This window comes from Lactiplantibacillus daoliensis (genome assembly GCF_005405005.1).
In the GTDB taxonomy this organism is placed as follows: Bacteria; Bacillota; Bacilli; order Lactobacillales; family Lactobacillaceae; genus Lactiplantibacillus; species Lactiplantibacillus daoliensis.
The window spans coordinates 115,343-173,013 of record NZ_BJDH01000002.1; the positions used below are offsets into that span (position 1 = coordinate 115,343).

Genomic DNA, 57,671 nt, shown 5'->3' on the forward strand with positions numbered 1-57,671 from the left:
AACAATTGCCCCAGCCAAATGAACCAATGCTGACGCCAAGACCAACGTTGATGGCCACCGGTATGTTCAGCTAAGGCGGGTAACCAGAGACTCAACCCTAATAGCCCCAGTAAACTAAGCCAACCACCAAATTGAATGCCCAGCCATTTCACCACTAGTGCACCAATCAAGCCAATAACCCACCAAAGTCCGAGTGGACCACTGAACTGGTTGGCCCCCTTTTTCAAATCTGCCCAAATTTTCGTTACCATCGTCGCCATCTCCCAATATGAAAAAAAGGTGGTCGTGATGAAATCACTTTCATCTCAACCACCTCAACGAAACTCGCTATTATTCGGCGTCTAAGGCCACAAAATCATAATGAATTTCTGATTGGCGTTTGAATTCATCAAAACCAAGTTGAATCAAACGATCAATTAAATCGGTATAACCAATACCGGAAACTTCCATTAATTTCGGATATAAACTAATGTTAGTAAATCCAGGCAAGGTGTTAATTTCACCCAAATAAGGTTCGCCATCTTCCGAAACCAAGAAGTCCACGCGAGCCATACCTTTTAAGCCTAATGCTTTGAAGGCCCCGAGTGACATATCTTGAATCCGTTTCGTTAAATCAGCTGGTAAGTCAACGGGCAATTCGAACGTCACCCCACTCGCATCGACAAACTTATTATTGTAATCATAGAAAGTATCACTCTTAGGCACATCAATGGCACCCAGCTTGGATGCCACAGCATCTTCATTGCCTAAGATTGAGCATTCCACTTCGCGCGGATGATCAATGGATTCTTCAACTAAGATCTTGTAATCGTATTTGAAGGCATCCGCCAACCCATCCAAGTAATCTTGTTCATTTTCAGCTTTGTGAATTCCGACTGAAGAGCCCTGATTAGCTGGCTTGATAAATAAATGTGCACCAACATGTTCTTTCAAATATGCATAGGTCATTTGTTCCCGATTTTCAGGCGTCACAACCACGTACTTCGTATTTTGAATATGATGATGTGTTAAGATTTGCTTCGTAATATCCTTATCAAAGCTAGCAGCAGAAGCTAAGACGCCACTCCCAACGTAAGGTTTCTTCAATAACTTGAACAAGCCTTGTAAGGTCCCATCTTCACCTAGGTTACCATGCACGACTGGATAGAAAATATCAATATCCTTGGCCGCCGCCAAATTCTTGATTGGCGCCAATGGATCACTCATATCCAACTTAGGCAATTCTTCTGCCACGACTTTATCTTCTGGTTCACCAGCAAAAACCCGACGCGTGGCCGCATCACTTAAGATGATCCCGTTCTTGGTAATCAAGAATAAGTCGATCTGATACTTATTTTTGTCCATTGCATCGTAAATATTATGAGCGGAACGCTTCGAAACGTCATGTTCAGAAGAGTTTCCGCCAAACAACATGCCAACATGGATCTTTTTTTGTGTGTCCATTTTTTCGTTCATCCTATCAAGATTTATTTCATATTACGGCTTCTCTAATTCTACAATACCTAACTAAAATTGGAAATAGTTTTGCAACTTTGTAACCGTTATTATGCATTAAAGGGCGCGGTTAACACTAATTTACCTAACATTTGACCGGTTTCTACCGTAGCGTGGGCTTCAGTTAAAGTAGCTGCATTAATGCCGGCAATGACTTTTTTCGTCGTTGGTTTTAAGATTCCGTCATCGGCTAACTGAGCCATCTTGGCCAAAATCATCCCTTGCGTTGCCATTTCAGGCAATTGGTAATTAGACTTGGTAAACATGAACTCCCAAGCAAAGTTTAAACTCTTGGGTTTCAAAAGTGCCATCCGCAATGGCTTGGCATTCGTCACCACCGCTACAATCGTGCTCAACGGGCGCATTAATGGCGCCACAATCGGTAAATAATTGTCAGTGGATTGTAACAAGATGGCACTATCGACCAACTTAATCTGCTGAGCTGCCAATTGGGTCGCTAAATCTTCGTGATAATCCAAAACAATATCGGCGCCTAAATCTTTGACCCAAGCTTTAGTTTTTGCTTGACCAGCCGTGGTAATGACGGTTAAGCCAGCCCACTTGGCCAATTGAATAGCCACTGAACCGACCCCACCGGCCCCATTAACGATCAAGACCGAATGACCGACATTGGCATTCTTGGCTGGTTGCCATGCCAACTTTTCAAATAACGCTTCCCAGGCAGTTAGCCCAGTCAAAGGTAGGCCAGCTGCAGCCGTTTGTTCCCACTTTTTTGGTGCTAACGCCGCTAATCGTTCGTCGACCAGCTGATACTGCGCATTGCTGCCTGGCCGGTTATTGGCCCCAGCGTAATAAACGATATCATCCGTCATGAGACTGGTTACGGCCTCACCAACCGCAATGACGCACCCAACCGCATCAAAGCCTAGAATACGTGGGACGGTCGTGGTCGCCTGATTAAGTCGTTGCTTCGTGTCAATTGGGTTCACTGAGACTGCCTGAATTTCAACTAAAATATCGCGTCCAGTGGGCTGTGCCACAGCTACGGTAACATCTTCAAACGCCTGAGGTTCACTAATCGCATGACCGGCATAGACCCCGACTGCTTTTGCTTGCATCAATGTAACTTCCTTTCAAACTAGCCTAAAAATTCTAATTCATCATCTAAATAATCCACAATTGACGTTGGAAAATCATCATGCAACGCCATCGCTTCCAATAACCGGTTACGATTAAATACTCGCGTCCAAGCGGCTTCGGTTGCTGGCGCCGGTTGCATCACTAATTGTTGATGCCACTTCTTAAAGGCTCGCAACAAGTAGTCTGCATAGAGATCATCTTTATTGGTAATCAGTGCCAAATAAGTAGATAACCGTTCAGCTTCACCAAAGATGAGCGGGGTTGTCAGCCGTTGATACCGCTCAATCAAACAGGCCAACATCATTAATTTATCGGCTCGCGCCAAGTCACCTTCATCGGCCAACTCATCCAATAAATTTCCAATATGCGTGAAAGCATGGGCCCAGCCATGGTCTGCGACAAAGCCACGGGTGTCACGTTCCAAAAGTAAATAAGTGGTAAATTGTTGAACCACGGTCTCTAGCCGTGCCGGGGTCATAAACGACATCCCAGCATGATCCGCATATAGCAGTACCGACAGAATCAAAATTGAAAATGACCGTTGATAAATGGCCTCATTCTCAGGTTGATCAATATGCGTAAAAAGTTGGTCATCTTGAACCAACGTATCGAAGATCGTCCCTAATTGGTCGCTCGTTAATAGTTGTTGTTGCAACGCTTCATTCAACAAATAGTAACAGCCACGATCACGAACCGCCGCATTAGTTGAGCCTAAATGTGCCAACAACAGGCTTAACTGCTCATCCGTAATCTCAGTGAGATTGCCAGCGTCCAAGCCAGCATGTAATTGTTTGATTAAGTCTAACGCATCACCATCATCTGGAATGGTAACAGTCGTTGCCGGTGTGACTGAAACTTGTTCAATCAAATCACCCAGCCGTTGTGGGAGTGATTGATACAAGTCACCAGCACGTAACTGCTGACGTAACTTCAACACGTCAGCTTTTAAAGTTGCTAATTTCTGTGCTTCCATAATAACCTCGATTGCTCAGTTTATCTCTTTATTTTAGCATGATTGGCGGGCTTTGCACATTGTTGACACGTTAATTTGAGTCGCCAATGGCAACCGCAAACAGACCTCAACAAAAAAGCCGCCCAACGAGACCCTCGTTGCAGCGACTTAACTATACAGCATTCTATTTGACTGCTTGTGGTAAGACGTCAACTTTCGAATTGATGAATTTCGCAGATGACGCTAATGAAGCTTTCTCGTCCGGCGTTAAGTCTAAATGAATTAAAGATTCGATGCCGTTTTTACCAATCACCGCTGGCATCCCAACGTAGGTCCCAAAATCAGGATCAAAGGCTGAAACTGGACATGCCAATTGTTCATCCGCACTAACTGCTTCTGCTAGCCGCACACCACAAGTTGCGATGGCGAAGTTAGTGTAGTGTTTCCCGGCCATAACCGCGAAAGCGCCTTGACGTGCGTCTTCCTCAAGCTGTTTTAAGTCCAAATCATGGAAATTCGCAATCGGTTGACCATTGACCGCAACCGTTGACCAAGCCACGAATTGTGAGTTCCCGTGTTCACCATAAACATAGCCGGCAACATTTTTACCATTCGTATTCAAGGCCTGACCAACATACTTCTGCATCCGTGCCGTGTCTAAGAACGTCCCGGTCCCAAAGACTCGGTTGCGGTCAAAGCCAGTCATGCGTTGTAAATAATCGGTCATGACATCACAAGGATTCATAATATCAATCAAGATGCCTTTAAAGCCAGAAGCCACAATTTTTGGCGCAATGTCGCGAACAATCGCTTGATTAGACTCGTATTCACCGAAGCGCCCTTTTGAACTGTTCATATCAATCGCACCGATATTCCCAGAAGCAACAATCAAAACTTCGGCATCCGCTAAAGCGGCATAATCGTTCAAAATTATTTTAGTTGTTGATCCCAAACGTGGCGAAGCATCATCCAAATCCAACTTTTGCGCTTGTGCCAAGGCTTCGTTATGATCAATCAAAACTAATTCATCCACGGTCCCATGTTGTACTAACGTATAAGCCACTGTGGCCCCAACTTGACCTAAACCAATCACACCATATTTACGCATTACACTAACTCCATTCTGTAAGTTATTTGCTAAGATTAGCCTACCTTGCAAGGCCGCTAAAGTCAAGCGGGGCCTAGTCTCATGCGATTTTAATGTAACTAAAAAGCCGGTCATTTTCAGACCGACTTTCCGCAACTTTAGTTGGTTGATGCAACGGGTAAAATCGCACCCTTGTAATGATTCTTAATCCAAGTTTGAGTACTCTTCGAACGCAGTGCTTTCATTAATTTCTTAATGGCTGGCTTATTCTTATCACCCTTCCGAACAGCCACAATATTTGCATATGGCGAATCGGATTTTTCAAGCGCGATCGCATCTTTACGTGGATCCAGACCGGCTTGGACAGCATAATTAGCATTGATAACCACCGCGTCGCCTTCATTATTCTTGTAGAATTGAGGCATTAGCTTGGCCTCGTATGAATGTTTGAAGACTAAGTGCTTCTTATTCGTGGCGATATCACTAAACTTCGCTGAGGTGATATCCGTCCCAGGCTTCAAGGTAATGAGTCCCGCGTCTTTGAATAAGGTCAAGACCCGACCGTAATCAGCAACATTGCTGCTGACAAGGACCGTAGCCCCATCTTTTAAGTCTTTGAGATTTTTAACTTTCTTTGAGAAAACACCAATTGGTTCCAAATGAACCGCACCAGCTGAAACTAACGTCCCGTTATTTTCTTTATTCCAATTATCCAAGAATGGCACGTGTTGGAAATAGTTGGCGTCTAACTCTTTGGAAGCCAACGCTTTATTTGGTAAGACGTAATCTTGGAAAACCTTAACTTTTAAGTTAACGCCTTCCTTTTTTAATTCTGGTTGGATATGTTTTAAAATCTCAGCATGTGGGACTGCTGACGCCCCGACAGTGATAGTCGTCGTTTTTGATGACGATGATTTGCCACAACCGACTAATAAAAAGGCAGTTGCCGCCACAGCTAATAACCCTAAAATCCGCTTTTTTCGCATACTCAATTCCTCCTAATCAACTTTGTTGAACCCTTTTTAAAATTGCTTGAAACCTTTAATTAGCGCGTTTATCGATGCGCTTAACTGCAAAATCCCCGATAAATTGGAAAATGAAGACAATGATCACGATAATCACAGTGGCCACTAAGGTAATCGCATTATTATTCGATTGAAACCCATCTTGGTAAGCTAAGTTACCAAGACCACCGGCACCAATGGCACCCGCCATCGCGGTATAACCAATCAACGAAATTGTGGTGACAGTAATTCCGGAAACTAACGCTGGCAAACTTTCTGGCAAGAGCACCTTCCGAATAATCTGCCAACGCGTTGCCCCCATGGACTCGGCAGCTTCAACCACGCCATGATCCAGTTCATGAAAAGCTAATTCAACCATCCGGGCGTAGAATGGTGCTGCGGAGATGATCAATGACGGTAATGCTGCTCTAGGACCGATAATTGTCCCAACCAATTTTTGCGTAATTGGTAACAACAAGACAATCAGAATAATAAACGGAATGGAACGGAAGACGTTGACGAACAACGCAACGATCCAATTGAGCAACTTGGCTAGTGGGTTCTGACTGTTGGTCGTTTCAAATAATAGCAAGCCCAACGCAATCCCTAAAATAGCAACCACAATCATGGAAACCAAGGTCAACCAAATTGTTTCCCAGGTCGAACTGATCATGTTACCCCAATCGACATTTGAAAAGTTAAAATATGAGCCTAATCCCTGACTATTCACGATTTAAGACCTCCGTTTCAACCCGCATTTTTTGTAGATAAGCCAGTGCGCCATCGATTTGATCCTGGTCACCGCTAATTTGAATGTAGAGCGACCCAATCGCACCTTCCTGCGTTTGATGAATCGCGCCTTCAATAATATTTAAGTCCAGTGTATATTGTTTCAACATCTCCGAAACAATCGGTAACTGCGCTTGATCACCATGGAAGGTCAACTGAACAATCGTACCCTTGGGATACTTTTCAAGCAATTGACCAACGACCGCTGTGGTTTCGTTCAAGGATGGTGTGACTTCTTCATTCACAAAGCGCTTGGTAACCGCCTGTTTTGGTCGTTTAAAGACTTCCAATACCGGCCCTTGTTCAACGATCTTACCGTCTTCCATGACGGCCACATGATCCGCAATCTTACGAATCACGTGCATTTCGTGGGTGATCAGTACAATCGTCAAATTCAACTTTTTATTGATATCCAACAGTAAGTCAAGCACTTCATCCGTGGTTTGTGGATCCAAGGCACTCGTCGCTTCGTCAGAAAGTAAAATTTGCGGCTCATTCGCCAACGCTCGGGCAATCCCGACCCGTTGTTTTTGCCCACCGGACAATTCTGACGGATAAGCGGTCTCACGACCAGACAACCCAACTAATTCAGCCAAATGCTCAGCTTTTTGCTTGGCGTCTGCCTTGCTGTTTCCCGCAATTTCCAATGGAAACATGATATTTTCCAAAACGGTTCGCGACCACAATAAGTTAAAGTGTTGAAAAATCATGCCAATTTTATGCCGCTGTTCCCGTAATTTGGCACCGGTTAACGCTGAAATCTCAACCCCATCGATATTAACCGTCCCACTCGTCGGCGTTTCAAGACCATTCAGCATCCGGATCAAGGTACTCTTCCCTGCCCCAGAATAACCAACGATTCCGTAGATGTGGCCGTCTTCGATTTTTAAATTCACATCTTGGACCGCGTGAACGACGCCTTGTTTACTATCAAACGTTTTGGTCACGTCTTTAAATTCAATCAAGTCAATTCCTCCTTATGCCTGTTAATTGGTGCAGACCAATTTAACAACTTAATCATTTATCAATCTCAATCATATTGCAAACAAAAAAGCTCCTCATCCCATTAGTTATGATAACCATCATAACCAATAGGACGAGAAGCTTAGTCTCGCGGTACCACCCATCTTTGCAACCTGCTCACACAAGCTGTCTCAAGAGTTAGTTCTTAACTCGGCACGATAATGGGTGCAATCCAAACCTGGCTAACCGAAGCTCACCAAATTGCATTGTTTCAAGACCATCTTCCGCTTCACGCCTAATCTCATTGCACCAAACTGAGACTCTCTTAGTAGTCGTCACCGCGTACTCATCTTTTCAAAATGACATTTTCTAATGAATTATTAATGTCCTGAGTATACCGAGGAGTGTTTTGCTTGTCAACCCCGAAAATTAATCGACGTCAACTAACCAAGCGACCCCATCTTCTAAACTATTCAATGCCGAAAAGTCGTCTGCCAAGGCTGGATTAACCGCCGTGACAGTCCCATTAATTGGGCTATTGAATTCGGAAACTGCTTTAGTGGCTTCAATGCTCAGAAAAGCTTCTTTTTGGCTGACCTTGTCACCAACAGCAGGTAATTCAGCATACTTCACTTCGCCTAAAGCTTCGTGAGCCGCCTTTGTTAACCCAATCCGGGTGTGACCGTCAGTATCTTTTGTCCAAAAATAATTTGCATCTTCACTCATATCCAACACCATGCTTTCCTTGATTTAAGACCTTATTCAAACCGATCATTGCGGCTAAACATGTAGGACTTGTAATGGAACCGCATCGACATGATTAACCCAATCCCAGCCATGTTTGCAATCAACGCCGAACCCCCTTGGCTAATAAAAGGCAAAGGAATCCCAGTCATTGGTAACAGACCAATGCTCATCCCAATATTTTCAAAGACATGGAACAAGACCATCATAATGACACCTGTTGAAATGTACGCATAAAACTCATTTTTTGTATCAAAGGTTACTCGAATCATTTGATAAATTAATAAGAAATATAATAAAACAACAATGGTACAACCAATGAAACCAAAGTTCTCACCAATGACGGAAAAAATCATATCGGATTCACGAACTGGCACCGTCACGTGTGAGACATTAAACCCACGGCCAGTAATTTGACCAGAACCAATTGCCTTCATACTCTGCCAGACTTGATAGGCGTTGTTAGACGTATCAGTCGCTGGATTCAACCAAGTATCAATTCGGGCAAATTGGTAAGCTTTAAACCCGACTGCTTCCAAAATGTGACGGCCGCTAGTCGTGATAACTAGAAAAAGCACACTCCCAGCAAACGCAAACACAATGGCAAACGCTGGTGCAAGTAACCGCCAAGAAATACCAGAAACGAGAATCACACCACCTAAAATAGCGAAAAAGACTAACATTGTCCCAAAGTCATTTTGTAATTTTAATAAAATAATTAATGGTATGGTATAAGCCACTAACTTACCAATTAACTGCCAATCACCAGGCGTTGTGTGGGCTGGATATTCCGTATTATGCGTCGTCACCACGCGCCCTAACATCAGAATAAATGCGGGCTTCATAATTTCAGACGGCTGGAATGTTAACGAGCCAACGGCAAACCAACTCTTCGCCCCAGTACTAGCATACATCGAGCGACTGTAAAGTACTAAGACCGCCACTAACAGGAATATACCAAACCAGTAGGCAATCGGTGCGACCCGCCAAAGTTGTTCGGAGTCAAATTGCATAATGATGATGGCTAACGTCGTCCCAATCACAAACCACATGACTTGCGTCACAACTTGCTTGGTCACGTTAACCACACTTGAATCGTGACTGGCAGCGACATAAATTGAGGCCAGCCCAATCAAGCCTAGCATCATGATTGAGAAAATTATTCCCCAGTCAATCCGTGAATCTTCTGCTTGACCACGAAGTCTAGATTCTTCTGCCACAATAATAACGCTCCTTATTCTTCTAAGATAAGCTTGATTATACAACAACCTGGTGCCGAATGAACGGAACCAGGTTGAAGGTTAACTAAAAATTAGCCTTTGTGCAAATGGTACGCTGAAAGCACTTCTTGTAAACTTTCATCGAACGACTTGGTGTGTGCGAAGGGTTGTGAATCACTCGCCAACTCTGCATCAAACCGATCTCCCATTTGGGTTACTTGGCCAATCACTTTTTTGCCAATCAAAACTTCAGTGATAGTTTGATCATTCACGGTCGTTTCGTTCAGCGTCACTGAAACTGCTTTATCTTTACTTGACAATTACTTTTCCTCCTTAAAGGCCGGATTACGACGTAATGAAAATTTCTCTGGCACCGGATCAAAGCCACCTTTGACAAAAGGTTGGCACCGTAAGACCCGGGCTGCCCCCATCAAGCCGCCACGTGCAGCGCCAAAACGGTCGATGGCTTCGATCGTGTACGCAGAACAAGTGGGCCAATAACGACAGTGTGCCGGCGAAAACGCAGAAATCGCTCGTTGATACCAGCGAATACTGCTAATTAAGACGTGTTTCATCGCCAATTATTTTTTAGCACTCTTTTGCATGTGTTCTAGCAAGATTCCGGCACCTTGCGCCACATTATTCAATGGGTGTTCGGCAACCATCACTGGAACCTTCAAGTTTTCACTGATTAACTGATCTAAGCCGCGAAGTAACGCGCCCCCACCAGTAAGCATAATCCCACGATCAATAATGTCCGCAGAAATTTCTGGTGGTAAGGTTTCCATCACATGATGCGCCGTTGAAACGATTTGCATCAAGGTGTCATGAATGGCAACTTCAACTTCATTGGAATCCATGTCAATTGACCGTGGCATCCCAGTCACCGTATCCCGACCCCGAACTTGCATAACTTGGTCTTCATCCTCATCCTGCTTGAAGACTTGGGCAATCTGAATTTTGACATTTTCCGCAGTTCGTTCACCAATCAACAAGTGATGTTCATCTTTGACGTAGTTGGCAATGTCTTGGTTCATCCGGTCGCCGGCCATCCGTAGTGAGCTGCTGGCAACAATATCCCCTAAGGATAAGACAGCGATGTCACTAGTCCCACCACCAATATCGATAACCATGTTGCCACGTGGTTGGAAAATATCCATGCCAGCACCAATGGCCGCAACTTTAGGTTCAACTTCCAAGTAAACTTTACTACCACCGGACTTTTCAGCCGCCTGTAAAATCGCCTTACGTTCGATTTCAGTGGTGTTCGTTGGGGTACAGATCATAATACTTGGGCGTGACATAATCCCACGCACGTTTAATTTTTTAATGAAATAAGACAACATTTCTTCGGTAACATCAAAATCTGAAATTACCCCGTCCTTCAATGGTCGGATTGCCCGAATGTTGCTAGGGGTCTTACCAACCATTTGGTAGGCTTCGGACCCGACTGCTAATACTTGATTTGTATTCGTATCGATGGCAACGACAGATGGTTCATTTAAAACGATGCCCTTTCCTGATACGTAAATCAAAACATTGGCAGTACCTAAGTCGATACCAATATCTAAAGCCATGTTTTTGCTCCTCTCAAACTTGCAGTTATACAACTTTTCATTATAGCATACTCAATACCGCCTGCGAACTAGTCGTGTGCGGTATTTATTGGTTTCAATTTTAAAATCATTTTTGATCATGCACCTGAATGTGGTGTCCTTCAAGGGCCACTTCTCGATTCAAAGCATCTGTTGCCGTACTTATCTAGTCATCACGCCGCTTGGACCATTCGTCAACCGTCAACGAATAGACAGCCTCATCCTTGTATTGACCATTAATTAAAATGTTCTCACGCAAGGTCGCATCCAAATGATACTGACGGCGTTCGGCAACGGCACGACTATGCTTATTGACCACATCCGCGTTTAAATTTAATTTGTGCAAATCAAGTTCAGTAAAGGCGATTTCTTCGACACGTTCGAGTGCCTTAGTCATCACCCCATTGCCAACATAAGCTTCACCCAACCAATAGCCAATGTTACCGTGGTGGTTGACTGAACTGATGCTATGGACGTCAATCATCCCAGCAACTTCCCCATTCACCACGATCGTCGCGATGAAGACTTCACCCTTAGCTTGTTTAGTCAACATGCTTTCAATAAAGTGACGTTCATCACTCACGGTTGCCGTACTCTCAACCCAAGGCATCCAGGGCGTTAAATGTTGACGATTCGCATCTACCAAATTAAACAATGGTTCGGCATCTGCCACTTCCGTTGGTTTTAATGAGATATGTTTATCAATAATATTTATGAACATACTTGTTCCTCCTGAATGACTTTTTTCATAAAAAAACCTTCAAACACGAGTTTATCGCATTTTGAAGGTTTTGTAAGCTATTTTTTACTATTCAGCCGCTTCGTGGGCAAAATCAGGATTCAATGCATAGACAGCTTCATCCGGCACATCGATACGTTCAATTTCTGCCCCTAACTTCGCTAATTTACCATGGAAGTTAAAGTAGCCACGATCCAAATACTTCAAGTTCGTCACTTCTGTATACCCATGACTCACTAATCCAGCAATAACCAAGGCAGCGGCGGCACGTAAATCAGTTGCCGTCACTTGGGCCCCATTAAAATCAGTTGGGCCATACATGATCACAGAACGCCCTTCAATTTTAAAATCTGCGTTCATCCGTCGTAATTCCTCCAGATGCATGAACCGATTTTCAAAGACCGTTTCCGTGAGCAAACTAGTGCCTTGTGCACAGAGTTGTAAAATGGTCATTTGTGGTTGCATGTCGGTTGGAAAGCCCGGATGCGGCATCGTCTTAACTGAAGTTGGTTTGAGCTTGGCTGGTCCAATGACCCGAATCCCGTCAGCTTCTTCAGTAACTCTAACACCCATCTCGCGCATTTTAGAAATCAAGGGCTTGTTATGTTCTGCAATCGCATCTTCAACCAGCACGTTACCTTGAGTCACCGCAGCAGCAACCATGAAAGTCCCTGCTTCGATCCGATCTTGAACGATACTATGTTCACAACCGTGCATGGCAGGAACACCTTCGATACGAATGGTTTCAGTTCCGGCCCCTGTCACCTTAGCACCCATTTGATTTAAAATATTCGCTAAGTCGACAATTTCTGGTTCGCGAGCCACATTTTCCATGACAGTGGTCCCTGCTGCTAAGGTGGCCGCCATCATAATATTTTGCGTGGCACCCACGCTTGGAAAGTCTAAGTAAATTGAGGCACCGCGCAATTGAGTCGCGCGGGCTTCCACGTAGCCGTCGTGTCGTTCAATTTCAGCGCCAAGTGCGCTCAACCCTTTGAGATGCAAATCAATTGGTCGTGATCCAATGGCACAACCCCCTGGCATGGCAACTTTTGCATGTCCCAGCCGTGCCAATAACGGTCCCATCACAACGATTGAAGCCCGCATCTTAGAAACATATTGAAATGGCGCTTCCGCTGATAATTGCTGACTCGCATCAATATCAACCGTTTTATTTATTTCATCAAAATCAACTTTAGTATTTAAAAAACGTAACACATTATTCATCGTGAAGACATCTGATAATACTGGCACATTTGTTAAGTGTGTCGTGCCTGAACTAGCCAGCAACCCCGCTGCTAGAATCGGCAATACTGCATTCTTGGCACCTTCGATATGGACATTCCCTGTCAAACGATGACCGCCATGAACTACAATTTCCTCCATGGATAACCCTCCATCACAAATGATTATAAACAAACCAGCTAGCAAAATTTTGGATGACACTTAAGCGGCACAAAAAGACATAATTGACTGCTAGCCGCCTTGATTGGGTTCGCCAAGCAATTCTAGTCATATCTGAAGGTCGTGCACTGGTAGACAATCAGAATCCTTGTCATACCCAAAAAGCAATCCAAACACACAAAAGAACAACAAACAAAAAATTGGGTGATTCGCTGCACCTTTATCGCGATATCACTTGGTATTCCTAGTAGTTTCCTAATCATCATAACATAAACCCTAAACGAATAAATATTACATTTTACAAAAATGTTACAATTTTAACATTTTGTCATCTACTTATAATTAGTTAACTAAATAGTACTTGCTAATGACAACTAGTGAATTTAAAGCCATTTTTTCGGACGTTAATCGTTGCATTGCCAAACTAAAATTTAACAGGGACAACCAGTAACCATCTGCCCGTGAATAAGTTTACACTTTTTTCGTCAAGTCATCGCGTAAGCGCTTTATATTTCGCGCTTGTAATCGGTGACCTTACAAACTGACAGAGAAAATCCATTATTGAACATAAAAAAAGTATCTACAACCAACTGGCTGCAGATACTTTTGATTTCGGTTTTAGAAACGTATTCGTAGAACTCTTACCGGTGAGCCACATGCAATCGGTTCACGGCACGCCGCAATGCGACTTGTGCCCGCGCCAACTCAGCATCATCATGCTTTTGTTGAGCTTCTTGAATCCGACTTTCAGCTCGTTTCCGGGCATTTTCAGCCCGTGCAACATCAATATCATTCTGACGTTCAGCACTGTCAGCTACAATCGTAGCAACATTTTCACTGAACTCAACGAAACCACCATTAACAGCAATTTCATCGTCTTCTTGATCTGATTCTAGTTGCTTGATCCGAACTTCATCAATTGCTAGTGAAGCAATCACGGGAATGTGATTCGGTAAAATCCCTAACTCGCCATTAATCGTGCGAACGATTAACATCGGCGTCTTACTTTCATAGACCTGACCGTCTGGAGTAACGATGCTAACGGTTAATAAGTTTGCATTGTCAGCCATGTTAACCCCTCCTAATCAGTGACCATCGATTTCGCTTTTTCGACCGCATCTTCGATCTTACCAACTTGACGGAAGGCATCTTCTGGTAAGTCATCATATTTACCTTCAAGAATTTCCTTGAAACCTTTGACAGTTTCCTTGATTGGCACGTATGACCCAGGTTGGCCCGTAAAGTTTTCGGCAACGAAGAAGTTTTGTGACAAGAAGAATTGAATCCGCCGTGCACGTGCAACAGTGGTCTTTTCTTCATCAGATAATTCATCCATCCCTAAGATCGAGATAATATCTTGCAATTCACGATAACGTTGCAAGACCCGTTGAACTTCCGTCGCAACTTCATAATGTTCTTCCCCAACAATTGATGGGTCCAAAGCGATTGATGAAGAAGCCAACGGATCAACGGCAGGATAAATCCCTTGTTCAGTCAAAGAACGTTCCAAGTTAGTCGTCGCGTCCAAATGGGCGAAAGTCGTTGCAGGAGCCGGGTCGGTATAATCATCGGCAGGCACATAAACGGCTTGGATCGACGTAACAGAACCTTTTTTGGTTGAAGTGATTCGTTCTTGTAATTGACCCATTTCAGTTGCCAAGGTTGGTTGGTAACCAACGGCTGAAGGAATCCGACCAAGTAAGGCGGAAACTTCAGAACCAGCTTGGGTAAACCGGAAGATGTTATCAATAAACAAGAGGACGTCTTGGCCAGCAACATCACGGAAGTATTCCGCAATCGTTAACCCAGTCAAGGCAACCCGCATCCGGGCACCAGGTGGTTCGTTCATTTGACCATACACCATGGCGGTGTTCTTCAACACGCCAGAAGCCTTCATTTCGAAGTAAAGGTCATTCCCTTCACGAGTCCGTTCACCGACACCGGTGAAGACGGAAATCCCGTTATGTTCTTGGGCAATATTATGAATTAATTCCTGAATTAAAACGGTCTTACCAACACCGGCACCACCGAACAACCCAATCTTACCACCACGAACATAAGGTGCTAAGAGGTCGATAACTTTAATCCCAGTTTCCAATACTTCTGTACTGGTCGTTAATTCATCATATGCAGGGGCATCCCGATGAATCGGGTTCCGTTCTGCGTCTGGACCGAATTCTGGACCACCATCAATGGTCTCTCCTAAAACGTTAAATACCCGACCTAACGTTTCCTTACCAACAGGAACAGTAATTGAAGAACCAGTGTCTTCAACGGCCATCCCACGACGTAAGCCGTCCGTACCATCCATCGCGACGGTCCGAACAACCCCGTCACCTAATTCAAGCGAAACTTCAACCGTTAAGGTCTCGTCGCCATCTTTATGGATGAGCAAGGCATTATTAATATCAGGTAACTTGTCGTTTAGAGAGAATTCAACGTCGACAACGGGTCCAATAACTTGTACAACTTTACCTGTACTCATTAGTCGTTAATTCCTCCCAAATTCGTTATTCTTGCGCAACCAAACCACCCGTAATTTCGGTGATTTCCGTCGTAATAGCAGCTTGACGTGCGCGGTTATATTTCAGATTCAACTTATCGATTAAATCGCCAGCATTATCTGATGCCGCCTTCATCGCCGTTGACGATGAGGCATGTTCAGCAGTCTTAGCGTCCAAGATTGCACCATAAACCAAGCTTTCAGCGTATTGTGGCAGCACGGCCGACAAAATGGCTTCTTCTGAAGGTTCCATTTCATACTCGGGACCCACATCAACTCGGCTATCCTTAGCTGGACGGTTATCTTTTTCACTTTGTGCAAACGTTTCTTCAGAGATGGGCAGCATTTTAACTGACCGGAACCCAGAAGAAAGCCGGTTGATAAAGTGATTATAGAAGACATACAGTTCATCAAAGACTTCATTATGGTACATCGAGGTAACTGTTTTAACGATTTCACGGACTTCTTTAAAGGTTGGCACGTCTGAAACGCCACGATATTCGTAGGCAACATTCAAGCCATTCTTCTTGTAGAAATCCGCACCAGTGCCACCGACCGCCAACACAACGGCATTGTCAGCATTTAATTGGTGTTCGCGCATAAAGTCGTTCGTCTGCTTTAAGACGTTCGAATTATAGCTCCCAACCAACCCTCGATCAGAGGTAATGATTAACAAACCGGTGCGTTTAACGGGGCGTTGAGCCAATAATTCACTCACCGAAATGGTATTTGAATTACTGTTCGGAACACCAGCGCTCGCTGACATCAGATGAGCTTTGGCAAGATGTGAAACGATGCTTTCAACTTTTGAAGCATACACCTGATACGTGCCAGTATGCTTTTGAATCTGGTTCAACTTAGAAGTTGAAACCATTTGCATTGCTGACGTGATCTGATGAGTCTTCTTGGTTGAGTCAATCCGGCGCTTGACATCCATTAATGATTCTGCCATGCACTACTCACCATCCTTTTCAGCCATAACTTACTTAGCAGCGGCAGCACTTGGCTGGAACTGCTCTGCAAATTCATCTAATGCGCCATTAATTTGGTCAGCATCTGGTAATTTCTTTGTTGAGACAATCGTATCAAATAGGTCTTGATGATTTGTATGAACGAAATCAAACATTTCAGTTTGGTAACGGGCAATGTCAGCAATCGCAACTTTATCCAAGTAACCATTAGCCAATGCATACAAGATCATAACTTGTTCTTCAACCTTTAATGGTGAATGAACAGGTTGCTTCAAAACTTCAACGATTCGTTGCCCACGATTCAACTTAGCTTGCGTTGCCGCATCCAAATCTGAACCGAATTGTGAGAATGATTCCAATTCACGGAAAGAAGCCAAATCTAGACGTAACGTCCCAGCAACAGACTTCATTGCTTTGATTTGAGCATCCCCACCGACACGGGAAACTGAAGCCCCGGCATCAATGGCTGGCCGTACCCCTGAATAGAATGAATCGCTATCCAAGAAGATTTGACCATCGGTGATTGAAATAACGTTGGTTGGAATATAAGCAGAAATATCCCCAGCTTGCGTTTCAATGATTGGTAACGCAGTCATTGACCCGCCACCTAATTCATCGTTCAACTTAGCAGCTCGTTCGAGTAACCGTGAATGCAAGTAGAAAACATCCCCAGGATAAGCTTCACGACCTGGAGGACGACGTAAGATCAATGAAAGTTCACGATAAGCAGTCGCTTGTTTTGATAAATCATCATAGATAATCAAAACGTGCTTGCCATTATGCATGAACTCTTCACCCATCGCAGCGCCGGCATATGGTGCCAAGTAAAGTAATGGGGCTGGTTCAGAAGGACCGGCCGTAACGACAATGGTGTAATCCATTGCGCCATACTTTTTGAGCGTTTCAACTTGTGAACGCACCGTTGAGTCTTTTTGACCAATTGCGACGTAGATACAAATCATATCTTGGTCTTTTTGGTTCAAAATGGCATCGATAGCGACCGAAGTTTTCCCGGTCTTACGGTCACCGATAATCAATTCACGTTGGCCACGACCAATTGGTACTAAGGCATCAATGGCCTTAATCCCAGTTTGTAGTGGTTCGCTAACTGATTGCCGTTCCATAATCCCAGGAGCTTTGTGTTCGATTGGCCGCGTATGTGAAGTTTTAATTTCACCTAAACCGTCAATTGGTTGACCTAATGGGTTAACGACCCGACCAACCATGTTTTCCCCTACAGGAACTTCCATGATGCGGCCAGTCCGCTTAACAGTATCGCCTTCACGAATACCATCAAAATCACCTAAGACAACGATACCAACATCGTTGCTTTCAAGGTTTTGTACCATTCCGTAAACCCCGTTGTTGAATTCGAGCAATTCACCTTGTAAGGCGTTGTCGAGTCCATGCGCCCGGGCGATCCCATCACCAACATAGGTGACAGTACCGGTTTCAGCAACTGAGAGCTCAGTTTGATAACTTTCTAATTGTTGTTTGATTAGAGCACTGATTTCTTCAGATTTAATGCTCATAAAAGTTTCACCTCTTCGTAAAAGACTTTCTAATTGTTGATGAGTGCTCGTCTTAAGTTCATTAATTGTAAAGCGACGCTACCATCAAACGTTTGATTGTTTGAACGGACAATCACGCCACCAATAATTGCGGTATCGACTTTTCGTGTTAACTTAACTCGGTCGGCACCCACATGCTTGGCAAACGCTGCTGCGATGGCATTAGCTTGCTCATCTGACAACTTGACCGCGGACGTTACTTCGGCATGCACTATCTTATGATTTTCATCATAACGTTGCTCAAACGCGTCGATAATGGCGACCAAATTCGACATGCGGCCGTAATCATACAACATTTGAATAAAGTTTTTAATGTATTCTGAAGCATGGTCAGTCAAAGTTGACAACGTTGCCTGCTTTTGATCGACCGAAAGCAATGATCCTGAAAGGACCTCTGCCAATTGCGGATTGTCGACAAAGACTTGCCGTAATTGTTTTAATTCAGCCAGGAATGCTTCGGTCTGATCTTTTTCAACTGCAAGTTCAAAGAGTGCCTTTGAATAACGGTTTGCAATTGTAAGATTATCAAGACTCATGCTTTCCCAACCCTTCAATATATGAATTAATTAATGCCTGTTGACCTTCAGGATCCAATTGCTTCTTAATGATCTTAGAAGCGATTTGAACTGAAATGTCAGCCACGTCAGATTGGACGTTCTTCAAGGCATCTTGACGCTCCTGTTCAATATCTTTGCGGGCGTTTTGTTTATACTGCGTAGCTTCGTTTTGAGCGTCAGCGACAATCGTCGTGCGTTGCTTTTCACCACTTTGCTTGGCTTCAGCGACAATATCGCTAGCTTCGCTCCGTGAATGTGATAAGGCTTCACGCCGTTGTTCAGCTAAATCAGTGGCCTCTTGACGAGACTTTTTGGCTGAATCAATATCGTTGGCAATTTTGTCTGCTCGATCACCCATCATTTTTGTGACTGGGTTCCAAGCAACTTTGGCAATCAAAGCCATCAAAATGATAAAACTAATCGCAATAAATAACATATCGCCAAGGTATAAACTGGATGATGCACCGAGAATTAAATGCGAGAGCATCTAATGACACCTCCTTCTTTCATTTTTCATTAAAATGAACTCGTTGATCAATGATTACTTGTTCATAACCATTAAGGCAACAACGAAGGAAATGATAGGCATTGATTCGATTAACCCAACACCAATAAACATGTTAGTCCGTAATTGACCAGATAATTCTGGCTGACGGGCCATACCTTCAAGCATCTTTGAAATAACCAAACCGTTACCAATACCGGCACCTAAAGCGGCACCAAACATAGCAATACCTGCAGCAATTGCTCCCATAATCTGTGTATCCTCCTTAAAATTAAAAAAACAAGAAATTTCTATTCCTCAGGCGAAACTTTTTGAGAAATATAAACTGAAGTCAAGGTGACAAACACGAATGCTTGCACACTCCCGATAAATACTGAGAACCCCTGCCAAAGAAATTCAATTGGGAAGGAGTAGACGTAGCTAAACCAGCTACCACTATCGGTCGCTAAAGTCGCAACCTTACTCAGTAACATTTCACCAGCGAAGATATTCCCGAACAACCGGAGTCCTAAGGTTAGAAAGTCGGTAAACTGTTCGAAAATGTTGATTGGCAAGAATACAAGAAATGGTGAAGTGTAATCCTTAAGATAACCCTTTAACCCTTTCTTTTGTACCCCAGCAGCATGTGCTAGCGCCACAGTCATAAACGACAACGTCAACGTCACAATCGGATCTGCGGTTGGACTTTTGACATACGTATACTGGCCGACCTGGATGTGTAAAAACAAACCAAGTTGGTTCGCAACGAAAATGAAAAGGAATAACGTGAAGGCATATAAGCCAAAACGTGATGCATCGTTCCCTTTGATTGAACCTTTGACAATGCCATTCGTGAACTCGATGAGCCACTCCAGCACATTTTGCCCACCCTTGGGCTTCAACGCCAAATGTCGCGATAACAAAAAGACAAATAAGAATACGATTATACAAGTGAGTAAAATCGAGATGTCATTCGCAATATTGAACGTCAACCCAAGGAATTTGACCGTAGGAACTGGATCACCCACTGAATATCACCTCTTTCCTTTAATTTCGGTGTTCACGATAACCATAACGTGTGGAACAATTAACGTCAATTGTATCGAAACATGAAATAGTAAATTAGAGCTACCTCTAATTAAAATACAATGGTAATAATACCACCACCAACCTAAAAATTCAAAACAATTTCATTATTTCGTCACTTAGTAAAAATCCCACGACATCAGGCTTTCAGCCACTCTGACATCATGGAATTTTCATAAAGTTGGACATATTTTCATTTTTTACAGGTCAATGTTGCCGCTTACTTCTCATTAACTGCCGTCTTTGGTAGTACTAAGTTCATAATAATTCCTAACACGGTTGCGACCGCTAAACCACTAAATTGAAAACTGCCAATTTGTAAATAGGCATTACCAATTCCAATAACTAAAACTGCTGACGCAATCATCAAATTTCTTTTTGAATTAAAATCAATTTTATTATCAATCAGAATCCGCATCCCACTCGAAGCAATGACCCCGAAAAGTAGAAAGCTGACCCCACCAATTACTGGTGACGGAATACTTTGAATGAGCGCCGAAAGTTTACCCACAAAACTGAAGATAATCGCAAAGAACGCCGCGCCACCAAGCACATAAATACTGTGTACTCGCGTAATCGCTAAAACACCAATGTTTTCACCATAAGACGTTACGGGAGGACCACCGACAAAACCAGCAATAATGGAAGCTGTCCCATCACCGGCTAAGGTATGACTCAAGCCTGGATCCTTGAAGAAATTCCGTTTAGTCAACTTATTCAAAACCATGATATGCCCCATATGCTCTGACATTGTGACAAAGGCAATCGGTGCCATACTGAAAATCGCGCCCCAATAAATACCAGGATGATAATTAATAAACGGAATTTGGAAATTGGGTAAAGCAAACCATTTTGCTTGCATTACTGGTGCAAAATCAACGATTCCGAATAAAACCGCAATGATGTAACCTGAAACAATTCCTAACAAAATCGGAACTAGGCTCATGAACCCGCGCAAATACATATTAAAGATCACCGTCAAGATCATCGTTAACATTGCCACTGCGAAGAAGCGAATGTCATAATTATTAGCATTCATGGTTGCATCTTTAGCGGCAGTACTTGCTAACGATAAGCCGATAACCATAACAATTGGTCCAACAACGATTGGTGGCAAGGCTTTGTCAATCCAATCCGAACCGATCAAAGTCACGAGCAAACTAACCAGTAAATAAACACAACCAACGGCAATCGTCCCTTGAGCAATCGCCGGATACCCAGCCGTTTTCATTAATGATTGCATCACGACAATAAATGAAAAACTAGAACCCATGTACGCAGGAATTTTATGGCGCGTAATCAAGATATACATCAAGGTCCCAACACCAGAACTAAATAGCGCAATTCCGGGATTTAACCCCACTAAAATTGGAACTAGAACCGTTGAACCGAACATTGAAAACAAATGCTGAATCGATAACCCGAGCCAACTACCAAACTTTGGTCGGTCATGAATGTCGAGCACGACATCATCATTATGAAATGGTTTTTGCTTTGCCATAATGCACCCCTCACTATGAATTTTTGCATAAAGAAAAGACAGACCCCCACTCAAAGCGGCTGGTCTGTCTGAATTGGCTCCACCAATTGTAGGTGAAGATCCGATCAAATCCTTTTCAGCCTCTCTGAGCTAAATTAAAGGAACTGTTTAATTGAAATAAGTTTACTTGAGTTGCTTTCCTTTGTCAATAGCGTTGGGAATAACTAGCAGACAATCAGCTTTTATCTATCGCTGGTCAGGAACATTAGTGCTGGTACGTCATGAATGACGATTACGCCAACGTCCACTCCCAATGTCACTTTTTAATCAATTACTCTTTAATTTCGAGCCCCATCGCACCCAGCCAATGTATTTTCGTTTAAATACGTCAACACACGATGACTGTCCACCGCTTTGAGCCAACCATCCCAATAATTTAAAAACCGCTTATATCGACGTTTAACTCGGTTTAAGACGATTACAACAAAAGTCCTATATTATGGAAGAGAAATCATTTCTGATAAAGAAATTTACGCTTAAATACAACTATTGATACTGCGATAGTTGTGATATTTTTGAGTCTTTCTACCTTTAGACTGAAACTAAAAAATCTCGTCAGCATTAAGCCAACGAGATTCGAAAAAAGTTTCAATTAATTACTTGGTCCCAAATAACCGGTCCCCAGCATCGCCCAAACCTGGAACGATATAGCCGTCTTCATTCAAATGATCATCAAGTGCGGCCGTGTAAATATCAACGTCTGGATGTGCTTCTTGAAGAGCTTTAACCCCTTCTGGAGCAGCAACTAAGCACATAAACTTAATGTTGCTAGCGCCACGTTTCTTCAACATATCCATGGCCATGATGGCTGAACCACCAGTGGCTAACATTGGATCAACGACAAATAATTGACGTTGTGAAATGTCGCTTGGCAACTTCACGAAGTATTCAACTGGCTTCAACGTTTCTTCATCACGATACATGCCAACGTGACCGACTTTAGCCGCTGGAATCATGTTTAAGACCCCATCGACCATCCCTAAACCGGCACGCAAAATTGGCACGATGGCCACTTTTTTACCAGCTAAAGTTTTTTGGGTCGTCTTTGTAATTGGGGTTTCAATTTCAATATCCTTTAATGGCATATCACGTGAAACTTCGTAAGCCATCAATGTGGATATTTCGTTGACCATTTCCCGAAATACTTTTGTCCCACATTCTTTTTCCCGAATGATCGTTAACTTATGTTGAATGAGCGGATGATTCAAAACCTCAAACTTACCCATGTTTCTGTGCACGCTCCTTAGTGATTTCTTTCTATTGTAGCTAATTTACCAACAAAAAACTAGGGCTCAGCGCGATTAGTTATGAAAACAGCAAAAAAAATCGCACTATTTTATTTATATCTGGCCTGAATTCGAAAAAACGACCAGCAAGTAGACTGGTCGTTGCAAAGTTTGATTTAATTAGTCGACATCAATAGGATGTTTGGCAGTTAATGCTAAGGCTTGCGCTTTAACGTCATCCAAATTAGCTTGGTCTTCAGGTGCGCCCAAAGCTTGCAGGATCAATTCAGCAACTTTAGCGGCATCGGCTTCATCAAAGCCCCGAGTCGTAATCGCTGGTGTGCCCAAACGAATCCCAGAAGTCTTGAAGGCTCCCAACGTTTCATTCGGAATGGCCTCCTTGTTGACGGTAATGTACACCGTATCCAATAAGTCCTGGACTTGACGACCATTTAAACCAGACTTAGTGACATCAATCGTCATCAAATGGTTATCTGTCCCACCAGAAATGACCCGTACCAAATCAGAGTCGTTAAAGACTGCTGCCATGGCCTGTGCATTGGCAATAATTTGCTTAGCGTAAGTTTTGAATTCAGGTTGTAAATCTTCACCAAATGCAACTGCCTTACCGGCAATCACATGGTCTAATGGTCCACCCTGGTTACCAGGGAAAACGGCAGAGTTAATTTTCTTACCATATTCAGCCTTAGCTAAAATCATCCCACCACGGGGTCCCCGTAACGTTTTGTGCGTCGTGGTCGTCACCACGTCCGCGTATGGCACTGGATTCGGATGTAACCCTGCTGCAACTAACCCAGCGATGTGCGCCATATCAACCATTAGCATTGCCCCAACGGCATCCGCAATCTCACGGAATTTTGCAAAATCAATCACTCGACTGTATGCCGATGCCCCCGCAACGATTAATTTTGGTTGAAATTCCTTTGCTTGTGCCAAAATGGCGTCATAATCCAATTCTTCCGTTTCTGGATTTAAGCCATAACCTTGAAAGTCGTACAATTTCCCGGAAAAGTTGACACTTGAGCCATGGGTTAAATGACCACCAGCATCCAAAGACATCCCCATCACCCGGTCACCTGGTTGAATCAGAGCCATATATGCCGCAGCATTAGCTTGCGAGCCAGAATGTGGTTGCACGTTGGCATATTCCGCCCCAAACAACTTTTTGGCACGTTCAATCGCCAATGTTTCCACTTGATCGATAAATTCATTACCGCCATAAAAACGATGACCAGGATAACCTTCGGAGTACTTGTTCGTCAAAACACTGCCTTGCGCAGCTCTTACACCTTTAGACACAATGTTTTCTGACGCAATCAACTCAATGTTATGTTGTTGGCGCGCCTGTTCCTTACTAATTGCAGCCCAAACTTCTGGATCTTGTTCTTGGTAATTCATGAATAATTCTCCTCCATTTCGCAAGTGACAACTTTCGGGTTTTCCCGATTTCCATCATTATACACTAAAATGGGTCTGGCCGGCTGATTTATTTAATCGGTTCATATATGCTGCCCCTAGGCCCTTGCTATCAAAGGCTTGGCACAGAATATCTTTAATTTCAGTTTCGGTATCAAAGTGTCGAAGACCGGCAAACAGTTCCCGGCTTGCCGATTGAACATTTGATCCTAAAGAAAATCGTTCGCAATTTGCTGGTAACTGATTAGCTGTCAAAATGGCGTCTGTTGCCATCACACCGATTTGAATTGATTGGCGGCCTGCCCAAGCCAAAGCTGCTGGCCAATCAGTTGGTTGATCCACGATATAGACTTGTGCATCCGGCGCATAATGCTTGTACTTCATCCCAGGCGCTTTCGGAACTTCAGTCGCGCCAACGTGATGTTGTTCAGTTAAAACCCGTTCACCAATCACAGCTTCGATTTCTGATGCCGTAACGGCACCCGGCCGCAAAATTGCTGGTTGCTGCCCGGACAAATCCAACACTGTTGATTCAACCCCGACTTTGGTTGGACCATCGTCTAAGATACCGGCGATTTTACCATCCAGATCGTGCAACACATGTTGGGCGGTGGTTGGACTCGGCTTCCCCGAAGTATTCGCAGAAGGACCCACAATAGGCGTCCCAGCCGCGCGAATCAAGTTCAAGGTTGCGTCATTATTCGGATTACGGAAAGCCGCGGTCGTGAGTCCCCCCGTGACTGCTGGTGCGAGCGCATCCGGCTTTAAGTTAAAAATCATGGTCAATGGTCCTGGCCAAAAAGCCTTAATCAACTTTTTAGCAGCAACTGACAAAGGCTTGGCAAACCGTTCTACCGTTGGCACATCTGCCACATGAACAATCAACGGATTGTCACTTGGTCGACCTTTGGCTTGATAGACTTGTTTAACGGCCGCAACGTTGGTCGCATCAGCACCCAAGCCATAAACGGTTTCAGTTGGAAAAGCGACCAACTGGCCGGCCTGAATCAATTTTGCCGCCGCAGTCACTTCTGCGGGTTTAAAAACTTTAGTTTCCATAATAGTGTTCATCCTTCTTCATTTAAAATCTTATTCTGACGCTAGTACAACTCGTAACATACGATCATGACCGGCCATATCTTGACGTAGCGTAACCGTGGCCTGTGGAAACGCAGTTGTAAATAATTTTTTAATGGCCGCACCTTGATGATAGCCAAATTCCAAGTACAATCGCCCATGTGGCGTTAGATGTTGGGCAACTTGCTGTGCCAACTGTTCATAAATTGCTAAACCTTCATGTTCGGCGAACAGAGCTTGTTGTGGCTCATAATTCAAGACACTGGCATCCATGACCACTTTTTCATCAGCTGCAATATACGGTGGATTGCTGACAATCACATCATACCGATGATCACCCAATTGCGCGAATAAATCACTCTGCTGAAAGGTGACTGGCAATTTTAAGCTGACCGCATTTTCCTGCGCCACTGCCAAGGCAGCCGCCGAGATATCGCTAGCTGTCACTTGCCAAGTCGGCTTTTCATGTTTCAAGGATAACGCGATTGCGCCGGAACCCGTCCCAATATCTAGTAGTGATAACGGCTTGTCAGTCAGTTCATCGGTTAGAATCCAGTCCACCAATTCCTCCGTCTCCACGCGTGGAATAAGCACGGCTGGCGTGACTTTGAGAGTCAGCCCATAAAACGGTGCTGTCCCCAGCACATATTGCGCCGGCTCACCAGCAACCACCCGTTGAACGGCTTTTTGATACGCCTGCCATAACGTGTTTGGCACTAAGTCGCGATAATGAACGAGTAATTGTGTTTGATCAAAGTGACTTAGCCCTAACAACAAGAAGCGGCCGGCATCAGTCGGTAACGTCGCCGTTTTTAGACAAAAAGAAGCCCATTGCTGGGCTTCAAAGAACGTTGGTTGTGCTGGTAACTTAGTCATTGGCTAACTGCTCGATCTTTTTAGTCTGGTCAGCTAAAACTAAGGCATCAATGATTTCATCTAATTCACCGTTCATGACCCGATCCAACTTGTTTAAAGTTAAGCCGATGCGATGATCAGTCACCCGGTTTTGTGGGTAATTGTAAGTCCGAATCCGTTCTGAACGATCCCCGGTCCCAACGGCCGACTTCCGTTCAGCATCGTATTGGTTTTGTTCCCGTGATTGGTAATAGTCATAGACCCGGGCACGCAAAATTTCCATGGCTTTCGCCCGGTTTTGTTGTTGTGACCGTTGATCTTGCATGGAGACAACGATACCAGTTGGTAGATGGGTCATCCGCACGGCCGAAGACGTCTTGTTAATATGTTGACCACCGGCACCAGATGACCGGAACACGTCGACTCGAATATCTTTTTGTTCCAACTTAATATCCACATCTTTGGCTTCCGGCATAATCCCAACTGTCGCAGTTGAGGTATGCACCCGGCCAGCTGATTCAGTGACTGGCACCCGTTGAACTCGATGCGCGCCACTCTCATATTTCAGTTTAGAATAAACTTTATTCCCAGAAATAATCAAGACGATTTCTTTGAACCCACCGACTTCAGTTTCATTGCGATCAGCGACTTCAACATTCCAGCCTTGGCGTTCAGCATATTTTGAATACATGTTGAATAAATCAGCCGCGAACAAGCTGGCTTCATCACCACCGGCAGCCCCATGAATTTCCATGATGATATTTTTATCATCATTAGGATCTTGTGGCAACATGAGTAAGGTGATCTCATGTTCGAGTTGATCTTTTTGGGCGTTCAATTGTTTCAAGTCGTCCTTGACCATGGCGTTCATGTCATCGTCTAGCTTTTCACGCAACAATTCGTCATTTTCGGTGATTTGACTTGTCACGTCTTTATACTGATTATACTTTTCAACCGTTTCACGAATGCTACCCATTTCTTTAGAGAGCTTCATGAAGCGATCCGAATCAGCGATAACTTCTGGATCACTTAAAAGTTCGCCGAGTTCTTCATACCGGTCGGCAACCGCTTGTAATTTATCAAAAAACTTATCCATACTTGGTTAATTCCTCACTTTGTTAGTTTCGGCGGATAGAAGTAGTGACGACGACAAACGGGATAGTAAGTTTCATTTCCCCCAATTTGGACTTGCTTACCTTCATAAACTGGTTCGCCTTCATGAAAGCGCAAATTCATAATCGCCTTTTTGCGGCAGAACCAACAGATGGTCTTCATTTCTTCAATTTTATCCGCATACAGCAACAGATATTTCGACCCTTCAAATAGGTCATTTCTAAAATCGTTTTTTAAACCAAAGGTCATCACGGGGATATTGAGTTCATCCACCACATGTGCCAGCTCTAAAACATGATGTTTTTTTAAAAATTGGGCCTCATCAATTAAGACACAAGCTGCATCTGAATTAGTCTTTTTAACAACTTCAAATATGTTTGTCTCATCAAACACCGGCATTGCCTCACGCTTCAGCCCGATTCGACTTTTGACAAAGCCAACACCATCACGGTTGTCTAATCCGCTCGTCATAATGATCACGGATTTATTTTGTTCTTCATAGTTGTGAGCAACTTTTAAAATTTCAATGGTCTTCCCACTGTTCATTGCGCCATATCGAAAAAATAACTGTGCCAAAATCTCGGTCCCCTTTTCAAACCCATATTCTTTTTAATTATAGCTGATTTAACCGTTAATTTCAGCAACCAGCCGTGAAAAACCCTTAATGATTTCATAAATGCAGGTAACAAGCGGGATAAACGCTTTTCTTTTATAAGCGTTCAGTATAAAATACTTGAGAGAACAGCTGCAGAAGTCAGCTTTTATTTATACAGTTAGGGGTTCATATAATTATGTCAATCAAAAGTACCGTGGCCACTTGGACCGGAAAATCCGCTTATTGGTTCTTGCACACCTTTCGTGGTGGCGGGAGCTCCTTACCGGGAAAACTCGCGTTAAAACTCGATCCAGCCATTTTAAAACAACTTGCCAAAAATTATGACGTCATCGTCATTACGGGAACGAACGGGAAAACCTTGACAACCGCACTGACTGTCAAAGTATTAGGAGAACAATATTCTGACATTTTGACTAATCCGAGTGGATCTAATATGAAACAAGGCATCGTCACGACCTTCTTGACCGCCCCCAAGGCACACCAAAAACCATTAGCCGTCCTTGAAGTTGATGAAGCTAACGTGATCATGGTAACAAAATACATCACACCAAAAGCCTTCGTCTTCACGAATATTTTCCGCGATCAAATGGATCGTTATGGTGAAATCTATACGACCTATAAAAAAATCTTAGATGGTGTGGCATTGGCACCCGAAGCCACGATCATTGCCAACGGTGATTTACCGTTATTTAATTCTAAAAAATTACCGAACCCCATTTTATATTATGGTTTCGATTACCAGACTGATACCGATGAACAAGCTCCTGCCAATACCGATGGCTTGTTGTGTCCACGTTGTCAGCATATTTTGCACTACCACAGTCGGACCTATAGCAACATGGGCAAGTACTTCTGCCCTCACTGTGGCTTCGAGCGGCCACAATTGACCTATAAGTTGAATGTCCTGACTAGCATGACACCAACTTCATCCGACTTTGAAATTAATGGTCAAGCGATGCATTTGAACATCGGTGGTCAATATAATATTTATAATGCGCTGGCAGCCTTTGCCGTTGGCCGTTTCATGGACGTGAAACCAGCCAAGATTGCGCATGCACTAAGTGAAAATGATGAACAAGTCTTTGGTCGCCAAGAAATCTTCCATGTCGATGACAAAGACGTGACGTTAATTCTAGTGAAGAATCCAGTTGGGTTGAACCAAGTCTTACAAATGATTAGCACGGATGAGCGACCATTCTCTTTTGCCGCCTTGCTCAATGCTAATTATGCCGATGGGATTGATACCAGTTGGATCTGGGATGGGGATTTCGAACAATTACCCAAATTAAACGTCCCCGCTTACATCAGTGGCGGTGAACGGTATCGCGACATCACCTTCCGTTTGAAGGTGGCCGGTGTCCCAACCGATAAGCTAACGATTGTCCCTGATTTAACGAAAATGACTGCTGAAATTCAAAAACTGCCAACGAAGCAAGTTTACGTGGTCGCTACTTATACCGCAATGCTTCAATTACGGAAACAACTTGCTAGTCAAGGCATTATTGATGGGGGGATGGCTTAACATGACCTATACTTTAAACGCCGCCCACTTATACGGCGACTTAATGAACACGTACGGCGATATTGGCAATATCTTAGCAATGGGTTATTATGCCAAAGCTGTCGATGCAACAATTAACACCGAACTCATTAGTTTAGACAACCCATTTGATCCCGCCAAGTATGATTTCGTTCTCTTTGGTGGTGGTCAAGACTACGAACAAACGATTGTCTCAAAAGACTTACAAACCAAAAAGGCCCCATTAACTGACTACATCGAAGCCGGTGGCCCCTTCCTAGCAATCTGTGGTGGCTTTCAAATGCTTGGCCATTACTACATCGGCGCCCAGGGTGAAAAAATCCCTGGGATCGGGGCCCTTGATCACTACACCCTGAGCCAAGACAACAATCGGTTCATTGGTAATATCACCATTAAAAACGCCGAAACTGGTCAGACCTATTATGGTTTTGAAAACCATAACGGAACCACTTTCCTCGGCAAAGGTGAACGGCCACTCGGCGACGTCATCCAAGGTCATGGAAATAATGGCAAAGATCAAACCGAAGGCGTTATTTATAAGAATACTTTTGGTTCTTATTTCCACGGCCCAATCTTGGCTCGTAATGAAGCCCTCGCCAAGCGAATTCTAAAACTCGCCTTACAACGTAAATACCCAGATGGCGATTTTAGTACGCTCGATCAATTACATGAAGACCTCACAAAAAATGTGGTCGTTAAACCGTAAAACGGTTTGCCCGCTCTCCAATTCATGGTGAGCGGGATTTTTTGACACAATTGAGACACCCCCTTAACCCATAAATAAAATTTATAGACTTTTTGAAAGCGTTTCTGGATTTCCTGATAGTATCAGTTAATCACTAAAAAAAAGATTGATAATCGCAAATTACGATTATCAATCTTTTTTATAGTTTAAAGGGGTTAACTTTCTAAGCTTGATCCCCAGGTTCAGAAGCAATAATTTGTAAATCGCCAGCTAATGTCCATTGCTTGACATCGAATGGCAAAATAAAATGCACACCCTTTTCCAATGGATAAGCCTTACCGTCAACTGTGATACTCCCCTTACCTGCTAGAACAGAAACCAAGGTATAAGGTGCTTTACCACGATTGAAGGTTGCTTGACCATCCGTTAAACGCCATTGCCAAACACCAAAGAATGGTGATTGAACATATTTCGTCACGGTAGCATCGCCAACTTGAGTCTTCGTAATGTCCAATTTAGGATCTTCGTGAGGCACGATCGTTGTATCAATCGATTGTTGTAAATGCAGTTCACGTTTTTGACCAGTCGTCTTGTCGACCCGATCCCAATCATACAACCGATAAGTCGTATCAGAACTCTGTTGCGTTTCTAAGACCATGATTCCTTTACCCACAGCATGAATTGTGCCAGATGGGACATAAAGAAAATCGCCAGGTTTAACGGGAACACGACGGAACAATTTGTCCCATTCGCCATTGTGAATCCAGTCAGCCAATTGTTGCTTAGTTTTAGCGTAATGACCGTAAATCATCGTTGCACCAGGTTCAGCAGCGATGACATACCAGCATTCTGTTTTGCCAAGTTCGTGTTCATGTTCGGCCGCGTAGGCGTCATCAGGATGAACTTGAACCGACAAATCTTCACTAGCATCCAAAATCTTCGTCAATAATGGGAAAACATCTCCCTTAGCATTGCCAAAAACATCACGATGTTCTGCCCAAACCTTGTCCAGAGTCATGCCTTTGTATGGCCCATTTTCAACCGTTGCTGGGCCATGGGGATGAGCGGAGATTGCCCAGCATTCACCAGTGTGGTCACTAGGAATGTCATAACCAAAGTCAGATTTTAACCGGGAGCCACCCCAGATTTTTTCATGGAAAACAGGTTTTAAGAAATAAGGTTCACTCATTATGTGCACGCTCCATTTACTCAATTTATAGTTAAATTTTAGCATACATGAAAGCGGTTGTGAAACCGAACCTAATGATTTGTAACCGCATCCGCAATCCAAGCAGCAATCAATCGCCGTCGCGCCGGTAAAAAGCTGGCATTGTTGACCACTGGATGCACCCGATTCGATAAGAAAATGAGCGCCGATTGACTTTCACGGTCCAACATCAAGAGCGTCCCCGTATAGCCCGTATGGAAAATAATTGGTTCATGATCCGCACCAGCATGCCACAAATTCCACCCAAAACTGCGCCGTAGATGATGATTCGGGGTCCAATCATGATACAGACTCGTAATGGTCGCAGGGGCTAGCACTGCGGTATTATCTGTTTGCCCCAACATAAACTTTGAAAATTGCACCAAATCGGCGACACTCGCAAACAACCCCGCTGAGCCACAGTGTTCACCTAAAATTTGGCCTTTCGGATCGTGCACAATGCCCTGTAATAACCCGGCTTTCTGCGAATAGGTCGTGGGCACTGCCTGTGCCGGATTCGGGTGAAAAGTGGCGTCTGGCAGTCCAAGCGGCCGAAGCACCCGCTCAGTCACCGCCGTTTGAATTGACTGCCCAAGGATTTTTTCAATAATCATGCCAGTCAGAATCAACCCTAAATCAGTATAGACGACGCGATGGTTAAGATTAAACTGGCTAATGGGTAATTTTTGAATTGCAGCCAATAAGTCAGCCGCCGGTAAGCCATTACGGTTCTGAATATACCCGCTAATGCCGCTCGTATGGGTCATCAGGTTCAACACAGTCACCTCATGATTCTCAAAGTCCGGCAAATAATCGTGCACTGGCCGATCAATATCCAATCGACCGGTTGCCATCAGTTGTAGCGCCACAGTGGTCGTGCCAATGACTTTTGTCACTGACGCCAAATCATATAGCGCATGTGGCCAAAGTGGCTTAGTTTCAGGCTCAATTTCAGCCACCCCGACTTGTGCTTGTTCAACCTTATCCCCACGAATGACCGCATAGCTGGCACCCGGGATGATTTTACCAGTTACCATTCGCTGTATTTCTGTTTTTGTGCGTTCAAAACCCATTTTTAACACTCATTTCTCTCAGATGTTGGCTAACTCATAACTTTTTTAATTAAATCCTAAAGCTTGAAAGTTAAAAAATGTCGGTCTGCGCCACTATGTCAATAATCAGGCGGTGAAAACTTGTCAATTACTTCCGGTTGTTGCTGATAACATGCGAACGAGGGACCGGTTCAAGCCATAGAAACGTCTTGAACCTCGCCCGGGAACTTTGCCAAAATCACAAATCTCCCGGACCGTCCGTGGTGTATGACCGGCAAAAACGCCGGTCAAACGCCACCTGCACGTCCGATGTTATCAGCAACAACCTCCAGCTAATCAGTATTTTTTAAGAGATAAATTAGTTATTTATTGATCAGCGGAGTCAGTCAGAATCGGTGTGCAGTGTCGACAAGAATAGTCTGCGTTCTTGGCTGACTATTCTTGTGGGGCAATTCAAAGACGTGTTTTATCGGCTTTAAATTGAGGCACCAGACCGTACTATGGCTGGCGCCGTCCCTCACAGCACACCGATTTTGACTGACGGAGCGCTGGGGCGAGTCTACTTTAGACGTAATGGTTACTGGTACTGGGACATTTGTGATGCTTTTGAGTCCTTCAACCTTTAGTTAACCTCAATTATAGTGGAAACGGCGGTAACTAACACGCCTAATTATGACTTTTTCAACTCACAAAAAAGCGCACCAGCCAATTTGACTAGCACGTTCAATGTTTTCAACTTAATCTAAGTCTACCTTTTGAATCCAGCCTTCAGGCGCTTCACGGTCACCGAATTGAATCCCAGTTAATTCATCGTAAAGTTTCTTCGTAACCGGACCTACTTCAGTTTCACTATAGAACACGTGTAAGTTACCGTTGTGTTCAAGACCACCGATTGGGGAAATCACCGCCGCAGTCCCACACGCACCAGCTTCGGTGAAACGGTCTAAGTCGTCAATATACACGTCGCCTTGTTCCGTTTCCATACCAAATTTATGTTCAGCCAAATAAAGTAATGAATACTTTGTGACGGATGGCAAGATAGATGGTGACTTAGGAGTCACAAACTTATTGTCTTTAGTAATCCCAAAGAAGTTTGCGGAACCAACTTCTTCAATCTTCTTATGTTCAACGGGATCAAGATAGACACAGTCAGAATAACCATTCGCATGAGCTTCTTGGCCTGGGAACAAGCTGGCCGCGTAATTCCCACCAACTTTATAAGCCCCGGTCCCTTTATGGGCAGCTCGGTCATAGTTGGACGTTGTGAAGTTCGTTGGCGTCATCCCACCCTTGAAATAACTCCCAACGGGCATTGCAAAGACCGTAAAAATATATTCTTGTGCCGGATGGACACCGATATTACCGCCGACCCCAATCATCAAAGGACGTAGGTACAGGGTTGCACCGGTACCATATGGTGGCACATAGTCTTGGTTAGCTTTAACGACTTGCTTTACCGCATCCACGAACATGTCTGTTGGCACTTGTGGCATTAATAGCCGTTCACAACTCGTTTGCATCCGCGCCGCATTGCGATCTGGACGGAATAATTGGACGCTACCGTCCTTGGTCCGATAAGCCTTTAAGCCTTCAAAATCTTGTTGACCATAGTGTAAGGCAGTGGAGCCTTCACTAATATGTAAAGTTGCATCACCAGTTAATTCATGCTTAACCCATTCGCCATCTTTATAATAAGCGCGATAACGATAAGGGAGATTCCGATAATTGAACCCCAAGTTATTCCAATCTAGTTGTACATCTGCCATTTAAGTCAACTTCCTTTATATGTAATTTATTCCAACTCAACTTGCTAACTGGTTCAGCAAAACAAAAGTTAATTAATTGGAATTTAATTAAAAGATTAATAGTTTATGAGAGCTTTGTCAAGTCACTCCTGAAAAGATTTTTCATGAATAGCGGTTGTTTTTTGGTATAATAGACTCAAATTTAACAAAGGACTGGTTCGTCGTGGCTATTAATTCTGATTCAATTTATAATGTCTTGTTCTATATCGTCCATCACCCGGCCGAAATCACCTTTACCACGCCGGAATATACCAATGTCGTGCGGATGGCGATTCCTGATCGAATCAAAGTTGCGAATCCCGAAATTTACTTTCCAAACGACAAACTACTCGTCAATCGTTTTGAAGATGAATTCGTTGCTAAAAACGGTAACCTGTTAGACTTCTTCTTCGATTATACCGAGAAAAAAGTCCCTAATTATCATGAGGTCTGGGTCTCAACTGCCCATTTACCAAGCAAAAATCGCTATTTCTTAGAACTATCGTTTGAATAAGCTGAGTTATTCTTATCAATCATAAGCAGAGACGCTACTATTCAATTGTTTATCGCGCACACAAAAAAGCACTTACCATCGCCGTTTGGCGGTTGGTAAGTGCTTTTTTGATCCTGCTATTTTGTCATAAAGATAAACAAATCAGAACTAGAAACACCGATCGTAAAGTGCACACCTTTCGAGACAATTGGATCAATCGTCGTGGTACTGCTCTTATTACTCTTAGTTTCTTTGCCAAATTTCTTCATCACTTGCTTGGCATTGGCACCAGAAGTGCTACTCAATAATGCAAAGGCCGTGCCAAAGTTCTTTTGACGCGTTTTGTCTTTGAAAGCCTTCGTTGGGACGATCATCGCGGTCCCCATCACATCACCTGATTGGACGTTCATCCGAATCTTGTAATCCTTAGTGGTTAACACGTTGGTCACGCCGGTGGGCGCTTTGGTAGGTAATAATTCACCCTTGGCTTTCGCTTTTGCCGTCTTCATGCCCGCCGCAACGGTCTTTTGGCTCGCTTGTAAGCTTGCTGCTTGAGTTTGAAGTTTAGCGGCAGCGGTTTGTTGTGCCTGTAACGATGCTGCGCCAGTCGCCGCTTCACTCCCACCAGCGGCAACTTGAGCTTTCGCCTTCGTTACTGCAGCCTGCATTGACGCTTGCTGTTTTTTCAAAGCGGCGCCTTGAACTTGCAACTTTTGGGCAGCCTTTTGCTGCGATTTGGTCATTTTCGACCCAATCAGTGCTTGATTATAGGCCGTTGCCATTTGTTTATACGTCGTTAGCCGTTTAGCACTTTTGACATAAACTGTCTTTTTAGCATTCCCGGCTGTCAACTTGACCGTTTGGCGGGTTGTCTTGGGTGGTACTTGAATAATAAACGTATTGTTATGGACTTTAGCCGTTTTGGTTTTCTGACCATCTAAGCGGTAACTGACCGTCTTCTGATTACTGTGGCCCTTGACACTTGCAACCAGTCCACTGCGTGTGTACGTCGATTTAGTCGTCGTTAAACTGTCCTGACCACAACCGGCTAACACGACGGCGAGTAATCCAGCGGTAACGGCAACGAATGCTGTTTTTCGAAACACTTGACACCCCTCCTTTAATCTAAGCTAATATTGCCGGTAAATTGACTGTTATACAAATCAGCGTAGAAGCCGTTTTGCGCCATCAATTCTTCATGCGTCCCAGTTTCAACTACCGAGCCATGATTCATCACAATAATGTTATCAGCGCCTTGAATGGTCGAGAGTCGATGAGCAACCACGAAACTCGTCCGATTCTTCAAAAGCCGTTCCATCGCATGCTGAATATGAACTTCGGTCCGGGTATCAACAGAACTAGTCGCTTCATCCAAAATCAGGATTTCAGGATCCGCCACGAAGGCCCGCGCAATCGTCAACAATTGCCGTTGTCCTTGCGAAATATTTGAGGCTTCTTCATTTAAAATCGTTTGGTAACCGTCTGGCAATTTACGAACAAATTCATCGACATGGGCCGCTTTCGCCGCCGCATAGATTTCATCATCTGTTGCATCTTCACGACCATACTTTAAGTTATCAAAAATCGTCCCAGTAAACAGCCACGTATCTTGTAAGACCATGGCAAAATGCGACCGTAACGCTTCACGCTTCAAATCACGCGTGTCCACGCCGTTGAGTCGAATTGAACCACCCTTGATGTCGTAGAAGCGTTCCAACAAGTTTATGATGGTCGTCTTCCCAGCCCCAGTAGGTCCAACGATGGCCACCTGTTGGCCACGCTTAACATCTAAGTTGTAGTCTTTCATCAAAAGAGCATCGTCGCTATAGCCGAATTGGACATGTTCCAAACTAATTAAGTTATCGGTGTCCGTTTTCGCTGGAATTTCTGACTTCGTGTCAGTCATTTCATTTTCGTCCAAGACGTCAAAGACCCGCTCCGCAGATGCAATCGTCGATTGAATGGTGTTCATTAAGTTCGCAAGTTGCGAAATAGGCTGCGAGAATTGTTGGGTATATTGCAGAAAGGCTTGAATATTCCCTAAAGTAACATTCCCGTGAGCGACATCAATCCCACCAATAATGGCAACAAAGACATAACCAATGTTGTTCAAGAACATCATCAATGGCATGATAATCCCAGAAATAAATTGTGCTTTCCAGGCTGATTGATAATAATTTTCATTTTGTTCTTCGAAGTCATCAATCGCATCTTGTTCCTTGTTGAAACTCTTGATAACCACGTGACCAGCATAGTTTTCTTCAACTTGGTTATTTAATAACCCTAAACTCTTTTGTTGCACGCTAAAGAATTTTTGTGATTTCGGTGCAATCACACCAACAACGACCACACTCAATGGAATCGTAACCAGTGCAATTAAGGTTAACTTCCAACTAATCGAAAGCATCATCCATAACGTCCCGATAAATGTGACGGTACTCGTGACCAATTGCGTTAAATTTTGTTGCAACGTATTAGCAATGTTATCCATATCGTTGACGGCCCGACTCATAATATCCCCATTTGAATGGGTATCATAATATGAGATTGGGACATTTTGCATCTTACCCTTGAAGGAACGACGTAACTTGTAAACCGTCCCTTGAGAGATCCGCGTCATGATGTATTGTTGGATAAAGTTAAACAGCGCTGAAGCCACATACATTAAGATGACGACGAGGATAATTTCCCCAATTTTTTCAAAGTTAATGGGATAACCGGATTGGCTAATGCCCGCTTTTTGCTGAGCAGCCCCTTTCATAATCCCTTTATAGATTTCAGTGGTTGCTTCCCCTAAAATCTTAGGCGTCCGAATTTGGAAGACCACGGATGCAATCGCGAAAACCATGACGACCGCTAAACCGATCCAACGATCAGACATATACTTCATTAAGCGCCAAGTCGTTTTCCAAAAACTTTTGGGCTTTTCAACAAGGCCACGACCACCGGGGCCATGCCCTGGGCCGGCTGGACGCGCCGTGTTAACCGAAGAAGATTTCTTTTCACTCATTACAGTTGATCCTCCTCTCGTAATTGTGACTTCATGATTTCTTGATAAACTTCATTGTTAGCTTTCAATTCCGCATGAGTTCCTTTACCAACTAACTTCCCGTTATCTAATACAAGAATCAAGTCAGCATCCGCAACCGTCGCGATTCGTTGGGCCACAATCACGACAACCCCTTGTTGTACCTGGGCGTCTTGCCGTAATTCAGCTCGTAACTGTGCATCAGTCTTAAAGTCCAACGCCGAGAACGAGTCATCAAAAACATAAACAGAGGCCTGTTTAACCAAAGCACGCGCAATCGCTAATCGTTGCCGTTGTCCACCGGAGAAGTTACCCCCACCTTGTTCAACATGCGCATCTAAGCCGCCTTCTTCTTTAACGAAGTCCGTTGAACGGGCGATTTCAAGTGCGTGCCAAATTTGGTCATCGGTGGCATTATCGTTACCGAATTTCATATTGTCGCGAATTGTCCCGGTAAATAAGGTCGCAGTCTGTGGCACAAATGAAATGGCTCGGTGTAAGTCGGCCGTCTTCAAGTCACGAATATCTTGACCATCAAGTTTGATTTGACCAGACTCGATATCATAGAAACGTGGCATCAAATTGACCAGGGTCGTTTTCCCAGAACCGGTCCCACCAATAATGGCAACGGTCTGACCGGAATGCGCACTAAAATCGATATCCGACAATGCCAACTCTTCGGCACTTTGATATCGATAATCAACGTGATCGAACACTAAGTTGTGTTCCGTTGCAGCTGGTAAAGTCACGGGCTTTTCTGGATCATTAATTTTAGTTTTAATATCTAAGACTTCTTGAATCCGTGAGGCTGACGCAGCCGCCCGTGGAATCAGGGCAAAGACCATCGCCAACAACATGAAACTCATTAAAACTTGCATGGCGTAAGTCATAAACGCGATCATATTCCCAACTTGCATCGTTTGGCTACTGATTAATCGACCACCAAACCAAACAATCGCAACGTTGGTTCCACTCATGATTAAAGTCATAATTGGAAAGGCTAACGCCACAATGGTATTAACTTTAATTGCATTTTTCGTAAAATCTTGGTTGGCATCTTCAAACCGATCTTGTTCAAATTTATCTTGTCGGAATGCGCGAATGACCCGCACACCGGTTAAACCTTCCCGGAAAACTAAGTTGATCCGGTCAGTTTTGGTCTGCATTGCTCGGAACAATGGAATTGCAAACGCCATAATAATTCCAATAAAAATTAATAACACTGGGATCGACACAACGAAGATCCAAGTTAATTCATGACTCTTAGTGTAAGCTAAAAAGCTCGCACCAACCAACATGATTGGTGCCATGATCATCATCCGCAACGCCATCATCGCAACGTTTTGAATTTGAACCACATCATTAGTTGTCCGTGTAATTAATGAAGAGGTTTCGACTTTATCGAATTCGTCATTCGAAAAATTAATAACCTTCTTATAGATATCCGAACGTAAATTCTTCCCTAATTTTTGTGACGACCGCGCAGCTAGGAAAACATTCCCAAAGGCGGCAACAACTGACAGCAATGAAAAACCAATCATTTCAAAACCGATCTTCCAAATGTAACTAATATCACCAGTGGCGACCCCGTTATTCACAATATTGGAGGTCAAACTAGGTAGATTCAAATTGGCAATGACTTGAACAATCATAAATAAAATTGCTCCGACAACTGCCGCAATTGAGATCCGCCCTTTCGCTATTTTAAGCATCAACACGCTCCCCTTCACTAATATAATTATGCTAATGATAGTGCAATTATCTAATTTATCTAAAAATCAGTGTTTTGTCAACCATCTTTACAAGTCTCACGCAAACTATTGTAACGCAACTCAAGGCATTTGACAGCTAAAAGGCGTTAACTTTTTTAAAATTCTAGCATGTCGCTGAACACTATGATTAATGCCAGCAGATACGGCTCAAGTCAACTCATCCTCACAGTCTCCGCTTACCGCCAATCGCATGTGATTCAGGGTAAGTCTGTACGCAAAAAGAGCAACCCAAGTTAGGTTGCTCCGACTTTAATTGTGATTAGCTTTCAACGAGTTGTTGCACTACTGCTTTTGGAACAGCTTGTAAGCTAACGGCTTCCCAGCTGTTAACATTCTGCCCCTTCGTCTCAATTCGCAAATACTTATTCAGTTTCAACCGCTTGTCAGCCGTAAAGGTCAACCAGCGGGCCTGTCGATTAACATCATAGGTTTTGATCCGATACGTATAAATATCTTCACCAACGCCGCCTTTTCCTTTTTTGACGGCCGCATTGGTAATACCGTAAACGGTACTAGTCTTGATTAGTGGATTGACATTATCCATGGCCATCGACAGCTCAGAACCACTGTCTTTCGTCACTGCCCCTGCACCAAAAAGTACGCCAGCCCCAAGACCAATAATCACTAACAATCCAATAATTACTTTTTTCATACTTATTCCCCCGCAAGAGTAATTTTTTTGATTACAAAAATCATTTTATCAAGTTCAAACACCACTGCCTAGGGGGATAAGGCATTCTTAAGCGAGTTAAACAATTACTAATAAAGCCAACGAATTCTTAATTAGCCTTCCTTGCCAACTTCATTTACCAACTGACTCAAACAATTAAGAATTTTATTATAAAACCACGCCATTTTAACTAAAATCCGTTAAAATTAAAACTAATCAGGATTTCAGGGGGATTAATTATGCATTCTAGGGGTTTTAAACAGGCGGTCAGCCTCGGCTTACTAATATTAGCTATCGGCTTTTTAACGGGCTGTGGTCACCAATCAACAGCGTCGAAAACGAACAGTTCCAGCATCTCATCAAAAAAAGTGACCCACATCACCACGAAAACGAAAAAATCACCATATGCAACTTGGCATTCCGTCAAAACCGTTAAATTACCAATTTTGATGTATCACAGTATTTCCAGTGGCAATCCACTCAAAGTGCCCGCAACCGAATTCAAAGCTGAAATGGCTTATTTGAAGCAACATCATTATCGGACCTTAACTACCACGGAAGCTGTTTACGCGCTATCACACCACCGGATTCCACAACAAAAAATTGTCTGGGTGACTTTGGATGATAGTTATACCGATAATAAAACCGCGGGCTGGCCAATTTTAAAAGCCAACCATCAACACGCCACGATTAATTTCATTACGGGATTTGCCACGCACCCGAACCACTTAACACTGGCTGATGCAAAAAAGATGCAAGCATCCGGTACGATTGACTTTCAGAGCCATACCGTCAGACATCTTGACTTGAATACACTGACCTACGAAGAACAATTAAAAGAACTCACCGACTCCAAACGTTGGCTGGATCAAAAGTTGCATCAACGGACAGCGGTAATCTGTTACCCAGCTGGCCGAGCGAACCAAGCGACGATCCGAGCCGCTAAAACAGCTGGTTATCACTACGCGCTATCAACTGCACCTGGCATTACGACTAGTGATACCGCGCCCTATAACTTGACTCGTCAACGGGTCACCCCGGGGATGTCCTTACAAACTTTTGCAAAATTACTTCATTAAACAAAGAGCAACGTCCAAGACGACAAACTAGGTCATCGTTGGACGTTGCTCTTTACTACTATAGATTTAATCTTACAAATTAATGGCTAATGAATAAAGGATGAAACCAACCACCAACATGCCAATCACCGCTAATATCGCCCACAACACCTTACGGCTCAATCGACGAACGCGCTGTTGCACATGATAATGAGATTGCGCGTGTTCATGTTCCGCATTGAATAACGACGCACTCTCATTTTTGACCCAATCGGCACCATGAATCCCGTAAAATGGATTGTTACGAGCTTTCCCATGACGCGGCACACGGCCATTTGATTTGGTTAACGGTTGATACAATCGCATCTAAATCCTCTTTTCAATCGGCCCCTTTAACCCTTTTGTGCTTTATAAGGAACCGCATAATTTTTTGGTGCGTCGCTAGCCTTGGCATATTTCCAGTGCCCAGACATCTTTTTTTCTAGTGGCGCATCCTTCTTAATACATGTAAATCGTGATCCAACTTCATTTTCAATAATAAAAATTCGGTTGAATTCATGTCGGGTCTGCACAATGTGACAATCTTCGTGGTCGATGCCAAATACATCTTTATATACCAAAAATCATGATCTCCTTTATTTTGACTTTTTAACAGTAAATTTTTAACCAACGTCAAGTCTACTTGACGTTACCCATCTAGCTACATTTCTATTATAGTCCCCATTTAGCCATCGTAAACCTAATTTGTTTACCAAATTAAAAAGATTCCAAACAAAAAGCTTTAACAAACACCGTATAATCAGTGTTTATCAAAGCTTTTCGTTCTCCCAAGGTGTGTCTAAATCGCCCGCACGAGGATCGAACTCGTAACTCCGCCTTGAGAGGGCGACGTCTTAACCAATTTGACCAGCGGGCAAAATTCATTAACTATCTTACCGAAAAATAGCGGTCCTGTCAATCACTCATTTAACACGTAACCGCCAAATCGTCACGACGACTAATCCAATGAACAAAATGAGACAATAAGCGACACTACACCAGAACACAAAGGTTAGGAGCCGTGGCAAAAGGAATGACCGCATCACCGCTAATCCAATCGCCGTCACTGCCCACACGATCAACTGTTGGCGCAAATGATTGAACAGTTGCGTCAATTCTTTGGCTGTCATTCAACCACCCTCCTTTCCTAGATGAAGAAGAAGCTCGTTGCCCCAGCAGCGAGCAACATTAACCCGAACGTCCGCAACCACCGGTAGCTAAAATGCCGTTGACGAGTCGTCACAGCCGTTAAATCGAAGTCCTGATCAATTGGCGGATACTGTTCCCAAAAGCGCACACAGCGCGCGGGAAGCCATTGTTGAAAGACCAATAAGTAGCCCAAGAACCCCAAGTCAAAGCTCGTCGCAAATAATCGTGTTGCAGCTTGCTTGAAAGCCACCAAAGCGGTGACGATACAAGTGACAACGAATATCCCAGCAACAATGACTAACGTCCGTTGCCAAAGCCGAAAATCAATGAATGGCGAGAAATTGAATAATCGCTTGGCAGTGGTCACATCCGTACCAGCTGTCACCGTAAATAGTGGCTGCTTACTCATGCCACGAACTGCCAGCAATGTCACCACGAGACCAACCACAACCATGGTAAAACTCAAGATAATGAACAACATGTGACCACCGCCTTCCTTTTATAATTGTTTTAATCGTACAACAGTCCACCGGCCGAACACAAGCCCTCAGTTATCATCAACTTACACAAAAAATAGTGCTAAATCCATGATTAGTGTTGACATGATTTGTGCATAAAGTTAAAATTGAATAGTTGTTTATTGGGTATTCGCCAAATTGGTAAGGCAGCGGACTCTGAATCCGTAATTTACTGGTTCGAGCCCAGTATACCCAATTGGAACCAATCGTAAAGACATGTAATCAGTCGAAATGATGATTACGTGTCTTTTTTCATTTTCTAAAATCAAATAATGATCAGTGCACACGCTTGGTGCTAGTTGTAATTGCAGCCTGCCGGTTGGTTCAGTTTATGGTCGACAATAGATAAGCGTTAATTTTCGTTAATTAACGCCGGGCGGGCCAAAATTGGCTCAGTGGTGTCGTTTATCTTAGTCGGTGATTTTCCGACTTAGATAAAGCCCGGCTTGGAAGACCGCACTTTGGCTTCCAAACGTGGCCACCACGTTCCAGCCGATTCTGGACCAACCAGAGTGGTAATTTAAGTCAACTAGCACCAAGCGTACCAGTGCACCTGTTTTTCACCACCGCTTGCTAATTAATTAGTCCTCGTATCATCAAACCAACTCACAAGTCTGAATGACACAGCATTTTTCGCACAAACACCCACGACAGCAAAAAAATGGTGCTACCTCCCAACGGAAGATAACACCATTTGAACTACCCTTTTATTTCTTTAGTATCAACTAATACCTTGTTAACCATTTTAAGCTCATCACTTAATTCTGACGTTCGGATACGACCGAACTCATCGAGAAACTTTTGTAGTCGTTCTTCATTAACTTTTTCAATTAGATGCGCAGCAGTTTCGCCCTTGCTAGTCAGCGTCAAGTAACGATACCGACGATCATATGGATCGATCTTTAATATAATGAAATCATTATTAATTAAATAAGTCAGTTTTCTTGAAATTGCTGATGAAGAAACGTGTCGATCGGCTGCAAGTTCTTTAACCGTAATCCGATGATCCGAACTATGGTCCAAGTAGTACAGGATCAAGAACTGTTCAAACGAAATATCGAAATCGGCAACCATCGTTTGAATAATTTCGCGCAAGTGGCTTTCCAACCAAGACATCCCAACTAAAATTTTTTCAAATAACTCTTCATCGCTATATTTTTCCTTTTTATCCATAGTATCAGCTTTCAATTCTCCAACCCCATTTGTGATCGTCGTGTCTAGCTGGTATCCTTCACGACTATTGCTTTTAGACGCGTTCCGCAACATCGGGCATCACTGTGATTTCCAAGTCACGCGTCATTTGTTTTTCAATTGCTTTTTGCACATCAGCATCAGTTGCTACCAAGGACGTTAACTGGCTCTTGCCGGCAATGATGTCTTTAACATGGGCATTATCCAAATCATCTGCTGATACAATTGGTAAAATGTGGAAATTGTCATCAGTTGCTTTAAGACATTCGTCGAATAATGGTGTATTAACACCCATCAATAAGACGCTGTTTTGTTGCTTCATGACAGAATCTAACCACCATACTAATAATTGCTCTTCAGAATGGAAAACATTAGTAATTGATTCTTCTTCGTTAACTAATTGAATCGATAATTCATGATTATTACCGTATTGTTTGATCATAGCAATTGAATGATCTGGACGATAGAAGTTTTCTAAGGTCACTTGAGCATTGTTGGCACGATCAAGGTATTGCGTAACTGATAAGAAACCAGCAGCATCATAGACATCACGACGCGTTGCAATTGAACCATTGAAGTACGTAATGTACCAGATAGCCCCGTCTTTGCGGTACTTCAAGTCCATAATCAAATTGCCACCATCATCCGCGATTGAAACAATTTGCTTGGCTTCATTGCGTTTGTAATCCCATGCGGGGTTGCTAGGCAATTCTAACTTAGTCTTGGCAACTTCGCCAGGAACTTTTTCTTGAATGGTGTAATACAGGTTATATAAACCGGCGTCTTTTGAAACCAAACCGTTGTCATGATAACCCTTCCAGATAGTTGGTAAGTTATCATTATAATTAACCGTAATCACACTAGGTGCACTCTTAACTTCGTCGCCTAACAAGCCCATTACCATCTTGATTGAGGTTTGTTCCTCAGGTGACAGTGACTGGATTAAATCGTTGCTGAATAAGAAGTAACGAGACGTTTGGTCAAACTCAACAGGTGAAACCAAATGGGTCGTCCCATAATCTGATTGGAGCTTATTGTCGATGTTGGCAATTTTCTTTTCCAAAGCATCCGCATTTTGAGCATTTTGATCATAATCGTGTTGTAAACGATTGATCTTTTGTTTCAATAAGCTCAAAGCCCGGTCTTGTTCATCAGCGGCACTCTTCTTCTTACGGTCATAGGCTACTAAGGTATCTTGTGCAGTATGTAACGCCTTTTCAGCAGTCGTAATGGCATGTTCTTTGTTCGCACGTTGCCGCGTTTCAGATTGTTCACGTTTTTGCAGTTTAACGAGTTCACTGTTAATAGCGTCACTCTTTGAATAAAGCTCCTGTGCTTGCTTTTCTTGTTGCTTCATGAGGACAAATAACTTCTTCAAGTCTTGTTCGCCTTGAATAGCTTTCCGCATGTCGGCTTCAGTCTTCCGCAAGTCTGCTAAACTTTGTTCTGATTTACTAATCTTCTTAGCTAATGAGCTTAAAGTTTGATCACTCTTAGCAAGTGTCGCTTTGGCATCGTTATACGCAGTTTGTTCAGCTGTGATCTTAGTAACCATGGCTTGACGTTCGTCATCATTCGTTTCGACGACCTTGTCTTGGTTCTTAAAGGCTAACTTAGCATCTGCTAATTGTTGTCTTAGGTTAGCCTGATCTGCAACAACTGTCTCACGTTGGCGACTTTCATGCTTACGATCTTGAACTAATTGAACCTTTAATTCTCCCCGTAAAACTTGATATTGTTTGTTCAAGTCAGCCATTTCACGTTCTAGTGCTTGACTATTTTTGGCAGCTTTTTGACTAGCACGACGCTGACTAACCCGATTTTGTCCTTTTACGGGAGTCGATGGCGAAGTCGTTGCACTAGTACTTCTTGCTGGCCGTGAGCTTGTCGGCCGCGTACTTGGGCTTGTGGTACTTTGGGTATCTTTGGGCTTCTGTGCGGCAACAGTTGAAGTGGCCGTCGCGCGCCCAGAATCACTCGCAAATTCTTCATCTTTATCTTTGCGCTTTAAACTGAACATCTTCATAATGCAACTCCTCCATAAAACTTGATTGTTTGCTCAAAGAATAGAAAGGTCGGCGAACCGATCTTTCCATCCGTTCAGCAAATAATCAAGTCGCTATTAATAATTAAGCTTGGTGCTTCCGACGTTTAGTCGCGCCAAAGAACAATGCTGAACCCATCACTAAGGTGCTGAGACCTAAGACAGCTAAAGCAGTCCCATTTTCTTCATCTGTTTGAGGTAAAGTCGTGGCATCTGACTTCTTAGTTGCTTGGTCAGCAGAACTTACGACTGGCTTCAAGACAGTGTTAGTAGGAACAACTCCGGCAGTACCATTGTCGGTAGCAGTCAAAGTGTCGCCACTAGCAGTGGTGTCGGTATCTGGCGTCGTTGCTGGCGCAGTAGTCGTGCCACCATTGTTATTGTCTTCACCAGGGTTGATCGTATCTGGATCAGAAACATCTGGGTCAGTTGGTGCGGTTGTAGGAGCCGTTGTTGAGGCACCGTTCTTACCATAGGTTAAGGTCAAAACAGTATCGCCAGCAACAGTCCCACTCAAATCACCATCTGCTTCTTTGTAAGTGTAACCATTGATTGCAGGTGTATCTACAGAATAGCTATCACCAACATTGTATTGCGAAGAAGTTGATGGTTGGATTTCATCACCATTTTCATCAACATACTTAACCGTAACAGTCCCAGTCTTCACTGGATCAACTGCATTGGCTTTGTAAGTCAAGTTAATGGTTGAATCGCCAGCAACTTCACCGCTTAAGTCAGCATTAGCCGACACATAACTGTAGCCATCAATTTTTGGTGTGTCAACATTGTAAGTATCACCGACAGCATATTCAGTTGAAGTAGCAGCCTTGATAACATTACCAGCTTCATCTAAATAGTTGACCGTAACAGTTGCTTTATCAACAGGCGTTGCATCCTTGGTGTAAGTTAAGGTAATTGTCGTATTACCGGCAACAGTCCCCTCCAAGTCACCAACTGCAGAAGTATATTCGTACCCTGCAATTTCAGGTGTTTCAACCGTATAAGGATCGCCAACGGTATATTCAGTTGATGTAGCAGGTGAAATTTCGTTACCAGCAGCATCAACGTAGTTAACCGTAACAGTTGCTTTTTCAGCAGGAACTGCTTCGTATACAAAGGTTACATTGTTGTTGCCTGCAGCTAAAGTTCCTTTAGCCACGTCACTAGCATCTCTGGCTGTGACATCGTCACCAATCTTATAACCAACTAAGTTATAACCATCAATCTTAGGTGCAGTAACTTCATAGGTCCCGCCAGCACGAGTTAAGGTACCATCAGCACCGTTAACAAAATTTTGGTCAGCAGCAACTGTACTACCGTCTGCAGTTTGATACTTGGTTGTTAAGCCAGTGTTTTCCATGTACATCAAGGCAACATGGGCACCACCCTTAGCAAGGGTACCAGTTAATGCATATTGAGCATTAGTTTGATCTTGTGGAATATAAGTATATCCTGCTAAGTCTGCTGGGGTAATCGTATAGGTCCCGCCAACTTCGCCGTTTTGAACAACTTCAGCGGCAGCGTCATCTGCAGTACCATTGATACGTTTAACATTAGGCGTACCGTCCGCATTAACACCAACGACAACAAAGTAATAAACGTTAACATCATCAGTATCAGCTACTGGCGTTGTCGTATTGTCATCGGTCGTAACCGTAGTAGTATAGTTCCAGCCAACTTTTGTGACATCAGTTTCAGCATTAGCATCAGGAACATCAGTGAATGTTAAACCACCGGTAGGACTTGAAGTAACCGCGTTATAAACGTAGTTCAAGATAACTGAATCATTATCACCAATTGCACTATAGTTGACAGACCCCATAGCAGCTGCTTCATTGTCTGTTAAGGTAGTTGTCTTACCACCGATTACATAAGAAGCAAGCTTCCAAGTACCAGTATCAGATGCAACATTACCCTTGATAGAAAATTGACCAGTAGTGTTAGACCAATCAACATCTGAATTCTTAGTTAAAGTTACTTGAACATTGTAGTTCTTACCTGCTTCAGCGTTGAATTGAGTTCCATCAACAGTTGCGCCGACAGCCTGTGCAGCACTATCTTTTTTAACTTCACCGGCACCTGAAGCAACTGGAGTTGCAGCAGTTGAGGTAGCTTGACTGGAAGCATTAGAAGTAACAGTGACGCTTGCAGGAGTGCTTACAGTCACTTCAGCATCAGAAGCTGGTGCTGAAACTACAGGAGCAGCTTGACTAACAGAAGCTGCGGCTGGTGTAGCTGGTGTTTCAGCAGCTGGTTGAGCAGGTGCTGCAGCATCAGTTTTTACTGGTGTTTGAGTTGCTTCGGCAGTTGCTGGGGCAGCTTGTTGATCATTTTGTGATACAGAACCGGCATCACTATTGGTTACAACTTGTTCTTGTTGTGGTTCAGCTGAACCATTATTAGTCGTATCAGCTGAAGCGTTAACATTTGCAAAAACGAGGCCTGCTGCTAAGGCTAAAGTAGTCGCGCCAGCATAAACCCATTTTTTGCCATCTTTATACATCTTTACCCGATAAACTGAATCACCGGTCATTTTTTGATTATCTTTTGACATTTGGATATCCTCCCCGGATACAACCTTAAAAAGCTTTTTTTACGAAAATGATGGGTGACAAGTTTGTCAACCCACCATCTTCATCCCGCTTATATGCGTTGCGTCATGGTATCAGTATTGAGACCGATATCAATTTACAATGGTTGTTTAGAACAAACCTTTAAGTGCTGAGATTAAGTTCAAAACAAAGCTATGGAAACCACCAAAAATGTCGTTTGAGACACTTGATGTGTATGATGAAGTATGGGTACCTGGTAATACGTGAAAATCATTGAAGAAACTCATGATGTAAATCCTCCCTTTTTATTAAGTATTGTTCGCTAGTTTTAGTGGCCCCTATTTTGAGAACAAGCCTTTGAATGCTGAAACTAAGTTTAAGATGAAGCTGTGTAAACCACCAAAGATATCGTTTGAAACACTTGATGTATATGATGAAGTATGGGTACCTGGTAATACGTGGAAATCATTGAAAAAGCTCATAATTTAAATCCCCTTTAATTGTTTGTTTTAGAAGAAGCCTTTGATCGCTGAGATCAGGTTCAATACGAAGCTGTGGAAGCCACCGAAGATATCGTTTGAAACGCTTGATGTATATGATGAAGTATGGGTACCTGGTAATACGTGAAAATCATTGAAAAAGCTCATAATTTAAATCCCCTTTAATTTTGTGTTTTTAATTTAGTGCTTATTTTGAAAATAAGCCTTTGAATGCTGAAACTAAGTTCAAGATGAAACTGTGGAAACCACCAAAGATGTCATTTGAAACACTTGATGTATATGATGAAGTATGAGTACCTGGTAATACGTGGAAATCATTGAAAAAGCTCATAATTTAAATCTCCTTTAATTTTAGTTTTAGAAAAAGCCTTTGATAGCTGAGATCAAGTTCAATACGAAGCTGTGGAAACCACCGAAGATATCGTTTGAAACACTTGATGTATATGATGAAGTATGGGTACCTGGTAATACATGGAAATCATTGAAAAAGCTCATAATTTAAATCCCCTTTAATTTTAGTTTTAGAAGAAGCCTTTGATAGCTGAGATCAAGTTCAATACGAAGCTGTGGAAACCACCGAAGATATCGTTTGAAACACTTGATGTATATGATGAAGTATGGGTACCTGGTAAAATGTGAAAATCATTGAAAAAGCTCATAATTTAAATCCCCTTTAATTTTGTTTTAGAAGAAGCCTTTGATAGCTGAGATAACGTTCAAAACGAATTGGTAGAACGTACCGAGTGGTTGGTTACTTACTGAACTGGTATGTGATGAAGTATGCGTACCTGGTAATAAATGCAAATCACTGAAGAAACTCATAATTAATTGCCTCCTTTAAGAATTGAAATGTTTAACTGTTAGGTGCAATAGCACGTCAGCGGTTGACTAGCCCTTAAATGCTGCAATCACATTTAAGATGAATTGGTAAAGCGTCCCAAATGGTTGGTTGCTTACTGAACTAGTATGTGATGAAGTATGCGTACCTGGTAATAAATGTAAATCACTGAAGAAACTCATGTGAATACCCTCCTAAATTAGTGACATAATCATTGGTCATGCAAACCGAACTTAAATCATTTAAAAATTCAATTTTTAAACGATTAGGTTACTGAACTATTTAAATAAACTAATCAGATTCAAAATAAAGCTGTGTAATCCGCCGAAGATATCATTGGAAACTGAGCTTGTATGTGAAGCTGTATGGGTCCCAGGTAAAACATGAAGATCAGTAAAGAAACTCATTTTGTTAACCCCCTAGATTATTTTTTAGAACTGCACATCACTCAAATGAAAATAATAAATTCATATAAAAATCTTACTTTCTTCACTCGATGTGTATGTGAAACAAGTAACCTTGTTTACGAGTAAATACTAACCAATCAACGGCAGTTGAGTCAATAAAATAACTAATATTCGAATGAATTACAGGTAGTATCACATTACGACCTCAAATGTACATACTGTGTAACAAACAAGTACTTAACTAAGATACTAAAAACGCTCTGAACCCAGGGCACGCTTGACGGAGTTACTGATTGTCTTTTGTCCTACCAAGTACCCTATGAAAACCACTTATACCGCTGATTTAACAAGTAACCGCTTAACACCTGATAACCAGATTTTTGTCCATAGGTCAATTTGTGTTGTCATAACGATTGATTATATTGCCCCCTTTTTTTGTGTTTTTTATAAATAATTTCTATTCAAACTAGAATAAATAACTAAATCCACCTGCTATCATCAGTTGTTTTTATCAATTTTAAGTCACCACACTTTTACCAGTATTTAACACAAAATCTGCTAAAAAGAGCCGTTCACAATCTCGGCGATTGTGAACGGCTCTTTTTATTTCACTTTTCGATGACTTTGACTCAAATTAGCCACTTTAACCGTGCCGATATTGCAACTGATAAAAGTCGCGATAACTGTCATGGGTCGCCAACAACTGATCATGATTACCATCACCAGTAATTTGACCGTGTTCCATAAATAGAATCCGTGGATAAGCCTCAATCTGATTCAAACGATGCACAATTGTAATCGTCGTCAAGTCCTTCGGCAACGTTGCTAATAGTTCCGTTACCCGTTCCTGATTACGATTATCTAGACTGGCCGTCGCTTCATCCAAGATCAACAACGATGGCTTACGCACCAAAGCACGCACAATTGCTAACCGTTGTCGCTGGCCCCCAGAGACGTTCAAGCCACGTTCACCGACATCAGTATCTAAGCCTGCTGGTAGCTCCTGAACCCAAGCTGTAAGACCGACTTGGCCTAACAAATCAACTAAATGCGTGTCACTAACTGCTGTCGTCGACCCTAATAATAAATTATCCCGAATTGTGCCAGGCATTAAGTCGACTTCTTGACTAACATAACCAATCCGATTACGTAGCGCTGGGATGGCAAAGTCCACCATAGGGTCGCCATTGATGGTCAAATTCCCACTAGTTGGTGCGTAATATGACTCTAGCAAGGACACTAAGGTCGTCTTACCACTCCCACTTTCACCAATCAACGCGATTCGTTCCCCTTGTTGAATGGTCAAATCAATATCTTTCAAAATCATTTTATCCGTTTGATAGCCGAAATTAACGTGATCAAAACTAATTTTGTCAATATTTGCTAAATCTTTGCCGTCAACCCGTTTATCTTCAACGGGACTATCCAGGATATTATCAATCCGTTCCGTTGCCCCTACCGTTTGTTGAACAGCAGTGACTAAACCTGTCACACTACTCAAAGGTGAAATCATCTGGACTGCGTACATCAAGAACGCCACCAAGCTACCAATCGTGAGTGCCTTAGTTTGAACCAGAATTCCGCCATACACAATAATGATAAAAATGGCAGCTAACAAAATAATGTTCAAAATTGGATTCAAAATGGAAACTAATTTGATTTGATTGACGCTGAAACCTTTAATGCGATTAACCTGATCCGTCCCTTGTTGTTTCAAAGACTTTTCAGCAACCATTGCCTTGACCAAACGATTTTGTGAAATCATTTGAACAGCTGCACTGTTCAAGTTGGCAGTTTCCTTTTGAATTGCTTTCGAAATCCGCGCCAGAATCTGTCCCATTGGCACAATAATCGCTGCCATAATTGGCACAATAATCAAAATAATAATAGTCAACTTGAAATTTAACATCAACATCAAGACCAGCGACCCAATGATCGAAATAATCCCGTTGATCGCATTTGAAAATTGGCTGGAAATCAATTCAAAAATCGTCGAAGTATCGTTGACGACCCGACTGGAAAGTTCACCGGTTCGATTTTGATCGAAGTACGGAATCGGTAAGTCCACGATATGTTCCCACAACTTGCTACGTAGTGTTGAAACCGCGTCAACTCCGGTGTAGTTCAGTAAAAAGCTCGAACTAACACTTGCCAGCAATTGAAACACAATAATCAAGGACAACTGCACAAGTAAGTGACCAGATGTTCCATGATTAAAAGCATCAATAAATTGTTTTAATAATAAGGTAATTGATAAACTACAGATCGTTGCCACAAAGGACAACAGGATGCCGACTAAGAACAGCCCCTTTTTCGGGTGCGCATAATGCGTAATTAACCGTAATAAATCCCGCGTCCCATATTTGCGATGCGACTTGTGATCAACTAAGTTATCAGCTGATGTTACCGATTGTGTTGCCATAACGATGATCCTCCCTCATTGCTTGGATATCTGGTTGCACCACTCGGTCATTCCAGTGTTGCCAAACCATGGCTTCTGAAAAACGAGCACTATTACCATAAGCAGCTTCACTCATCATTGCCAATTTTTCTGGTTGTTCAAATAAACTCAAAATAACCTGACCCAGTTCCAATAAATTATTGGCCGGCACTAACCGACCGTTCTTCCCATCCGTAATCATTTCAGATGGCCCATATTTAATATCATAGGCGACCACGGGAACGCCATGACTCAGCGATTCCAAAGTTCCCAAGTTAAAACCTTCATACGAACTCGTTAAGACCATCATTTGAGCCTTATTATAAACATCCGTTAAATCATTTCGAAACCCTTTGAAATGAATAAATGACTGCCACTGTTGTGAATCAACGAGGGTCCGCAGCTTTTTGTCTTCCTTGAAACCAGTCCAAGAATCGCCGTAGCCGTAAATATCCAAAGTCGCCTGCGGATACTTACCATGTACATAAGCGACTGCCTTAATCAATTGATCTAATTGTTTTTCAACCGATAGCCGCGCAATCGCGATAATTTTTCCAGGTGTTCTTTCACTGAAATCAATGGGCTTGGTCCCCATTTGTTCATCACTGACACTGCCGACCGGAATCGGAATCGTCGGTACCACATTATGGATATGGTTCGTCATATCTTCACATTCCGCCGCAGTTGACATGATAAAGCCAGCCATTTGGTCTGCGTGATCTAGGCCGATTTGGGTGTATGGCACAATCGGCGAGTTAACAACGTCCAGTGGGTCTTGTGTGAAGTTGCTGTGTAAAAATTCGTACTTGCGTGCATCCGAAGTCATTTCAACAATCGGATTCATGCCAGCATCGCTACGATCCACGATCATCGTGCCACGACCACCATATTCATTATTGAGGGCATCCAAGAAAAAGGCCGTCAATTGATCCCAGTCTTCAAACTCATAGTCGTGCCCATGAAAATTAAGTAGCCGCTGATGCGTCGCGATTGGCTGCTTTTTGGCATTTGGCCGAAAATACGTCTCCAACACCGGTTCGTGTTTCAAATTACAATGTTGCTCCAAGACAATATTTTGATTTTGATCAAAATATTGAGCGACTGATAAGAAACCGCGAGTATCATAATAATCGCGCCGACTGACAGCCCCTTGCGGATTAAACACATTGACGTAATCAATGTTTCCCTTGCCGTTTAAGATGAGTGCCTTTTGCCGAATTCCCCGTTGCACGACATCAAACTCGTTCTTATTAATGAGCTCTAACGTTTCGCCATTCACCCTTGGATAATTGGCCGGCGTTAAGCCCTCACCTTCATAATCAGTCGTCCCTTGAAAATAATCATACATATTAACCAGAAAATCATCATCCAACCCGACCGCACGCATATTCTTATGCAAATCACGTACATAGTTACGTGTCACGATCAATGATGGGACGCGATGCTTTGTAAATAAGCGCTGTCGTTGAATCATGGCAATTTCAATCGCAGACGGCGTCGAATCAATTTTAGTCGTAATGAAAAAGTACATACTGCTTCCCCTCACTTCAATTATTCATGTGACAGACTTTCAACTGGATCAAGTCGTGCAGCCATGTGAGCCGGTGCTAAGGCCGCCAACAAACTGATAACAACACTGACAGTGACCCCTCCGAGCATCGCTGCGCCAGAAATCCGCACAATTGGATATTTAATTAAACTATAAACGGCCGCATTCCCCAAGGCTTGCCATAACTGACCAAAGATCAAGCCGACAATCGCTGCCAGTACCCCAATGGTCAACGCTTCTGCGAAGAATAAGTGACTGATATCACGTTTACGCGCACCCAAGGCCCGTAAGACCCCAATTTCACGGGTTCGTTCTGAAACACTGACATATAAGACGACAATAATCATGATGGCCGAAACCAATAGTGCAATCCCAGCTACCCCTGTTAAGACGTTAGTTGCCAATCGAATATAAGTGTTCAATGAATCAACCAAATCACCAATTCCTGTATAATTAAACTTTTGCTTCTTGTCACTAGTCTTAAATTGCTTGATTTGATGTTCAACTGCCTTAACGTGCGATAATTTGCTGATTTGGACAATCGTAAAGTTTGGCCGGTAGGTGACATTTTGTTTCTGATACATGGCTTTTAAAGTCTTCGCTGGCACAACCATTGAAAGGTCATTACTACCTGTAATCCCACTAACCTTCAGATTACGATTAATTGTCACTGCCGTATTTTTATTATCAACAGCCGACAATTTGACCGTGATCGACTTATTCAAAGCCTGCTTGTAATGCTTAGTGCCAACCAACTTTTTAGCCAATTTGCGACCAATCAAGACTTCATTACCTTTTGGCCGCTTACCTTGTTTGATAGTCTTATCCAAAACAGTGGTATTGTCTGTTTGCAAGGAAGACGTAACCGTTTTCTTTTGATAACCAGTTGTCGCAGCTGCTGAATAATAACCGAGCTTAGCAGAATCAACATAATTGAGCTTGGCTAATTGCTTAGCCTCACTTGCTGTCACTTGAGCATTCTTTTCAGCAGTCGTCTGAGTCTTATTGACTGCGGCCTTATACTCAGCGGCCGTCTTCGCATCTTTTTGATCAGCCGGATCAACAGCCTTGGTCTTCTTCGACACCTGTACCGCGGTTGGGTTCACCTGTGACGTAATTTGATGATTCATGTAGTTTTGAATCCCACTACCGAGACCAAGCATGACCACAATACTACTGATCCCAATCGATGATCCAAAGATAATGAGCAGGTAACGCAACCACATCCGACGCATGTGTTGCATCGACATTTTAAACATCTGGCGAAAACCTAGCGTCCGATATTTAGTCGGTTTCTTAGCCACTTCGTCAAATGGCGCCCCGATCACTAATTCGTCATGAATTTGACCATCATCTAAGTGAACGATCCGTGTTCCATAGTCTGCCACTTCTTGCGAGTGGGTTACGGTAATCACCAATTTACCCTCGGCAGCGATTGAATAGAGAATATCCATAACTTCTAACGTATTCTGACTATCCAATGCCCCAGTTGGTTCATCAGCAATGATAATATCTGGATCACTCGCTAAGGCCCGCGCAATAGCGACCCGTTGCTTTTGTCCACCAGATAATTCATTTGGATATTGATGAGCTTGTGGTTCCAGTCCGACCCGTTTCAGTAACGAGGCGGCTTTTTTCACTTGTTCAGCATGTGACTGTTTTGTCATCTTTAATGAAAGCAAGACATTATCTAGGACACTTAAATAACTAACCAGATTAAAGTTTTGAAAGATAAAACCAATTGTTTCACGCCGATATTCTGTCAGACGTCGTTCGTTCATGGAACGGAGCGATTCGCCCTCAATTAACACGTCCCCTTCATATTGATGATCCAACCCACCGATGATATTCATCAAGGTCGATTTACCCCCACCAGATTCACCTAAGATAGAGATAAATTCCCCGCGATCAAAATTCAAATTAATGCCCTTTAATATCACATTTTCGTGGTGATTTAAAGTGTAGGCTTTATGAATATTATGTAGTTCTAAAAAGCTCATACTAGTTCCTCCCATGATTTATTTCGGAGTACGTCCCCACTGATCATTTCCTCATTTATACCATGCGATTAATAGTGAATGATGTAAAGCATTATCGAATACCAGGGGTAACGATTTATTCGTGGGACGTTCCAACGTCAAATCCCTTTAATGACAAGGTTTTTACGCCAATCATCCAACCAAAAATGCCACCATTTAGACATCAAACTAAGTTGATATATCTAAACGGTGACATTTTTTAGATGTGTTTTTAACTCGTAAAAGTAATCACATTATTTCAAAAAACTTTTCTTCGCAACAATCCGGTAGATGGCATCACTCAGCCCAGTCACAAACACCAAGATCAGCCCAGCATACTGTAACCAAGGTGCTGCTTGCTGAATGCTAGCAACTTTACTCCCTAGACCAAACATGATTAGTCCAACAACAATGACGATACTCTCAATAATATTTAAAGTTTTCATGTCCATACTCCTTGATTGACGTGTCCTGATTGTTAAATCATCGCACGGTCACCGAACTTTTGCAACTGGGTTAAAACTTAAGCTTGCTGTTCCACCACGGTAATAATCAGACTATGGAAAATAGTCAAATACTGCCGCTTCTGGATGTTACCGCTATCATGCGGACGAGGGACCGTACTTTGGCTGGCGCCGTCCCCACAGCACACCGCTTCTGGCTGACGGAGCACTGAATTTGGGCAAGTCTACTTTAGACGTAACAGTTGCTAGTAATGCTTTTAACCTTTAGCCTAACAACTAAAAAACGTCCTCAACACCGAGATGTTGAAGACGCTCAAATTTTTTAAATTTTATTGTGCTTATTTAAGGCGTGAGGTTAACTTCTTAGTTAATTCTTCGTAGCCTGGTTTGCCAAGTAAAGCGAACATGTTGTTCTTGTAAGCTTCGACACCTGGTTGGTTGAATGGATTGATCCCGTTCAAGTAACCAGAAATAGCAACAGCTGATTCGAAGAAGTAAATCATGTAGCCCAAGGTGTAAGCATCTTGGCTAGGAATGTTAACGAC

General features: G+C 43.0%; 62 protein-coding genes and 2 tRNA genes (2 of these 64 running past the window's edge). 5 read left to right on the top strand and 59 right to left on the bottom strand.

Features of this window, described 5'->3' with window-relative positions; all coding sequences use genetic code 11:
- From FFM64_RS02825 to FFM64_RS02970, 30 genes are all read right to left on the bottom strand, one after another.
- Positions 1-251, bottom strand: partial view of a glycerophosphodiester phosphodiesterase gene (locus FFM64_RS02825; RefSeq protein ID WP_137606490.1) — the 5' portion only. 1,303 nt of this gene lie to the left of the window's left edge; 251 of the gene's 1,554 nt are visible here — the first part of the coding sequence; the start codon lies at positions 249-251; its stop codon lies beyond the left edge, outside the window.
- A 79-nt stretch (positions 252-330) separates the two neighbouring features.
- A complete protein-coding gene (locus FFM64_RS02830) occupies positions 331-1,443 on the bottom strand; it encodes a D-alanine--D-alanine ligase family protein (protein ID WP_137606491.1) in 1,113 nt (370 codons plus the stop codon).
- A gap of 101 nt (positions 1,444-1,544) precedes the next feature.
- Positions 1,545-2,573 (bottom strand): zinc-binding alcohol dehydrogenase family protein, encoded by a 1,029-nt coding sequence (locus tag FFM64_RS02835; RefSeq protein ID WP_137606492.1) that lies wholly within the window; start codon positions 2,571-2,573, stop codon positions 1,545-1,547.
- Between the two features lie 20 nt (positions 2,574-2,593).
- A complete protein-coding gene (locus FFM64_RS02840) occupies positions 2,594-3,568 on the bottom strand; it encodes a DUF2785 domain-containing protein (protein ID WP_137606493.1) in 975 nt (324 codons plus the stop codon).
- Positions 3,569-3,731: 163 nt separating this feature from the next.
- The gene (locus FFM64_RS02845; protein WP_137606494.1) at positions 3,732-4,655 is read right to left on the bottom strand and encodes an L-lactate dehydrogenase; all 924 of its coding nucleotides are present in this window, start codon (positions 4,653-4,655) and stop codon (positions 3,732-3,734) included.
- A gap of 137 nt (positions 4,656-4,792) precedes the next feature.
- A complete protein-coding gene (locus FFM64_RS02850) occupies positions 4,793-5,620 on the bottom strand; it encodes a MetQ/NlpA family ABC transporter substrate-binding protein (protein WP_137606495.1) in 828 nt (275 codons plus the stop codon).
- A gap of 55 nt (positions 5,621-5,675) precedes the next feature.
- A complete protein-coding gene (locus FFM64_RS02855) occupies positions 5,676-6,368 on the bottom strand; it encodes a methionine ABC transporter permease (RefSeq protein WP_137606496.1) in 693 nt (230 codons plus the stop codon).
- The gene (locus FFM64_RS02860) at positions 6,361-7,392 is read right to left on the bottom strand and encodes a methionine ABC transporter ATP-binding protein (protein ID WP_137606497.1); all 1,032 of its coding nucleotides are present in this window, start codon (positions 7,390-7,392) and stop codon (positions 6,361-6,363) included. Before FFM64_RS02860 ends, FFM64_RS02855 begins: the two co-directional genes overlap by 8 nt.
- A gap of 427 nt (positions 7,393-7,819) precedes the next feature.
- Positions 7,820-8,116, bottom strand: coding sequence for a glycine cleavage system H family protein (locus FFM64_RS02865; RefSeq protein ID WP_137606498.1), 297 nt, complete (start codon positions 8,114-8,116; stop codon positions 7,820-7,822).
- A 32-nt stretch (positions 8,117-8,148) separates the two neighbouring features.
- Positions 8,149-9,354 (bottom strand): FtsW/RodA/SpoVE family cell cycle protein, encoded by a 1,206-nt coding sequence (locus FFM64_RS02870; protein ID WP_137606499.1) that lies wholly within the window; start codon positions 9,352-9,354, stop codon positions 8,149-8,151.
- A gap of 92 nt (positions 9,355-9,446) precedes the next feature.
- Positions 9,447-9,674, bottom strand: a complete 228-nt coding sequence (locus tag FFM64_RS02875) for a DUF2969 domain-containing protein (RefSeq protein WP_137606500.1) — start codon at positions 9,672-9,674, stop codon at positions 9,447-9,449.
- Positions 9,675-9,929 carry a membrane protein insertion efficiency factor YidD gene (yidD, locus tag FFM64_RS02880; RefSeq protein ID WP_137606501.1) on the bottom strand — a complete coding sequence of 85 codons (255 nt, stop codon included), beginning with the start codon at positions 9,927-9,929 and terminating at the stop codon, positions 9,675-9,677.
- 6 nt (positions 9,930-9,935) lie between these two features.
- On the bottom strand, positions 9,936-10,931 hold the full coding sequence (mreB, locus tag FFM64_RS02885; protein WP_137606502.1) for a rod shape-determining protein: 996 nt from the start codon (positions 10,929-10,931) through the stop codon (positions 9,936-9,938).
- A gap of 184 nt (positions 10,932-11,115) precedes the next feature.
- Complete coding sequence (locus FFM64_RS02890) at positions 11,116-11,670, bottom strand: GNAT family N-acetyltransferase (protein ID WP_137606503.1); 555 nt, start codon at positions 11,668-11,670, stop codon at positions 11,116-11,118.
- Between the two features lie 87 nt (positions 11,671-11,757).
- Positions 11,758-13,074, bottom strand: a complete 1,317-nt coding sequence (gene murA / locus FFM64_RS02895; protein WP_137606504.1) for a UDP-N-acetylglucosamine 1-carboxyvinyltransferase — start codon at positions 13,072-13,074, stop codon at positions 11,758-11,760.
- A 659-nt stretch (positions 13,075-13,733) separates the two neighbouring features.
- On the bottom strand, positions 13,734-14,162 hold the full coding sequence (locus FFM64_RS02900) for a F0F1 ATP synthase subunit epsilon (RefSeq protein ID WP_137606505.1): 429 nt from the start codon (positions 14,160-14,162) through the stop codon (positions 13,734-13,736).
- An 11-nt stretch (positions 14,163-14,173) separates the two neighbouring features.
- Positions 14,174-15,577 (bottom strand): F0F1 ATP synthase subunit beta, encoded by a 1,404-nt coding sequence (gene atpD / locus FFM64_RS02905; RefSeq protein WP_137606506.1) that lies wholly within the window; start codon positions 15,575-15,577, stop codon positions 14,174-14,176.
- A gap of 25 nt (positions 15,578-15,602) precedes the next feature.
- Positions 15,603-16,547 (bottom strand): F0F1 ATP synthase subunit gamma, encoded by a 945-nt coding sequence (locus FFM64_RS02910; RefSeq protein WP_137606507.1) that lies wholly within the window; start codon positions 16,545-16,547, stop codon positions 15,603-15,605.
- 30 nt (positions 16,548-16,577) lie between these two features.
- Positions 16,578-18,098, bottom strand: coding sequence for a F0F1 ATP synthase subunit alpha (atpA, locus tag FFM64_RS02915; RefSeq protein ID WP_137606508.1), 1,521 nt, complete (start codon positions 18,096-18,098; stop codon positions 16,578-16,580).
- Between the two features lie 29 nt (positions 18,099-18,127).
- Complete coding sequence (gene atpH, locus FFM64_RS02920) at positions 18,128-18,673, bottom strand: ATP synthase F1 subunit delta (protein WP_137606509.1); 546 nt, start codon at positions 18,671-18,673, stop codon at positions 18,128-18,130.
- A complete protein-coding gene (gene atpF / locus FFM64_RS02925) occupies positions 18,663-19,181 on the bottom strand; it encodes a F0F1 ATP synthase subunit B (protein ID WP_137606510.1) in 519 nt (172 codons plus the stop codon). Before atpF ends, atpH begins: the two co-directional genes overlap by 11 nt.
- 54 nt (positions 19,182-19,235) lie before the next feature.
- Entirely contained in the window at positions 19,236-19,448 is a 213-nt protein-coding gene (gene atpE, locus FFM64_RS02930) for a F0F1 ATP synthase subunit C (RefSeq protein ID WP_003639224.1), read from the bottom strand.
- 41 nt (positions 19,449-19,489) lie between these two features.
- The gene (atpB, locus tag FFM64_RS02935; protein WP_137606511.1) at positions 19,490-20,206 is read right to left on the bottom strand and encodes a F0F1 ATP synthase subunit A; all 717 of its coding nucleotides are present in this window, start codon (positions 20,204-20,206) and stop codon (positions 19,490-19,492) included.
- A gap of 278 nt (positions 20,207-20,484) precedes the next feature.
- Positions 20,485-21,765: a uracil-xanthine permease family protein gene (locus FFM64_RS02940; protein ID WP_137606512.1), complete on the bottom strand. Its 1,281-nt coding sequence runs from the start codon at positions 21,763-21,765 to the stop codon at positions 20,485-20,487.
- A 635-nt stretch (positions 21,766-22,400) separates the two neighbouring features.
- Positions 22,401-23,030, bottom strand: a complete 630-nt coding sequence (upp, locus tag FFM64_RS02945) for a uracil phosphoribosyltransferase (RefSeq protein ID WP_137606513.1) — start codon at positions 23,028-23,030, stop codon at positions 22,401-22,403.
- Positions 23,031-23,210: 180 nt separating this feature from the next.
- On the bottom strand, positions 23,211-24,449 hold the full coding sequence (gene glyA, locus FFM64_RS02950; RefSeq protein WP_137606514.1) for a serine hydroxymethyltransferase: 1,239 nt from the start codon (positions 24,447-24,449) through the stop codon (positions 23,211-23,213).
- A 57-nt stretch (positions 24,450-24,506) separates the two neighbouring features.
- Positions 24,507-25,526 (bottom strand): L-threonylcarbamoyladenylate synthase, encoded by a 1,020-nt coding sequence (locus FFM64_RS02955; protein ID WP_137606515.1) that lies wholly within the window; start codon positions 25,524-25,526, stop codon positions 24,507-24,509.
- Between the two features lie 30 nt (positions 25,527-25,556).
- Positions 25,557-26,420 (bottom strand): peptide chain release factor N(5)-glutamine methyltransferase, encoded by an 864-nt coding sequence (prmC, locus tag FFM64_RS02960; protein ID WP_137606516.1) that lies wholly within the window; start codon positions 26,418-26,420, stop codon positions 25,557-25,559.
- Complete coding sequence (prfA, locus tag FFM64_RS02965) at positions 26,413-27,495, bottom strand: peptide chain release factor 1 (protein ID WP_137606517.1); 1,083 nt, start codon at positions 27,493-27,495, stop codon at positions 26,413-26,415. The genes prmC and prfA overlap by 8 nt, the downstream gene beginning before the upstream one ends.
- A gap of 14 nt (positions 27,496-27,509) precedes the next feature.
- Positions 27,510-28,088 carry a thymidine kinase gene (locus FFM64_RS02970; RefSeq protein WP_137606518.1) on the bottom strand — a complete coding sequence of 193 codons (579 nt, stop codon included), beginning with the start codon at positions 28,086-28,088 and terminating at the stop codon, positions 27,510-27,512.
- 215 nt (positions 28,089-28,303) lie between these two features.
- Between FFM64_RS02970 and FFM64_RS02975 the strand changes: the two genes are divergently transcribed.
- Both FFM64_RS02975 and FFM64_RS02980 read left to right on the top strand, forming a co-directional pair.
- The gene (locus FFM64_RS02975; protein WP_137606519.1) at positions 28,304-29,650 is read left to right on the top strand and encodes a Mur ligase family protein; all 1,347 of its coding nucleotides are present in this window, start codon (positions 28,304-28,306) and stop codon (positions 29,648-29,650) included.
- Position 29,651: 1 nt separating this feature from the next.
- Positions 29,652-30,374: a type 1 glutamine amidotransferase gene (locus FFM64_RS02980; RefSeq protein WP_137606520.1), complete on the top strand. Its 723-nt coding sequence runs from the start codon at positions 29,652-29,654 to the stop codon at positions 30,372-30,374.
- Between the two features lie 202 nt (positions 30,375-30,576).
- Here the strand turns inward: FFM64_RS02980 and manA are convergent, their stop codons facing one another.
- The 3 genes from manA to FFM64_RS02995 form a co-directional block, all read right to left on the bottom strand.
- Positions 30,577-31,542: a mannose-6-phosphate isomerase, class I gene (gene manA / locus FFM64_RS02985; protein ID WP_137606521.1), complete on the bottom strand. Its 966-nt coding sequence runs from the start codon at positions 31,540-31,542 to the stop codon at positions 30,577-30,579.
- Between the two features lie 71 nt (positions 31,543-31,613).
- A complete protein-coding gene (locus FFM64_RS02990; protein WP_137606522.1) occupies positions 31,614-32,633 on the bottom strand; it encodes a serine hydrolase domain-containing protein in 1,020 nt (339 codons plus the stop codon).
- Positions 32,634-33,349: 716 nt separating this feature from the next.
- Positions 33,350-34,378, bottom strand: a complete 1,029-nt coding sequence (locus FFM64_RS02995; RefSeq protein WP_137606523.1) for a branched-chain amino acid aminotransferase — start codon at positions 34,376-34,378, stop codon at positions 33,350-33,352.
- 169 nt (positions 34,379-34,547) lie between these two features.
- On the opposite strand from FFM64_RS02995, the gene FFM64_RS03000 reads away from it, so the two are divergent.
- Positions 34,548-34,910, top strand: coding sequence for a hypothetical protein (locus FFM64_RS03000; protein WP_171000274.1), 363 nt, complete (start codon positions 34,548-34,550; stop codon positions 34,908-34,910).
- Between the two features lie 116 nt (positions 34,911-35,026).
- Here the strand turns inward: FFM64_RS03000 and FFM64_RS03005 are convergent, their stop codons facing one another.
- The 4 genes from FFM64_RS03005 to FFM64_RS03020 all read right to left on the bottom strand — a co-directional run bounded on the left by FFM64_RS03005 (position 35,027) and on the right by FFM64_RS03020 (position 40,341).
- Positions 35,027-35,995 (bottom strand): hypothetical protein, encoded by a 969-nt coding sequence (locus FFM64_RS03005; RefSeq protein ID WP_137606525.1) that lies wholly within the window; start codon positions 35,993-35,995, stop codon positions 35,027-35,029.
- A 14-nt stretch (positions 35,996-36,009) separates the two neighbouring features.
- Positions 36,010-37,899, bottom strand: coding sequence for an ABC transporter ATP-binding protein (locus FFM64_RS03010; RefSeq protein ID WP_137606526.1), 1,890 nt, complete (start codon positions 37,897-37,899; stop codon positions 36,010-36,012).
- On the bottom strand, positions 37,899-39,629 hold the full coding sequence (locus FFM64_RS03015) for an ABC transporter ATP-binding protein (protein WP_137606527.1): 1,731 nt from the start codon (positions 39,627-39,629) through the stop codon (positions 37,899-37,901). The genes FFM64_RS03010 and FFM64_RS03015 overlap by 1 nt, the downstream gene beginning before the upstream one ends.
- Before the next feature lie 319 nt (positions 39,630-39,948).
- Positions 39,949-40,341 (bottom strand): YxeA family protein, encoded by a 393-nt coding sequence (locus tag FFM64_RS03020; protein ID WP_137606528.1) that lies wholly within the window; start codon positions 40,339-40,341, stop codon positions 39,949-39,951.
- Between the two features lie 257 nt (positions 40,342-40,598).
- On the opposite strand from FFM64_RS03020, the gene FFM64_RS03025 reads away from it, so the two are divergent.
- The gene (locus FFM64_RS03025) at positions 40,599-41,438 is read left to right on the top strand and encodes a polysaccharide deacetylase family protein (RefSeq protein ID WP_137606529.1); all 840 of its coding nucleotides are present in this window, start codon (positions 40,599-40,601) and stop codon (positions 41,436-41,438) included.
- 72 nt (positions 41,439-41,510) lie between these two features.
- Here the strand turns inward: FFM64_RS03025 and FFM64_RS03030 are convergent, their stop codons facing one another.
- The 5 genes from FFM64_RS03030 to FFM64_RS03050 all read right to left on the bottom strand — a co-directional run bounded on the left by FFM64_RS03030 (position 41,511) and on the right by FFM64_RS03050 (position 43,086).
- Positions 41,511-41,783 carry a hypothetical protein gene (locus FFM64_RS03030; protein ID WP_137606530.1) on the bottom strand — a complete coding sequence of 91 codons (273 nt, stop codon included), beginning with the start codon at positions 41,781-41,783 and terminating at the stop codon, positions 41,511-41,513.
- A gap of 26 nt (positions 41,784-41,809) precedes the next feature.
- Positions 41,810-42,037 carry a hypothetical protein gene (locus FFM64_RS03035; protein WP_137606531.1) on the bottom strand — a complete coding sequence of 76 codons (228 nt, stop codon included), beginning with the start codon at positions 42,035-42,037 and terminating at the stop codon, positions 41,810-41,812.
- A gap of 223 nt (positions 42,038-42,260) precedes the next feature.
- Positions 42,261-42,333: transfer RNA gene (locus FFM64_RS03040), tRNA-Glu, on the bottom strand.
- A 46-nt stretch (positions 42,334-42,379) separates the two neighbouring features.
- On the bottom strand, positions 42,380-42,586 hold the full coding sequence (locus FFM64_RS03045) for a hypothetical protein (RefSeq protein ID WP_137606532.1): 207 nt from the start codon (positions 42,584-42,586) through the stop codon (positions 42,380-42,382).
- Positions 42,587-42,603: 17 nt separating this feature from the next.
- A complete protein-coding gene (locus FFM64_RS03050; RefSeq protein ID WP_137606533.1) occupies positions 42,604-43,086 on the bottom strand; it encodes a hypothetical protein in 483 nt (160 codons plus the stop codon).
- Positions 43,087-43,246: 160 nt separating this feature from the next.
- Between FFM64_RS03050 and FFM64_RS03055 the strand changes: the two genes are divergently transcribed.
- Positions 43,247-43,319 (top strand) — tRNA-Gln (locus FFM64_RS03055).
- A gap of 503 nt (positions 43,320-43,822) precedes the next feature.
- Here FFM64_RS03055 and FFM64_RS03060 read toward each other — a convergent pair.
- From FFM64_RS03060 to FFM64_RS03140, 17 genes are all read right to left on the bottom strand, one after another.
- The gene (locus tag FFM64_RS03060; protein ID WP_223876878.1) at positions 43,823-44,311 is read right to left on the bottom strand and encodes a MarR family winged helix-turn-helix transcriptional regulator; all 489 of its coding nucleotides are present in this window, start codon (positions 44,309-44,311) and stop codon (positions 43,823-43,825) included.
- Positions 44,312-44,369: 58 nt separating this feature from the next.
- Positions 44,370-46,340 (bottom strand): coiled-coil domain-containing protein, encoded by a 1,971-nt coding sequence (locus FFM64_RS03065; protein WP_137606534.1) that lies wholly within the window; start codon positions 46,338-46,340, stop codon positions 44,370-44,372.
- A 103-nt stretch (positions 46,341-46,443) separates the two neighbouring features.
- Positions 46,444-48,912 (bottom strand): MucBP domain-containing protein, encoded by a 2,469-nt coding sequence (locus FFM64_RS03070; RefSeq protein ID WP_137606535.1) that lies wholly within the window; start codon positions 48,910-48,912, stop codon positions 46,444-46,446.
- A gap of 147 nt (positions 48,913-49,059) precedes the next feature.
- Entirely contained in the window at positions 49,060-49,197 is a 138-nt protein-coding gene (locus FFM64_RS03075; protein ID WP_137606536.1) for a hypothetical protein, read from the bottom strand.
- Between the two features lie 51 nt (positions 49,198-49,248).
- A complete protein-coding gene (locus tag FFM64_RS03080; protein ID WP_137606537.1) occupies positions 49,249-49,392 on the bottom strand; it encodes a hypothetical protein in 144 nt (47 codons plus the stop codon).
- 27 nt (positions 49,393-49,419) lie between these two features.
- A complete protein-coding gene (locus FFM64_RS03085; protein WP_137606538.1) occupies positions 49,420-49,557 on the bottom strand; it encodes a hypothetical protein in 138 nt (45 codons plus the stop codon).
- 40 nt (positions 49,558-49,597) lie between these two features.
- The gene (locus tag FFM64_RS03090; RefSeq protein WP_137606539.1) at positions 49,598-49,741 is read right to left on the bottom strand and encodes a hypothetical protein; all 144 of its coding nucleotides are present in this window, start codon (positions 49,739-49,741) and stop codon (positions 49,598-49,600) included.
- 26 nt (positions 49,742-49,767) lie between these two features.
- Entirely contained in the window at positions 49,768-49,905 is a 138-nt protein-coding gene (locus tag FFM64_RS03095) for a hypothetical protein (RefSeq protein WP_137606538.1), read from the bottom strand.
- 26 nt (positions 49,906-49,931) lie between these two features.
- A complete protein-coding gene (locus FFM64_RS03100) occupies positions 49,932-50,069 on the bottom strand; it encodes a hypothetical protein (protein ID WP_137606540.1) in 138 nt (45 codons plus the stop codon).
- Positions 50,070-50,094: 25 nt separating this feature from the next.
- Complete coding sequence (locus FFM64_RS03105; RefSeq protein WP_137606541.1) at positions 50,095-50,232, bottom strand: hypothetical protein; 138 nt, start codon at positions 50,230-50,232, stop codon at positions 50,095-50,097.
- Between the two features lie 66 nt (positions 50,233-50,298).
- Positions 50,299-50,430, bottom strand: a complete 132-nt coding sequence (locus FFM64_RS12445) for a hypothetical protein (RefSeq protein WP_137606542.1) — start codon at positions 50,428-50,430, stop codon at positions 50,299-50,301.
- A gap of 96 nt (positions 50,431-50,526) precedes the next feature.
- On the bottom strand, positions 50,527-50,655 hold the full coding sequence (locus FFM64_RS12450) for a hypothetical protein (RefSeq protein ID WP_137606543.1): 129 nt from the start codon (positions 50,653-50,655) through the stop codon (positions 50,527-50,529).
- Positions 50,656-51,298: 643 nt separating this feature from the next.
- Positions 51,299-53,077 carry an ABC transporter ATP-binding protein gene (locus FFM64_RS03120; RefSeq protein WP_137606544.1) on the bottom strand — a complete coding sequence of 593 codons (1,779 nt, stop codon included), beginning with the start codon at positions 53,075-53,077 and terminating at the stop codon, positions 51,299-51,301.
- Positions 53,049-54,626, bottom strand: coding sequence for a glycosyltransferase (locus FFM64_RS03125; RefSeq protein WP_137606545.1), 1,578 nt, complete (start codon positions 54,624-54,626; stop codon positions 53,049-53,051). Before FFM64_RS03125 ends, FFM64_RS03120 begins: the two co-directional genes overlap by 29 nt.
- Positions 54,627-54,646: 20 nt before the next feature.
- On the bottom strand, positions 54,647-56,644 hold the full coding sequence (locus FFM64_RS03130; protein ID WP_137606546.1) for an ABC transporter ATP-binding protein/permease: 1,998 nt from the start codon (positions 56,642-56,644) through the stop codon (positions 54,647-54,649).
- Between the two features lie 272 nt (positions 56,645-56,916).
- Complete coding sequence (locus tag FFM64_RS03135; RefSeq protein WP_137606547.1) at positions 56,917-57,108, bottom strand: hypothetical protein; 192 nt, start codon at positions 57,106-57,108, stop codon at positions 56,917-56,919.
- 356 nt (positions 57,109-57,464) lie between these two features.
- On the bottom strand, positions 57,465-57,671 hold the 3' portion of the coding sequence (locus FFM64_RS03140) for a glucose-6-phosphate isomerase (protein ID WP_137606548.1). The gene runs 1,143 nt beyond the window's last position; 207 of the gene's 1,350 nt are visible here — the last part of the coding sequence; its start codon lies beyond the right edge, outside the window; the stop codon is at positions 57,465-57,467.

Bases quoted from the DNA above. Each gene is read 5' to 3' on its own strand.
- atpA (WP_137606508.1), bottom strand. From the start codon at position 18,098: ATGAGCATTAAATCTGAAGAAATCAGTGCTCTAATCAAACAACAATTA.
- FFM64_RS03120 (WP_137606544.1), bottom strand. From the start codon at position 53,077: ATGGCAACACAATCGGTAACATCAGCTGATAACTTAGTTGATCACAAG.
- FFM64_RS02840 (WP_137606493.1), bottom strand. From the start codon at position 3,568: ATGGAAGCACAGAAATTAGCAACTTTAAAAGCTGACGTGTTGAAGTTA.
- mreB (WP_137606502.1), bottom strand. From the start codon at position 10,931: ATGGCTTTAGATATTGGTATCGACTTAGGTACTGCCAATGTTTTGATT.
- FFM64_RS03095 (WP_137606538.1), bottom strand. From the start codon at position 49,905: ATGAGCTTTTTCAATGATTTCCATGTATTACCAGGTACCCATACTTCA.
- FFM64_RS02990 (WP_137606522.1), bottom strand. From the start codon at position 32,633: ATGGGTTTTGAACGCACAAAAACAGAAATACAGCGAATGGTAACTGGT.
- manA (WP_137606521.1), bottom strand. From the start codon at position 31,542: ATGAGTGAACCTTATTTCTTAAAACCTGTTTTCCATGAAAAAATCTGG.
- atpD (WP_137606506.1), bottom strand. From the start codon at position 15,577: ATGAGTACAGGTAAAGTTGTACAAGTTATTGGACCCGTTGTCGACGTT.
- FFM64_RS03025 (WP_137606529.1), top strand. From the start codon at position 40,599: ATGCATTCTAGGGGTTTTAAACAGGCGGTCAGCCTCGGCTTACTAATA.
- FFM64_RS03010 (WP_137606526.1), bottom strand. From the start codon at position 37,899: ATGAGTGAAAAGAAATCTTCTTCGGTTAACACGGCGCGTCCAGCCGGC.
- FFM64_RS03080 (WP_137606537.1), bottom strand. From the start codon at position 49,392: ATGAGCTTTTTCAATGATTTCCACGTATTACCAGGTACCCATACTTCA.
- FFM64_RS02830 (WP_137606491.1), bottom strand. From the start codon at position 1,443: ATGGACACACAAAAAAAGATCCATGTTGGCATGTTGTTTGGCGGAAAC.
- FFM64_RS03050 (WP_137606533.1), bottom strand. From the start codon at position 43,086: ATGTTGTTCATTATCTTGAGTTTTACCATGGTTGTGGTTGGTCTCGTG.
- FFM64_RS03105 (WP_137606541.1), bottom strand. From the start codon at position 50,232: ATGAGTTTCTTCAGTGATTTGCATTTATTACCAGGTACGCATACTTCA.
- atpH (WP_137606509.1), bottom strand. From the start codon at position 18,673: ATGAGTCTTGATAATCTTACAATTGCAAACCGTTATTCAAAGGCACTC.
- FFM64_RS02975 (WP_137606519.1), top strand. From the start codon at position 28,304: ATGTCAATCAAAAGTACCGTGGCCACTTGGACCGGAAAATCCGCTTAT.
- FFM64_RS03065 (WP_137606534.1), bottom strand. From the start codon at position 46,340: ATGAAGATGTTCAGTTTAAAGCGCAAAGATAAAGATGAAGAATTTGCG.
- FFM64_RS02900 (WP_137606505.1), bottom strand. From the start codon at position 14,162: ATGGCTGACAATGCAAACTTATTAACCGTTAGCATCGTTACTCCAGAC.
- FFM64_RS03045 (WP_137606532.1), bottom strand. From the start codon at position 42,586: ATGACAGCCAAAGAATTGACGCAACTGTTCAATCATTTGCGCCAACAG.
- FFM64_RS03135 (WP_137606547.1), bottom strand. From the start codon at position 57,108: ATGAAAACTTTAAATATTATTGAGAGTATCGTCATTGTTGTTGGACTA.
- atpE (WP_003639224.1), bottom strand. From the start codon at position 19,448: ATGGGAGCAATTGCTGCAGGTATTGCTATGTTTGGTGCCGCTTTAGGT.
- FFM64_RS02850 (WP_137606495.1), bottom strand. From the start codon at position 5,620: ATGCGAAAAAAGCGGATTTTAGGGTTATTAGCTGTGGCGGCAACTGCC.
- glyA (WP_137606514.1), bottom strand. From the start codon at position 24,449: ATGAATTACCAAGAACAAGATCCAGAAGTTTGGGCTGCAATTAGTAAG.
- FFM64_RS12450 (WP_137606543.1), bottom strand. From the start codon at position 50,655: ATGAGTTTCTTTACTGATCTTCATGTTTTACCTGGGACCCATACAGCT.
- FFM64_RS03075 (WP_137606536.1), bottom strand. From the start codon at position 49,197: ATGAGTTTCTTCAATGATTTTCACGTATTACCAGGTACCCATACTTCA.
- FFM64_RS02835 (WP_137606492.1), bottom strand. From the start codon at position 2,573: ATGCAAGCAAAAGCAGTCGGGGTCTATGCCGGTCATGCGATTAGTGAA.
- FFM64_RS03020 (WP_137606528.1), bottom strand. From the start codon at position 40,341: ATGAAAAAAGTAATTATTGGATTGTTAGTGATTATTGGTCTTGGGGCT.
- FFM64_RS02910 (WP_137606507.1), bottom strand. From the start codon at position 16,547: ATGGCAGAATCATTAATGGATGTCAAGCGCCGGATTGACTCAACCAAG.
- yidD (WP_137606501.1), bottom strand. From the start codon at position 9,929: ATGAAACACGTCTTAATTAGCAGTATTCGCTGGTATCAACGAGCGATT.
- FFM64_RS02845 (WP_137606494.1), bottom strand. From the start codon at position 4,655: ATGCGTAAATATGGTGTGATTGGTTTAGGTCAAGTTGGGGCCACAGTG.
- FFM64_RS03085 (WP_137606538.1), bottom strand. From the start codon at position 49,557: ATGAGCTTTTTCAATGATTTTCACGTATTACCAGGTACCCATACTTCA.
- FFM64_RS02995 (WP_137606523.1), bottom strand. From the start codon at position 34,378: ATGGCAGATGTACAACTAGATTGGAATAACTTGGGGTTCAATTATCGG.
- prmC (WP_137606516.1), bottom strand. From the start codon at position 26,420: ATGACTAAGTTACCAGCACAACCAACGTTCTTTGAAGCCCAGCAATGG.
- FFM64_RS03015 (WP_137606527.1), bottom strand. From the start codon at position 39,629: ATGCTTAAAATAGCGAAAGGGCGGATCTCAATTGCGGCAGTTGTCGGA.
- FFM64_RS02865 (WP_137606498.1), bottom strand. From the start codon at position 8,116: ATGAGTGAAGATGCAAATTATTTTTGGACAAAAGATACTGACGGTCAC.
- FFM64_RS03130 (WP_137606546.1), bottom strand. From the start codon at position 56,644: ATGAGCTTTTTAGAACTACATAATATTCATAAAGCCTACACTTTAAAT.
- murA (WP_137606504.1), bottom strand. From the start codon at position 13,074: ATGGAGGAAATTGTAGTTCATGGCGGTCATCGTTTGACAGGGAATGTC.
- FFM64_RS02955 (WP_137606515.1), bottom strand. From the start codon at position 25,526: ATGGAAACTAAAGTTTTTAAACCCGCAGAAGTGACTGCGGCGGCAAAA.
- FFM64_RS02940 (WP_137606512.1), bottom strand. From the start codon at position 21,765: ATGGCAAAGCAAAAACCATTTCATAATGATGATGTCGTGCTCGACATT.
- FFM64_RS02890 (WP_137606503.1), bottom strand. From the start codon at position 11,670: ATGTTCATAAATATTATTGATAAACATATCTCATTAAAACCAACGGAA.
- FFM64_RS02980 (WP_137606520.1), top strand. From the start codon at position 29,652: ATGACCTATACTTTAAACGCCGCCCACTTATACGGCGACTTAATGAAC.
- FFM64_RS12445 (WP_137606542.1), bottom strand. From the start codon at position 50,430: ATGAGTTTCTTCAGTGATTTACATTTATTACCAGGTACGCATACTTCA.
- atpF (WP_137606510.1), bottom strand. From the start codon at position 19,181: ATGCTCTCGCATTTAATTCTCGGTGCATCATCCAGTTTATACCTTGGC.
- FFM64_RS03030 (WP_137606530.1), bottom strand. From the start codon at position 41,783: ATGCGATTGTATCAACCGTTAACCAAATCAAATGGCCGTGTGCCGCGT.
- FFM64_RS03090 (WP_137606539.1), bottom strand. From the start codon at position 49,741: ATGAGCTTTTTCAATGATTTCCACGTATTACCAGGTACTCATACTTCA.
- prfA (WP_137606517.1), bottom strand. From the start codon at position 27,495: ATGGATAAGTTTTTTGATAAATTACAAGCGGTTGCCGACCGGTATGAA.
- FFM64_RS03125 (WP_137606545.1), bottom strand. From the start codon at position 54,626: ATGTACTTTTTCATTACGACTAAAATTGATTCGACGCCGTCTGCGATT.
- upp (WP_137606513.1), bottom strand. From the start codon at position 23,030: ATGGGTAAGTTTGAGGTTTTGAATCATCCGCTCATTCAACATAAGTTA.
- FFM64_RS03070 (WP_137606535.1), bottom strand. From the start codon at position 48,912: ATGTCAAAAGATAATCAAAAAATGACCGGTGATTCAGTTTATCGGGTA.
- FFM64_RS03100 (WP_137606540.1), bottom strand. From the start codon at position 50,069: ATGAGCTTTTTCAATGATTTTCACATTTTACCAGGTACCCATACTTCA.